This is a genomic window from Arthrobacter sp. BL-252-APC-1A (assembly GCF_009696625.1).
Lineage (GTDB): Bacteria > Actinomycetota > Actinomycetes > Actinomycetales > Micrococcaceae > Arthrobacter_B.
Genome location: NZ_VULS01000001.1, coordinates 339,936 through 397,606, shown reverse-complemented (window position 1 = coordinate 397,606; position 57,671 = coordinate 339,936). Strand labels below are relative to the sequence as shown.

Below are 57,671 nucleotides of genomic sequence, written 5' to 3'. Positions count from 1 at the left end.
AGGCGGGGAATACCGCGAAGACGTCAACGGCCTCTACGACGCTCTTGCCGCGGCCAAGGCCGAGACGAACCGGCCCTCGATCATCTCCTTGCGCACCATCATCGGCTGGCCAGCCCCGAACAAGCAGAACACCGGCAAGATCCACGGTTCGGCACTCGGCCGGGACGAGGTCGCTGCGCTGAAGGAAACCCTGGGCTTTGATCCGGAAAAGACCTTCGACGTCGATCCCGACGTACTGGCCCACGCCCGTGAGGTCCGTTCCCGCGGCGCAGAAGAGCACGCGCTCTGGAATGATTCCTTCGCCGCCTGGCAGGAGTCGAACCCGGAAGGCGCCGCCCTGCTGGAGCGCATCCAGGCAGGCAAGCTGCCCGCAGGCTGGGAAGAATCCCTGCCTGCCTTCGAAGCCGGCAAGGACGTTTCCACCCGCGCCGCCTCCGGCAAGGTGCTCAGCGCCATCGGCCCGGTTCTTCCGGAGCTGTGGGGCGGATCGGCAGACCTTGCCGAGTCCAACAACACCACCATTGAGGGTGCGGAGTCATTCGTACCTGCCGGACGGCAGACCGCGGCATGGTCCGGCGGTCCGTACGGCCGGGTCCTGCACTTCGGTATCCGTGAACACGCCGCAGCTGCGATCGTCAACGGCATCACCATGTCCAGCAACACCCGCGCCTTCTCCGGCACGTTCCTGATCTTCAGCGACTACCAGCGCCCCGCGGTCCGCCTCGGCGCGCTGATGGGTGTGCCCTCCATCTACGTGTGGACGCACGACTCGATTGGCCTTGGCGAAGACGGACCGACCCACCAGCCGGTGGAGCAGCTCGCGTCCCTCCGCGCCATCCCGGGGCTCGACGTCGTCCGTCCTGCGGATGCAAACGAGGTGGCCGTTGCCTGGCGCACCATCCTGGAGAACACTGAAAACCCGGCAGGCATTGTGCTGACCCGGCAGAATGTTCCCACCTGGGAGCGCGGCACCGGAGCGGCAGACGCCGGTTCCTTCGGTGCAGCCGACGGCGCAGCCCGCGGCGGGTACGTACTGGCCGAAGCCGTGCGCGGCGGCGAGACCGTGACCCCGGACGTCATCCTGATTGGAACCGGCTCCGAGGTACAGCTGGCCGTCCAGGCCCGCGAAGCACTGGCGGCCGAAGGCATTGCCGCCCGCGTCGTTTCCATGCCCAGCGTCGAGTGGTTCAACCGCCAGGACGCTGAGTACCGCGAGTCCGTCCTGCCGCGTTCGGTCAAGGCCCGGGTGTCGGTGGAAGCCGGTATCGCCCAGGGCTGGCGCGAATTCGTCGGTGACGACGGCCGCATGGTTTCCCTGGAACACTTCGGCGCTTCAGCCGACTACAAGACTCTGTTCAATGAGTTCGGCATCACTGCCGACGCCGTTGCCCAGGCAGCCCGGGACTCCCTGGCAGCCGTGCACGGCCATGACGCAGCCCCCGCAGGCACGCCTGCAGCACCTTCCGGCGCCGCCTCCACCGAGACCGGCGACCAGAAGTAACCGCGAAAGCAAGGAGAACACCAATGTCTTCCACCCCCACCGCCGCCCTTTCCGAAGCCGGCGTATCCATCTGGCTCGACGACCTGTCCCGTGAACGCATCACCTCCGGTTCCCTAAAGGACCTCATCACCGCCCGCAACGTCGTCGGCGTCACCACCAACCCGAGCATCTTCGCGGCTGCCCTGGCCAACGGCGAGTCCTACGCGACCCAGGTTGAGCAGCTCGCTGCCAGCGGAGCCGACGTGGACAAGGCCGTCTTCGAGATCACCACCGACGACGTCATCCAGGCCTGCGATGTCTTCGCCCCCGTGGCGGAAGCTACCGGCGGCGTCGACGGCCGGGTTTCAATCGAAGTTGACCCCCGCCTGTCCCGCGACACCCAGGGCACCATCAACGAGGCCAAGGAACTCTTCGACAAAGTTGGCCGCAGCAATGTCCTGATCAAGATCCCGGCAACTGAGGAGGGCCTCCCGGCCATCACCGCAGTCCTGGCCGAAGGCATCAGCGTCAACGTCACCCTGATCTTCTCGCTCCAGCGCTACCGCGAGGTCATCAACGCGTTCATGGCCGGCATCGAGCAGGCCCGCGAGAACGGCCACGATCTCTCCAAGATCCACTCCGTTGCCTCCTTCTTCGTCTCCCGTGTCGACTCTGAGATCGACAAGCGCCTCGACGCCGTCGGGACGGACGCCGCGAAGGCACTGAAGGGCAAGGCCGGCCTGGCCAACGCCCGTCTTGCCTACCAGGTCTTTGAGGAGTCCTTCGCAACCGAACGCTGGCAGGTCCTGGCTGCGGCCGGAGCCAATGCGCAGCGTCCGCTCTGGGCCTCCACCGGCGTCAAGGATCCGGCGCTGCCGGACACCCTCTACGTCACCGAGCTGGTGGCAGCCGGCGTTGTGAACACCATGCCGGAGAAGACCCTGGAAGCCACTGCGGACCACGGCAGGATCACCGGAGACACCATCACCGGGACATACGCCGAATCCGCTGCCGTCCTCGATGACCTGGACGCAGCAGGCGTTGACTACAACGACGTCGTAGCCGTCCTTGAAACCGAGGGCCTGGATAAGTTCGTGGTTTCCTGGGGCGAACTGCTGGAAACCGTAACCGCCGCACTGGAAAACGCACGGAAGGCCTAGCACCCATGACGACCCTGTCCTTTGAAGCAGCCGGAGCCGCCCGCGAAGCCGTGGAGGCCCACGTCCCTGCGCTGGTCCGGGACGAGGTAGCCACCAGGCTCCTCGCCCAGGACCCCACGCTGTGGGGGCCGGACGCTGAAGCTGAAGCTTCGATCCGGCTCGGCTGGCTGAATCCGGCGCCAAGCTCCCGGCCGCTTCTGGGACACATCCGGGAACTCCGTGAGGAACTCGCCGCCGAAGGCGTGGACCGCGTGGTCCTGGCCGGCATGGGCGGTTCCTCGCTTGCCCCGGAGGTCATCACCCGAACTGCAGGCGTGAGCCTGACGGTTCTTGATTCCACTGACCCCGACTCGGTTGCTGCCGCCCTCGCGGAGGACCTCGCGTCCACCGTGCTGGTGGTCTCTTCCAAGTCGGGGTCCACAGTGGAAACAGACTCCCAGCGGCGTGCCTTCGAGGACGCTTTCACGACGGCGGGGATCGACGCGAAGTCGCGCATCGTCGTCGTCACCGACCCCGGATCGCCGCTTGATGCGGCAGCCCGGGAGGCCGGCTACCGTGCCGTGTTCAATGCAGACCCGAACGTGGGCGGCCGCTATTCGGCACTCACGGCCTTTGGCCTGGTTCCCTCCGGCCTCGCCGGGGCGGACATTGAAGGGCTGCTTGATGCAGCCGAAGACACGGCCGAAATCCTCAGCGACAACGCGGAGGACAACATCGGACTCGCCCTGGGTGCTGCCCTGGGCGGAACCAATCCGCTGCGGAACAAGATCGTGATCGTCGATGAGGAATCCGGACTTGCGGGTTTCCCTGACTGGGCCGAGCAGCTCATTGCGGAGTCCACCGGCAAGCTGCAGACGGGCATCCTGCCGGTCGTAGCCGAACCCGGTGCGCCGGAAACCCTGAGCGGCGCACCTGACGTCCTGGTGGTACGGATTGTTTCACCCGACTCCGAAGCACTCCCGGAAGGTGACCAGGTGGTCGTTTCCGGCAGCCTTGGCGCCCAGATGATGCTCTGGGAGTACGCGACCGCAGTTGCTGGCCGGCTCCTGGGCATCAACCCCTTCGACCAGCCGGACGTCGAAGCGGCCAAAAAGGCAGCCCGCGGCCTCCTTGACGCCCAGCCGGAGCCGGTAGCGGCGTCCTTCGTTGACGGATCTGTCGAGGTCCGCGGCGAGGAAGCCCTGCTGGGTGATACCCACACCCTCACTGGTGCGCTGCAGGCGCTCCTTGGCCAGCTTGGCGGGGACGGCTACCTCAGCGTGCAGGCTTACCTGGACCGGGCCAAGCAGACGGAACTGGAAAAGATCCGTCCCGAACTGGCCCAGGCAACTGGCCGCCCCGTCACTTTCGGCTGGGGGCCGCGGTTCCTGCACTCCACCGGACAGTTCCACAAGGGCGGTCCAGCCCAGGGCGTGTACCTTCAGATCACCGGCACCCCCGCCGGAGACCAGGCCATCCCCGGCCGTCCGTTTACCTTTGGCGAGCTCATCGCGGCGCAGGCAGCAGGCGACGCACAGGTTCTGGCGGATCACGGCCGGCCTGTCCTCCGGCTGAACCTGCTCAACCGGGACGCCGGAGTGGCACAGCTGGCCGCTGCAATCCAGGATCTGGGTGGTAAGTAGCCGATGTTCCATAAGGAAGAGACCGGTTCCGCTTCTCCGTTAAGGGACCCCCGCGACCGGCGCCTCAGCCGGATCGCGGGGCCGTCCTCGCTGGTTATCTTCGGCGTGACCGGTGACCTGGCCCGCAAGAAACTCATTCCTGCCGTGTACGACCTCGCCAACCGGGGACTGCTTCCGCCCAGTTTTTCGCTCGTTGGTTTTGGGCGCCGGGAATGGAGCGACTCGGACTTCGCCGGCTACGTCAAGGAAGCCGTGCAGGAGGGGTCCCGCACGGACTTCAGCGAAAACGTCTGGGAACAGCTGGTTGAAGGCATCCGCTTTGTCCAGGGCGGTTTCGACGACCACAAGGCATTCGACACACTGCGCAGCACGCTTCAGGACCTGGATGAAAAGCGCGGTACGCGCGGCAACGTGGCGTTCTACCTTTCGGTACCGCCCAAGAGCTTCGAACAGGTCTGCCAGCAGCTTTCAAGCCACGGCCTCGCGGATTCGTCCGGCGGCAGCTGGCGGCGGGTGGTCATCGAGAAACCGTTCGGCCACGACCTGCAGTCGGCCCGCGACCTCAACCACGTTGTCGAGTCCGTGTTCCCTGCCGATTCCGTCTTCCGGATAGACCACTATCTCGGCAAGGAAACGGTCCAGAACATCCTGGCACTTCGCTTCGCCAACCAGTTGTTCGAACCCATCTGGAACGCGAACTACGTTGACCACGTCCAGATCACGATGGCTGAAGACATCGGCATCGGCGGCAGGGCCGGTTATTACGACGGCGTTGGCGCGGCACGCGATGTCATCCAGAACCACCTGCTCCAGCTCCTGGCCCTGACCGCCATGGAAGAGCCGATCTCCTTCAACGCCGGGCATTTGCGTGCGGAGAAGGAGAAGGTCCTGGCCGCGGTCCGGCTGCCCCAGGACCTTTCCCGGCATTCCGCCCGGGGACAGTACACCGGCGGATGGCAGGGCGGTGAGAAGGTCACCGGGTTTCTGGAGGAAGAAGGATTCAACCCTGAATCCAGGACTGAGACCTTCGCTGCCGTGCGCCTGGACATCAATACGCGCCGGTGGGCAGGGGTTCCCTTCTACCTGCGGGCAGGCAAACGTCTGGGCCGCAGGGTCACGGAAATCGCCGTCGTCTTCAAGCGCGCTCCGAATCTCTTGTTCCGCGACCACGCGGAGGACGACTTCGGCCAGAACGCCGTAGTGATCCGTGTCCAGCCAGATGAGGGCGCAACGATTCGTTTCGGTTCAAAGGTGCCCGGGACCCAGATGGAAGTGCGGGATGTGTCGATGGACTTCGGCTATGGCCATTCCTTCACCGAATCCAGTCCCGAGGCATACGAACGCCTGATCCTGGACGTACTGCTGGGTGAGCCGCCGCTGTTCCCCCGGCACCAGGAAGTGGAGCTCTCCTGGAAAATCGTAGACCCCTTTGAAGAGTATTGGGCCTCCCTCGATGAACAGCCTGAACCCTATGCCCCGGGCAGCTGGGGACCCGCTTCTGCCGACGAACTGCTTGCCCGCGACGGAAGGACCTGGAGAAGGCCGTGATAGTTGACCTGCCGGACACCACCACCTCGAAGGTGTCCAAGAAGATCGTCGGTATGCGGGACAAGGGCGGTGTGGTTGCCCTGGGCCGTGTGCTGACACTGGTCGTGGTGACGGAGCCGGACTACGTCGAAGAAGCCATCGAGGCCGCCAACGATGCCAGCCGCGAACACCCCTGCCGCGTGATCGTACTTGCCGCCGGATCCCCGGATGAACCGTCCCGCCTCGACGCACAGATCCGCGTGGGGGGCGACGCCGGCGCGTCGGATGTGATCCTGCTGTACGGCTACGGCGAGCTGGCTGCCGAAAGTGAGTCCCTGGTTTCGGCGCTGCTCCTGCCCGACGCACCGATTGTTGTCTGGTGGCCGCACGGGCTTCCGCATTCGGCCGCCTCCACCCCGCTTGGGCGCATTGCCCACCGCCGGATTACCGACGCCGCCAACGAACCAGACCCCAAGCAGGCCCTGCTGGACCTCAGCAAGACCTATGCGGATGGAGACACGGACCTCAGCTGGACCCGGCTGACACACTGGCGAATCCAGCTGGCGGCTGTGCTCGAGCAGAACGGTGCAGACGGTATCCAGTCGATCGTGGTGGAGGGTGCCTCTGATTCCGCCAGCACGTTCCTGCTCGCTGCGTGGCTTAAGCATGCCCTCAAGGTGCCCGTCGAGATTATTGAAGATCCGGCAGGCGCCGGGATCCGCAGGGTCCGCATAGAGCGGGACGGCGGAGACCTTGAACTTCGCCGCCCAGAGGGCAGTACTGCATACCTGACCCAGCCGGGCCAGCCTGAACAGCGGATCGCCCTGCCGCTGCGTGGCCTGCACGAGTGCCTTGCAGAAGAGCTGCGGCGGCTGGACCCTGACGAAGTATTCGGAGAAGTACTAACCCAGGGGCTGGCCGCGTGCCTGGCTCCGGAAGGGACCACCGCATGAGGCACTCCCCCAAAGGCGTGACCATCCACCCGGATTTTGATGCGCTGGTTTCGGCCACCGCGGGACGGCTGATCACGAAACTCATCGACGTACAGAGCCGTCGGGGCGAGGCAACGGTTGTGCTCACCGGAGGCAGCGCCGGGGTGGCTGTCCTTGCATCGGTTGCCGCTGCACCGGCGCGGACGGCAGTTGACTGGAAGCGAGTCAACTTCTGGTGGGGAGACGAGCGTTTCGTAGCTCCCGATTCGCCCGACCGGAACGCACTGGCGGCGCAGAAAGCCTTTCTCCTGCCCCTGGGCGCGGACCAGGACCGTGTGCACGAGGTGCCCTCGACGGCAGAAGCTGCCACGGTCGAAGAGGCTGCTGAAATCTATGCCGCTGAGCTGGAGCTGGCGGCGCAGAGCGAGGTACTGGCCGACGGATTTACTGAAGCGGATCCCCGTTTGCCCCGCTTTGATGTTCTGCTGCTTGGCGTCGGTCATGATGCCCATGTTGCCTCACTCTTCCCTGAGATGGCGGGTATCCGCACTACGGGACAGACAACGGTAGCGGTTCGCAACTCCCCCAAGCCTCCGCCTGAGCGGGTCTCGCTGACGCTCGAAGCCATCAACTCGGCCGAGGAAGTCTGGCTGACGGTTGCCGGGGAAGACAAGGCCGGCGCTGTTGGCCTGGCACTGGCCGGTGCCGGTCCCGTTCAGGTTCCTGCAGCGGGACCGCGCGGACAGCAAAAGACCCGCTGGCTCATCGATCAGGCCGCTGCCTCGCAGCTGCCTGACCGGCTGCTCGAAGCCGGGGACCACGAGTCCTAGGACCGCGGTCTAATTCAAGGCTTACAACATAAAAGGATGGCCCCGGACAAAAGTCCGGGGCCATCCTTTTATGTTGTAAGCGTTTTGTCTGCCCGGGGATCCTACGATTCGCCGGAGAAACGCTGGATCAGGCCCAGGGCGACAATGATCAGGCCCCAGGAGACGCCGAGGATAACGGTGAAGCGGTTGAGGTTCTTTTCAGCGACGCCGGAAGAACCCATGCTCGTGCTCATGCCGCCGCCGAACATATCTGACATGCCGCCGCCACGTCCCTTGTGCAGGAGAATCAGGAGGGTCAGCAGCAGACTGCTGATCCCAAGCAGGACAAGCAGGATGATCTTCAGAATTTCCACTTACGGCCTTTCACGGGTGACACATCAGATTGGAGACCTTGCCGCTGAGCAGGTCAGTCGGTCACCAGATGTTCTTCAAACCTGACAATATTAGCAAATTCGGATACATCCAAACTCGCCCCGCCGACCAGCACGCCATCGACGTCCCGCTCCTTGAGGATGCTGGCGGCATTCGCGGCTTTCACCGAACCGCCGTACAGCAGGCGCACCTTCGCCGCCACGGCGTCGTCGTAAAGATCCGCAAGCTCATCCCTGATGGTGCTGCACATTTCCTGTGCATCCTCCGGTCCGGCGACCTCACCGGTGCCGATGGCCCAGACCGGCTCGTAGGCGATCACGATCTTGGACACTTCCTCGGCGGAGAGGCCCACCAGATCGTTCCGGACCTGTTCCAGGGTGTGAAGCAGGTGGTTCCCTGCCTGCCGTTCAGCCAGGCCCTCGCCCACGCAGAGAACCGGCACAAGACCGTTGCGGAGGGCGGCCTTCAGCTTTGCGTTGAGGAGTTCGTCGGACTCTCCGTGCACGCTGCGGCGCTCACTGTGCCCAACCAGGACATAGCTGCAGCCGAGCTTGGAAAGGAACTGTCCGGAAATGTCGCCCGTGTACGCTCCGGAGTCTTCCGGGGAAAGGTCCTGGGCGCCGTAGCCTATCTTGAGCTTGTCGCCCTGGACGAGGGTCTGGGTGCTGCGCAGGTCAGTGAACGGCGGGAACACGACAACCTCGACACGGCCGTAATCATGCCGGGCGTCGCTGAGGGTCCACGCCAGCTTCTGCAGCAGCGTGATGCCCTGGACGTGGTCCATGTTCATTTTCCAGTTGCCCGCGATCAGCGGTGTGCGGTCGTACTTGCCGTTGGTCGAGCTGGTCATCTCTGCTCCGGTTTCGTTGTGGTTTTGTATTCGGTGCTGCGGACACGGGAACGGGCCCGCCGGAGGTAGTCCGGCGGGCCCGTGCGCAGCCTACTTGTCGAGGACGGCGATTCCCGGAAGTTCCTTGCCTTCAAGGTACTCCAGGCTGGCCCCGCCGCCCGTGGAGATGTGCGAGAAGTCGCTGTCGGAGAACCCCAGCTTGCGTACGGCTGCAGCAGAGTCGCCTCCACCCACCACCGTCAGGCCGGAGCACTCCTTCAGGCCCTCTGCAACTGCCCGCGTGCCGCCGGCAAAGGCATCGAATTCAAAGACACCCATGGGACCGTTCCAGAAGACCGTGGCGCCGGAGCGGATACGGTCCGCAAAAGCTGCCCCCGAGGCCGGACCAATGTCCAGGCCAATGCCTGAGGCACCAAACCGGCTGTCCTCCATGGCGTCCGCCGAAACCACTTCATGGTCCGCGTCGGCCGCGAATTTGTCCGCCACCACAATGTCCGTCGGGAGGATGAACTCGCAGCCGGCTTCCCTGGCCCGGGACAGGTAGTCCTTGACGGTGTCGATCTGGTCTTCCTCAAGCAGGGAAGCACCCACCTTGTGGCCCTGCGCTGCGAGGAAGGTGAAGACCATCCCGCCGCCGACCAGGAGGTAGTCTGCCCGCGTCATGAGGTTCTCGATGACTGCCAGCTTGTCCGAGACCTTCGAACCGCCCAGGACCACCACGTACGGCTTGGCAGGATCCTTTGTGAGGCGGGAAAGGACCTCGAGTTCGCTGCGGACAAGGTTGCCTTCGTAGGCTGGCAGGACTTCCGCGATGTCGTAAACGCTGGCGTGCCTGCGGTGCACTGCGCCGAAAGCATCGTCAACGAACGCGCCGCTGCCGCCGGTAAGGCCGGCAAGTTCCCGCGCGAGCTCCATTCGCTGGGAATCGTCCTTGGACGTCTCCCTCGGATCAAACCGGATGTTCTGCAGGACCAGCACACTGCCGGACGCCAGCGAGCCCGCCAGTTCCTTGGCGCTGGTGCCCACAACGTCCTCGGCGAACTCCACGGCAAAGGGGGCGAGCTCGTCCAGCCGGTCCGCAGCGGGGCGGAGGTTGTACTTCTCGTCCGGCTTGCCCTTGGGCCGGCCCAGGTGTGCCATGACGATTACCTTGGCGCCATGCTCCACCAGCAGCTGCAGCGTCGGAATCGAGGCGCGGATCCGGCCGTCGTCGGCAACCTTTCCGTCGTCCAGCGGAACGTTGAGGTCGGAGCGGACCAGAACGTACCTGTTGTCAACGCCGTCGCTGATCAGTTCGTCAAGTGTCTTAATTGTCATGTCAACCTTTGTTTCGTTGCCGTACGGGCGGGGGTCCTAGAGCTTGGAAGCTACCAGCGAGGTGAGGTCCACCAGACGGCAGGAGTAGCCCCATTCGTTGTCGTACCAGCCGACTACCTTGACCTCGTTGCCCATGACCCTGGTCAGCGGGGCATCAAAGATGCAGGATGCGGGGTCCGTCACGATGTCAGAGGAGACGATCGGTTCGTCGGAGTAGCGAAGGTAACCGTTCAGGTTGCCTTCGGCCGCGGCCTTGTAGGCTTCCTGGATCTGTTCCACGCTCGCTTCCTTCGCGAGGGTGACCGTCAGGTCGGTAACGGAGCCCGTGGGTACCGGGACGCGGAGGGCGAACCCGTCGAGCTTGCCGTCAAGTTCGGGGATTACCAGGCCGATTGCCTTGGCTGCGCCGGTGGTGGTGGGAACAATGTTCAGTGCAGCGGCGCGGGCCCGGCGCAGATCGCGGTGCGGTCCGTCCTGCAGGTTCTGGTCTGCCGTGTAGGCGTGCACCGTAGTCATCAGGCCGCGTTCGATACCGAATGCATCGTTGATGACCTTAGCCAGGGGCGCCAGGCAGTTGGTGGTGCAGGAGGCGTTCGAAATGATGGTGTCATTGGCCGGATCGTATTCGCTGTCGTTGACACCCATGACGATCGTGCGGTCCGCGCCCTTGCCGGGTGCCGAGATGAGCACCTTCTTCGCTCCGGCATCGATGTGCTTGCGGGCGTCGTCGGCCTTGGTGAAGAACCCGGTCGACTCAATAACAATGTCGACTCCCAGATCCTTCCAGGGAAGCTGGGCCGGATCGCGTTCTGCCAGGACGCGGATCGTTTTGCCGCCGACCACCAGGTTGCCGTCCTGGACCTCCACGCTGGCGCCGATGCGGCCGGTAACCGAGTCATACTTCAGCAGGTGGGCAAGGGTCTCAGGGCTTGTCAGGTCGTTAACCGCAACAATGTCCAAATCCGCGTTCTGCTCGAGTGCTGCCCGGAAGTAGTTGCGTCCGATACGCCCGAATCCGTTGATTCCAACACGAGTAGTCACTTTTGTTCTCTCCTTGATAGCGGGTCGTTCGAGAATCAGTGACCTCAGTGGGGAAAGGCCACTTCAGTTGACTTCGCAGGAGCGGCGCGTCCCGGACCTGCTTCAGCGCACGGATTGCCGGTCGGGCACCACGTGAGCCGTTGCTTCATCTTACGCGCAGGTGCCGCCGGAGTGTGACCGGCGGCACCTGATAATTGCTGTGCTGGACGCAATTAAGACGTGTTAGGCGGGCAGCACCAGCTGCGTGGCGCCGGCGCGTGCAGCGTCGAAGCGGGCCGCGACGTCGGCCCAGTTGACGATGTTCCAGAACGCCTTCACGTAGTCAGCCTTCACGTTGACGTAGTCCAGGTAGAAGGCGTGCTCCCACATGTCCAGCATCAGCAGCGGGATGGTGCCTACGGGGATGTTGCCCTGCTGATCGTAGAGCTGCTCGATGACAAGGTTGCCGCCCAGCGGCTCGTAGGCCAGGATTGCCCAGCCCGATCCCTGGAGGGAGTTGGCTGCTGCGGTGAACTGGCCGCGGAAGGCATCGAAGGATCCGAAGAAGTCGTCGATGGCTGCTGCGAGCTCGCCTACGGGCTTGTCGCCGCCCTCAGGAGAGAGGTTGTTCCAGAAGATGGAGTGGTTCGTGTGTCCGCCGAGGTGGAACGCGAGGTCCTTGGAGAGCTTGGGGATGTTCCCGAACTCGCCCTTTTCCCGGGCTTCGGCCATCTGTGCCAGTGCGGTGTTGGCGCCGGCTACGTAGGTGGCGTGGTGCTTGTCATGGTGGAGTTCCATGATGCGTGCCGAGATGTGGGGCTCGAGGGCTGCGTAGTCGTACGGCAGTTCCGGCAGTGTGTATTCGTTCACGAAAATCCTCCGTTGATTGTCGGATCCATAACTCCGGGTGGCGTGTCCATCCGGAAGCTGTCTTGTGCTGAGTAAGTCAGCACACTTAGTCCATCCTATGCAAGACGTTACTGGTCTAGCATTTCAGGGGTCACATTGGCTTCAGTGCCGGGGATACCGAGCTCAACGGCGCGCTTGTCCGCCATGGCCAGCAGGCGCCGGATCCGGCCGGCAATGGCGTCCTTGGTCATAGGCGGGTCGGCGAGGCGGCCCAGCTCATCCAGGCTGGCCTGCTTGTGCGCCACCCGCAGTTCCCCGGCATACCGCAGATGCTCGGGGACGTCTTCTCCCAGGATTTCCAGGGCACGCTCAACCCGTGCGCCGGCCGCAACCGCTGCCTGTGCGGAACGGCGGAGGTTGGCGTCGTCGAAGTTCGCCAGGCGGTTGGCCGTGGCACGGACTTCCTTGCGCATCCGGCGCTCTTCCCAAACCATAAGGGCATCGTGTGCTCCCATCCGGGTCAGGAGCGCTGCGATGGTGTCTCCGTCACGGATGACCACGCGGTCCACTCCGCGGACTTCCCGTGCCTTGGCCTGGATTCCGATCCGCCGGGCAGCACCAACGAGCGCCAGTGCGGCTTCGGGGCCGGGGCAGGTAACCTCCAGCGAGGAGGAACGCCCGGGCTCGGTCAGGGAGCCATGAACCAGGAACGCGCCGCGCCAGACTGCCTCTGCGTCAGCTGCCGAACCGTTGACGACTACCGAAGGCAGGCCGCGGACCGGCCGTCCCCGTGCATCCAGGAGCCCGGTCTGGCGGGCGAGTGACTCCCCGTCCTTGACCACGCGCACAATGTAGCGGTTTCCGCGGCGCAGGCCCGTCCCGGACACCACCACAATGTCACTGCTGTGCCCGTAGACCTCGGCGATGGCGGCGCGGAGCCGGCGTGCAGTGGAGGCAAGATCCACCTCAGCTTCGATCACGATCCGGCCCGAGATGATGTGCAGGCCTCCTGCAAAGCGCAGCATCGCTGAGACTTCGGCTTTACGAACCGAGGATTTCTTTACGCTCAGGCGCGAAAGTTCCTCTTTGACTGCAGCAGTCAGCGCCACAAAAACACTCCTAGTTTTCCCCGAAAATATCGTGATACGCGGCGGCCAGCCTCAGCGGATCATGGATCGGCCGCCGGGCCGCTGCCCCTACCTTACCGAAGACCGCCTTCGCCCCCATCTCCGCTGCCGCCTCGCCGAATGCGTCCTGGTCTTCGACGACCGCAGGATCGGCCAGCACGGCGTCGACCTTGAACCCCGGGGCATAGCGCCGGATGGCCTGCAGATGGTCGACGGCGGACATCCCCGCCGTTTCCTTCGTCTCGTTGCGCAGGTTCATGGTCAGGCAGCGCCGGGCCTTCGTGGCGCACAGCGCGTCACGCATCTGGGGCAGCAGCAGATGCGGCAGCACGGACGTGTACCACGAACCCGGACCCAGGATCACCCAGTCTGCCCGTTCAATAGCGCTGATGGCTTCGGCGCACGCGGGCGCGTCCGAGGGCAGCAGGCGGACGTTGAGAACGTTCGAGTGCGTTCCGGCCGCCGCCAGTTCCGCCTGCCCCGTTACGGTCTCGTGGCGCAGGCCAGTGTCAGTCTGGTGGAGAACATCCCCCTGGATTGTCAGCGGGTGCGTGGACATAGGCAGCACCTGCCCGCGGGCACCCAAAAGGGCACCTGCCCACTGCAGCCCGGCAACCGGGTCGCCGAGGAGTTCCCACAGGGTAACGATCAGCAGGTTTCCCAGGGCGTGGTTGTCCAGGGAGCCTTCCACGCCGGGGCGGGAACGGAAGCGGTGCTGCATGACGTCACGCCAGGTCCGTCCCCAGTCGGTATCGTCACAGAGCGCAGCCAGTGCCATCCGGAGATCGCCCGGCGGCAGCACATCCAGCTCATTCCGCAGCCTGCCCGAGGATCCTCCGTTGTCGGCAACGGTGACAACGGCGGTCAGGTCGGTGGTGAGCAGCCGCAGGGCAGACAGCGAAGCGGAAAGCCCGTGCCCTCCCCCCAGTGCCACCACGGCAGGTGACTTGGCGCCGTTCGGAGCCTTGAGGGTGGTTCCTTCCGGAAGGACCGGGATGGGGCCGGTCAGGAACCCCATCTATTCCCGTCCCAGATCTCGGTGGTGTGCGCTGACGGTGACGTGGGGAAGCTTCGCGAGGCGCTTGGCCAGCTCCTCGGTAACGGCTACCGAACGGTGCTTGCCCCCGGTGCAGCCAACGGCGATCGTCGCGTAGTGCTTGTTCTCGCGCCGGTATCCATCGATAACCGGCTCCAGGGCTTCGACGTATCTGTCGAGGAACTCCGAAGTACCGTGTGCGCCCAGGACGAAGTCACGGACATCGGCATCCTGGCCGGTGTGCGGGCGAAGCTGCGGAACCCAGTGCGGGTTGGGAATGAAGCGGACGTCGGCAACGTAGTTGGCGTCAACGGGGAGCCCGTACTTGAAACCGAAGCTCATGACGTTGATTCGCAGCACAATCGGACCCTGCTCGGTGAAAAGCTCCGTGATTGTGGTGGCCAAAGCATGCACGTTGAGCTTGGAGGTGTCGATGATGATGTCCGAAGCATCGCGCAGCTCCTTGACCACGTCCCGTTCGGCGGCAATGCCGTCCAGGATCCGCCCGTCCCCCTGAAGCGGGTGCGGCCGGCGGCCGGATTCAAAGCGCTGGACCAGGGTCTGGTCTGAGGCTTCCAGGAACAGGACACGGTAAGAGACACCGGCGGCACGAAGGTTGTTCAGGGCTTCGCGGATGTCCTGGAACAGTCCCTTGCTCCGCACGTCGATGACGACGGCGAGCTTCGGAATTGAGTGCGGCATGCGGGACACGAGTTCGGTCAGTGTGCCGAGCATCAGCGGGGGCAGGTTCTCCACCACATACCAGCCGTGGTCCTCCAGCGCGTTGGCAGCTGTGCTGCGGCCGGCACCGGACATACCGGTGACAACAAGCAGTTCGGACTCGGCAGGCTTGACGCTTCGCAGCCCGTCCACTTCAGTCATGTTTTTGTTTGTTCCTGTCGCTCGCCTGGCTCCCGGTGCCGGGGGCCGCCTGCTTCCGCCGGAGTCCGGCCTTCCCAGCCTAACTAAGATTCAACTATTTCGCCGGTGGCCATGTTCACGGCGGGAGCCGCTTCAGCCGCATTGGCCAGTGCTGCCTGCACGGCAGCGGCCATTGAAGGACCGATACCGGGGACTTCAAGCAGCTGCGCCGTGTCGGCCTGCTTGAGCCTGCGCACCGACCCGAAGTGCTTCAGCAGCGCCTTCTGCTTGGCGGGGCCCAGTCCCGGGACAGAGTCCAGGATGGACGCCGTCATGGATTTGCCGCGCTTCTGCCGGTGGAACGTGATGGCGAACCGGTGCGCTTCGTCCCGGATCCGCTGCAGCAGGAACAGGGCCTGGGAGGACCTCGGCAGGATCACGGGGAAGTCACTCTCCGGAACCCACACTTCTTCAAGCCGTTTGGCCAGGCCCACAACGTAGACGTCGGTGATACCGAGGTCTGCCAGTGCGCGGGACGCCGCGGTGACCTGGGGTTTGCCGCCGTCGACCACTACGAGATTGGGCGGATAGGCGAACTTTGCCTTGGGCGGTGCCGTGAGCGTGTCCGCCAGCGGGTTCTCCGGGTTCCCGCCCGCCGCTTCGGTCTTCGGCTCGGCATCGGGAACCGCGGCGGCAGGATCGAAGTTCTCGGCAAGGTAGTGCTTGAACCTGCGGGAGATGACGTCGTACATCGAGGCGGTGTCGTCCCGGGCAGCTTCGCCGGTGATGGAGAAGCGCCGGTAGTCGGACTTCTTCATCAGCCCGTCTTCGGCAACCACCATGGACGCCACCACGTTGGTGCCCTGAACGTGGGAGATGTCATAGCACTCGATGCGCAGCAGCGGCACCGGCAGGTCCAGCGCCTCCTGCAGCTCAGAGAGCGCTGCGGAGCGGGTGGTTAGGTCTCCGGCCCGGCGGCTCTTGTGCAGCCGCATGGCATCTTCGGCATTGCGGGTCACGGTCTCCAGCAGGGATTTCTTGTCCCCGCGCTGCGGAACCGAGATCTTGACCTTGGATCCGCGCAGTCCGCGGAGCCACACCTGCAGCTCTTCGGCGTTGTCCGGCAGGACGGGCACCAGGACCCGGCGTGGAATGCGGTCGGACATGGCTGCTTCACCGTAGACCTGCTGGAGGAGATGCTCCACGATCTCCCCGGTGTCCATGTCCTCCACCTTCTCCACAACCCAGCCGCGCTGTCCCCGGATCCGGCCGCCGCGGACGTGGAAGACCTGGATCGATGCTTCCAGCTCGTCCTGGACCATGCCGAAGATGTCCGCGTCGGTGTCCTCGGAGAGAACCACGGTGTTGCGTTCGAAGACCTTTTTCAGTGCGGCAATGTCATCGCGCAGCCGGGCAGCGGATTCGTAGTCCAGTTCCGCGACGGCGGCCTGCATCTGCTTCTCCAGGTCATGGATGAAGCGCTTGCCTTCCCCGGACATAAAGGAACACAGCTCTGCCGCCAGCGCACGGTGGTCTTCGGCGCTGATCCGTCCTACGCACGGCGCTGAACACTTGTCGATGTAGCCGAGCAGGCAGGGACGGCCGGTGCGTTCAGCGCGTTTGAAGACACCCGCACTGCAGGTGCGGACCGGGAAGACGCGCAGCAGGGTATCCAGCGTCTCCCGAATGGCCTTGGCGGGATAGAACGGGCCGAAGTAGCGGGTGTCCTTCCGCCGGTCTCCGCGCATCACCTGTGCGCGCGGGTACTTCTCCCCCATGGTGACCGCCAGATACGGGTAGCTCTTGTCATCCCGGAACATGATGTTGAACCGGGGATTGAACTCCTTGATCCAGGTGTACTCGAGCTGCAGCGCTTCGAGTTCAGTGCCAACCACGGTCCATTCAACGCTGGTAGCGGTGAAGACCATGGCCCGGGTCTTGGGGAGCAGCTGGCCCGGACTTGCAAAGTAGGAGTTCAGCCGGGACCGGAGGTTCTTCGCCTTGCCTACGTAAATTACCCGGCGGTGCTCATCGCGGAAACGGTACACCCCGGGTTCGGTCGGGATCTCCCCCGTCCGGGGCCGGTAAGTTGCTGGATCTGCCACTTTTCCATCCTACGGCGCAGTCCCTGCACCAGGCTGCGGAGTTTCGCCGCACGCGCAAACCCGGTGCCTAGGCTCCGTCGGGCTTGTTTTGGTTGTAGCTGGAAGCGCGCTCCTGGCCGGAGAGTTCAGCGATGGCGTCCATGACCTGGTCGGTCACCCGGCGCCGTTCGGGGAGGGCATGCCGGGGCCCGGTCTTGGAGAAGTAGAGCGGACGTCCCACCGACATGGTGAAGGAATGCGGTTTGACCCACTTCCTGCCGGCCGGCTGCAGCCGTTCCGTCCCGATCAGTCCCACCGGGACCACCGGCGCACCTGAGGTCAGGGCCAGCCAGCCGACGCCGGTGCGGCCGCGGTAGAGCAGGCCGTCACGGGAACGGGTTCCTTCCGGATAGATGCCGATTCCGCCGCCGGACTCCAAGACGTCCAGGAGGGACTTCAGTGCTGCGACGCTGGCTGCCTGCTGGTCCCGCTCCACCGGGATTGATCCAACGCTCTCAAAGAAGTTCCGCATGGCGGCGCCTTTGAGCCCCGGCGTGGTGAAGTACTCTGCCTTGGCAAAGAACCCAACCCGGCGCGGCATAAGTGCCTGGATGAGGACACTGTCCAGGAAGGACAGGTGGTTTGCGGCGACAATGAAGGGGCCGGTGGTGGGAACGTTCTCCAGCCCGGTGATCTTCGGCCGGCACATTTTGATCAGTCCGCGTGTGCTGGACCGGGTGAGGTTATACAGTCCCATGGGCACCTGCCCGGTCTGCGGCCGCGTAGACGGCTTGGGGCAGCTCGTGCGCGGAATGCACGACGGCGGCGGCACCGGCAGCTTCGAGCTCTCCGTCGGGTGCGAAGCCCCAGGCCACACCGATGCAGGGGACGCCGTTCGCAGTGCTTCCATGCACGTCGTGGGAACGGTCTCCCACCATGACCGCGGCAGAGTATTTCCCCGCGTGCGCGTCAAGGGCAGCGCGGATGATCGAAACCTTCCCGTCCGGGGCAGCCAGCCGTTCGTCGGCAGGTGAGCCGTGGATGGAGTCGAAAAGGCTGTCCAGCTGCTGGACAGCCAGGAGCTGCCGCGCGATCGGTTCGGGCTTTTGGGTGGCTACAGCCACCAGTGCTCCGGCATCCCTGAGTTCGCTGACAACCTCTGCAATACCCGGATACGGCCGGCTCTCGGCCATGCCGGTCTCCCGGTAGCCCGCGCGGTACCTGGTGATGACGGCGTCGAGCAGGTACTCCGGGACCCCGGCGATCGATATGAGGGATTCTTTAAGTGCCGGCCCGACCATCCGCTGCAGTTCCGCCTCCGCGGGAACCGGGAGACCTGTGGCTGCCAGCGCCGAGGCTATGCCTCCGGTAATGCTGCCTGCAGGATCCACAAGGGTGCCGTCGAGATCGAAGAGGACCAGGAGCCGGGAATCAGTCACCGGCCAAGTTTCGCACAGAGAAGCCGCACGGGCGTAAATACGTATTACCGGCTCGGAATATGTTTGGATCCTCCCGGGCACGGCAACTGCCCGCCTGGATCTCCAGACGGGCAGTTGCCGTTGTTCGGTCCCGGCACCAATGCCGGATTTGGCGCCCTAGAGGATCTCTGCGAGGAACCTGCCGGTGTGGCTGTCCGGGGACTTCGCCACCTTCTCCGGCGTGCCCGAAGCCACAACCATGCCGCCGCCCGTGCCGCCGTCGGGTCCCAGGTCAATGATCCAGTCCGCACTCTTGATGACATCAAGATTGTGCTCGATCGTGATCACGGTGTTGCCCTTGTCCACGAGTCCCTGCAGCACGAGGAGCAGCTTGCGCACGTCCTCGAAGTGCAGTCCGGTCGTGGGCTCATCCAGCACATAGACGCTGCGCCCGTTGGAGCGCTTCTGCAGCTCGGCAGCAAGCTTTACGCGCTGTGCTTCGCCGCCGGAGAGGGTGGTGGCAGGCTGGCCCAGCCGTACGTACCCGAGTCCGACGTCAACGAGTGTGTTGAGGTGCCGTGCGATGGGTGCAAAGGCTGCGAAGAACTCCGCCGCCTCAGCAATCGGCATGTTCAGCACCTCGGCAATGTTCTTGCCCTTGTAATGGACCTCCAGGGTTTCGCGGTTGAAGCGGGCTCCGTGGCAGACCTCGCACGGAACGTAGACGTCCGGGAGGAAGTTCATTTCGATCTTGAGGGTGCCGTCGCCGTGGCAGGCCTCGCAGCGGCCGCCCTTGACGTTGAAGGAGAACCGTCCCGGCAGGTAGCCGCGTACCTTAGCCTCGGTGGTCTCAGCGAAAAGCTTGCGGATGTGGTCGAAAACGCCCGTGTACGTGGCCGCGTTGGAGCGCGGGGTGCGTCCAATCGGGCTCTGGTCCACGTGGATTACCTTGTCCAGGTGCTCCAGTCCGTCCACTCGGGTGTGCCGGCCGGCAACATGCTTGGCGCCGTTGAGCTTGCTGGCCAGGACCCGGTAGAGGATGTCATTGATCAGAGTGGACTTGCCGGACCCGGAGACACCCGTGACCGCGGTGAATACGCCCAGCGGCACGTTCACGTCGATGTTGCGCAGGTTGTTCTCCCGGGCGCCCACAATCTTGAGCTGCCTGGACTTGTCCACCTTCCGGCGCTTGGCGGGAATCTCGATCTTCCGCCGGCCGGAGAGGTAGTCGCCGGTGATGGACCGGGTGTTGGTGAGCAGCTCGGACAGCGGTCCGGAGTGGACGATCTCGCCGCCCTTTTCCCCGGCGCCGGGTCCGACGTCGACAACCCAGTCCGCTTCATGGATCGTGTCTTCGTCGTGCTCCACCACAATCAGGGTGTTGCCGAGGTTCCGGAGCCGGGCCAGCGTCTCGATCAGCCGCCGGTTGTCCCGCTGATGCAGGCCGATCGACGGTTCGTCCAGGACGTAGAGGACACCGACCAGGCCGGAACCGATCTGCGTTGCCAGGCGGATGCGCTGTGCCTCACCGCCGGACAGCGTCGCGGCGGGCCGGTCCAGCGAGAGGTATTCAAGTCCCACGTCAAGCAGGAACGTCAGGCGTGCATTGATTTCCTTGAGGACCTGCTCGCCGATCTTGGCTTCGCGGTCCGTGAGTTCAAGGTGCTCAAAGAAGTCAGCCGCCTCGCGCAGCGGCATGGCGCTGGCCTCGGCGATGTTCCGCTTGTTGATCAGGACGGACAGGGACGCCGGGTTGAGCCGTGCGCCGCCGCACTCCGGGCAGGCAATTTCGCGCATGTACTCTTCGTACCGGTCGCGTGAACTCTCCGACTCGGTTTCGGTGTGCTTGCGCTTGATGTACCCAATCACGCCCTCGAAGCCGGTGGTGTACTTGCGTTCACGGCCGAAGCGGTTGCGGTACTGGACTACGACTTTGTGGTCCTTGCCGTGCAGCACGGCTTCGCGTGCCTTGGCGGGGAGTTTCTTCCACGGCACGTCCATGGAGAATCCCATGTCCTTGGCAAGGCCGGCCAGGAGCCGGTTCCAGTATTCGGTGGTGGCGGTGCCCATGGACCACGGGGCGATGGCACCGGCGGCCAGGCTCAGGTTGGGGTTGGGGACTACGAGTTCCTCGTCGACTTCCAGCCGGGACCCGATGCCGGTGCACACGGGGCAGGCCCCGAACGGGTTGTTGAAGGAGAAGGAACGCGGCTCGATCTCATCGATGGCCAGCGGATGCTCGTTGGGGCAGGCCAGGTGTTCAGAGAAGGCCCGGGTGCGCTCGGGGCTGTCCTCCGGCAGGTCCACGAAGTCGGCCAGGACCCTGCCCTCAGCCAGCGAAAGTGCGGTTTCCACGGAATCCGTGAGGCGCTGGCGGATGCCTTCCTTGGCCACCAGGCGGTCGATGACCACCTCAATGGTGTGCTTGTACTGCTTGCCCAGCTTGGGCGGATCGGAGAGCTGGACCAGATTGCCGTCCACCTTGGCGCGGGAATAGCCCTTTGCGGCCAGGTCCTTGAACAGGTCTACGAACTCGCCCTTGCGGCCCCGGACCACCGGCGCCAGGATCTGGTAGCGGGTGCCCTCTTCGAGTTCCAGCAGCTGGTCAGTGATTTGCTGCGGGGTCTGCCGGCTGACGGGCTCGCCGCATACCGGGCAGAACGGGGTACCCACGCGCGCCCAGAGCAGGCGCATGTAGTCGTGGATTTCCGTGATGGTGCCAACCGTTGAGCGCGGGTTGCGGCTCGTGGACTTCTGGTCGATCGAGACCGCCGGAGAAAGTCCTTCAATGAAGTCCACGTCCGGCTTGTCCACCTGGCCCAGGAACATCCGGGCATAGGAGGAAAGGGATTCAACGTAGCGGCGCTGGCCCTCGGCAAAGATCGTGTCGAAGGCAAGTGAGGACTTCCCCGAGCCGGACAGGCCCGTAAACACGATCATCGCGTCACGCGGGAGATCAAGGTCCACGTTCTGCAGGTTGTGCTCGCGCGCACCTTTCACTACCAGGCGTGAGAGATCGCCGGCGTGGTGCGGATTGTGGCCAGAAGTCAGTGAAGTCGCGGTAGACACGCTTTCCACTCTAGATCAATCCGGATTCGAAGACGTATTCGAGAGCCGGTGTGTTCACCGCTGGCGTAGGGCTGCTTCCACGAAGGCCAGGGCATCCTTGTGGCTCACGCCATTGGCGCTGACGGTTTCGGCGAAAACCCGTGCGGCTTCCGCGACACGGCGGCGGCCGTTGTCCCCCGCCGCTGCCACAACAGTGCCGGCCCTGGAACGGGTGGTGACCACCTCGGCGTGTTCAAGTTCCCGGTAGGCACGCGCTACCGTGTTGACCGCCAGGCCAAGCTGGGCGGCCAGGGTACGCACCGGCGGGAGTCGGGTCCCTACCGGAAGGCTGCCGTCGTTTGCCGCATCGAGGATCTGCAGCCGGATCTGTTCAAACGGGGGCACCGAACTCGCGGTATCGATCCGCACCCAGGAGAGCACGCCGTCGTTCATGCCACCGCTTTCTTGTCCGCCTGCCCGTCCGCCGCTGCGGCCGGGTCCGGTTCCATCTTGCCATGGCACTCCAGGGCCGGTGCGGGAGGCGGGGCTATTCCGGTGCGTCCGCGGCGGCAGCAGGTTCGCTGAACTGGGACTGGTACAGCTGGGCGTAGAACCCGCCTGCCTCCAGGAGTGCGGTGTGGGTTCCCTGCTCAACGATCTGCCCGTCCCGGACCGCCAGGATGACGTCCGCGTCCCGGATGGTGGAAAGGCGGTGGGCAATGACGAAGCTGGTGCGCGCTTCGCGGAGAGCTCCAAGGGCAAGGCGGATGGAGACTTCAGTGCGTGTGTCCACGGAGCTGGTTGCCTCGTCCAGGATGAGGATGGCCGGGTTGGCAAGCCAGGCACGGGCGATGGTGATGAGCTGGCGCTGGCCCTGGCTCAGCGATCCGCCGTCGGAGGCAAGCACCGTGTCATAGCCATCCGGCAGTGACCGGACAAAGTGGTCCACGTGTGTTGCCTTGGCGGCGTCGATGATCTGTTCCTCGGTGGCGTCCGGCGCCCCGTAAGCCAGATTCTCCCGGATCGTGCCTTCGAAGAGCCACGCGTCCTGGAGGACCATGCCGATGCTGCGGCGGACGTCGTCGCGCTTCATGGACATGGCGTTCACGCCGTCGATTGTGATTTCGCCGGAATCAACGTCGTAGAAGCGCATCAGCAGATTCACCAGTGTGGTCTTGCCGGCACCCGTTGGGCCCACGATGGCAACCGTCTGGCCGGGCTTCGCTTCGAAAGAGAGGTCCCGGATCAGCGGCGCCTCGGGGCTGTAGGAGAACGAGACGTGCCGGAACGCCACGTCGCCGCGGACCCGGCCAAGCCGTACCGGGTCCTTGGGGTCGGGCGCGATCTCCTTCGCATCAAGCAGGGCGAAGACCCGTTCCGCCGAAGCGAGTCCGGACTGGAGCATGTTGATCAGCCCGCCAAGCTGGCCCAGGGGCTGGCTGAACTGCCGGCTGTACTGGACGAATGCCTGCACTCCGCCAATTGAAAGAGTGCCGCCGGCAACCTGGATGCCGCCGACCACCGCTACCAGTACATAGTTCAGGTTGGAGATGAAGGTCATGGTCGGCATGATCACACCGGAGACAAACTGTGCCCGGAAGGATGATTCATAGAGGCGTACATTGCCGGGCACAAAGCCGGCCACAACGCGTTCCTGCTGGCCGAATGCCTTGACCACGTCCTGGCCCGTGAACATTTCCTCGATATAGCCGTTCACTTCGCCGGTGGTCTTCCACTGGGCTTTGAACTGCACCTGCGAGCGCCGGGCGATCAGGATGGTCACCAGGGCAGAAACCGGCACCGTCAGCACGGCGATCAGTGCAAGCAGGGGGGAGATCCACAGCATCATGCCCAGAACGCCCACAATAGTCAGCACGGACGTGATGACCTGCGTAATGCTCTGCGACAGGGTCTGGGCCAGATTGTCGATGTCATTGGTGACCCGGCTCAGCACATCGCCGCGTGACTGCTGCTGGAAGTGGGACATCGGCAGGCGGAAGAGCTTGGCATCCACGTCCCTGCGCAGCCGGTACATCGCGTTCTGCACTATCCGTGCGGTCACCCTTGCCTGCACCCAGCCAAAGAAGAACGAGGCGAGGTAGATGGCAAGCACTCCGGTCAGGAGCGCGCCCAGTGTGCCGAAGTTGATTCCCTCCCCCGGTATGGCGTCCATGGCGGCGAGCATGTCTGCCAGCTGGCTCTCCCCTGATGCACGCAGTGCCTCCACCTGGGCTTCCTTGGAAACCCCGGGGGTGAGCGACGCTCCGATCACGCCGTCGAAGATCACGTTGGTCGCATCGCCGAGCACCTTGGGTGCAGTGACCGCGAGCGCCACTGAAACGACGCCGCAGAGCAGCACCGCCGCCACCCGCCACCGGTCCGGGGACAGCAGCCGCAGCAGGCGGGCCGATGAGGCAGCGAAACTGGCGGGCTTCGCGGCGGGGGCCCCGCGTCCGTGCATGCTCACAGTGCCTCCTCCGGGGTGTACTGGGAGGAGACAATCTCCCGGTAGGTGGGACTGGTTTCCATCAGCTCAAGATGACTGCCGATCCCGGCAATCCTTCCTTCGTCGAGGACGACGATCCGTGCGGCGTCGGTAATGGTGTTCACCCGCTGGGCGACCACCAGCACCGTCGCGTGGGCCGTGCGCTGCTTCAGGGCTGCCCTGAGCCGGGCATCCGTGACGAAGTCCAGGGCAGAGAAACTGTCATCGAAGAGGTAGATGTCCGGACGGACCACCAGTGCCCGTGCGATAGCCAGGCGCTGCCGCTGGCCTCCGGAGAAGTTGCCGCCGCCCTGTTCCACCTGGTGGTCCAGGCCTCCCTCTGCGGCCCGGACAAAGTCTGCCGCCTGGGCTATTTCCAGTGCTTCCCAGAGTTCCTCTTCCGTGGCGTCGGGCTTGCCGAAGCGCAGGTTCGAGGCAATCGTTCCGGAAAACAGGTGTGCCCGCTGTGGAACCAGCCCAATGCCTGCGCGCAGGGAATGCAGTGTCACACCGGCAGTATCCTGCCCGTCCACGCTGATGGTCCCCTCGGTGCGGTCGAGCAGGCGCGGCACCAGGTTAAGCAGGGTGGACTTGCCGGACCCCGTGGATCCGATAATCGCCGTGGTCTGCCCCGGCTCCGCTTCGAAGCTGATGTCCCGCAGCACCGGGTCCTCAGCGCCGGGGTAGGTGAAGCCGACCCCCGTGAACACCAGCCTGCCGCCGTCGTAATCGAGCTCGCGGGCGCCCGGGGCGTCCTGCACACTGGTGCGGGTGTCCAGGACCTCGTAGATCCGTTCAGCGCAGACCGCAGCACGCGGGAGCATCATGATCATGAACATGGACATCATCACCGCCATGAGGATCTGCATGATGTAGGCGATGAAAGCAGTCAGTGCACCGATCTGCATCTGGCCGGCATCGATCCGGAAGGCGCCGAACCAGACGACGGCCACGGTGGCCAGGTTGGCGACCAGCATCGTGGCGGGGAACAGCAGCGCCAGGTACTGGCTTACCCGCAGCTGGGTGCCGGTGAGCTCCTGGTTCGCGCTGTCAAACCGCTGCGTCTCGCTGCGTTCGCGCACGAACGCGCGGATGACGGCGATTCCCATGATCTGTTCGCGCAGCACACCGTTGACCCGGTCGATCTGCTTCTGGGCCCTGCGGAACAGCGGCACGAGCCGGCGCAGCACCAGCCCGATGATCACCACCAGGACCGGAAGAATCAGCAGCAGGATCCCGGAGAGGGGAATGTCCTGGTTCAGGGCCAGCAGCACTCCGCCCACGCCCATGATGGGAGCGGACACCATCATGGTCATGGTCAGCAGCAGGGACATCTGCACCTGCTGCACGTCATTGGTGGTCCGGGTGATCAGCGACGGCGCTCCGAACAGACCGACTTCCCGCCCTGAGAACGTCTCCACATTGGTGAACAGCGCATTGCGCACGTTGCGTCCGACCCTCATGGCCGTGCGTGCAGAGTAATAGGTGGCCGCCACCGAGCAGACCACCTGCGCTGCCGTGACAGCAAGCATCCAGCCGCCAATGGACATGATGGCGGCGGTGTCCCCGCGGACCACACCCTGGTCGATGATGTCCGCGTTCAGCGTGGGCAGGAACAGTGTGGCAGCGGTCTGCAGGAACTGCAGGATGACGACGGCGGTGACGGCACCCTTGTACGGTGCCAGGTTTTCGCGAACGAGCCGAAGAAGCACTTATCCTCCCGGTACTGCCGGGACGTTCCGGCTCCATCTGAACGTACGCCCGGCACTGCTGTGCGGGCAAGGCACATCCGGACACAGCGGTTCTGCAGCGGGCCGGGCGGCGCCGCCCCTTAGACTGGCGCCATGTTGGATACGAAGAACGTCTCGATTCGCAGTGCATCCGTAGGCTCCATGGACAACAACGTGTATGTCCTCACCGCCAGGAACTCAGGCGCCCAGGTCCTGATCGATGCGGCCGATGATTTCCCGCGCATCCGGGAGCTGCTCGACGCCGGTGCGGCTGATCTCTACGGCGGCCACACTGAAGCCTCCGTCCGGATGATCATTACGACCCACAGCCACTGGGACCATGTACGCGCGCTCGCCGATGCCGCCGCCGCCACCGGGGCCCGCACAGCGGCCGGAACAGAGGACGTCCCGGACATTGAGGTGCCAACCGAGGTTCCGCTCTCCCACGGGGACGTCCTGGACTTCGACGGCTTTGACCTGGAGGTCATTGCCCTGCGGGGACACACCCCCGGTTCCGTGGCGCTGGTCTACCGGGACCCGGAGGGCCCGGCACACCTGTTCACGGGTGATTCACTCTTTCCCGGAGGAGTGGGAAACACCCAGAAAGATCCGGAGCGCTTCAACTCGCTCTTCACCGATGTAGTCGAACGTATATTCGAGAAGTTCCCCGATGACACCCTGGTCCATCCCGGGCACGGAGCCGGCACCACCCTCGGCGCCGAGCGTCCGCACCTGGCAGAGTGGAAGGAACGGGGCTGGTAAGCGGCCTATGGAAGACAGGGCGTTGACCCCGTTCCACTGACGGTCCTACGCTCCGAGGGGGCCTGCCGGACCGACTGGGAGCGTACAGCCATGGCCAATCCAGCGTCGACTGACTCCGCCGGGCGCCGTGCGCCCGGACAGATCGGGCTGGTGGCCTGCGTGGCCTTCGGCGTGGGCACCACGGTGGGCGGCGGGGTCTTCGCCCTGTCAGGCGCTGCACTCAACCTGGCAGGACCCGGTGCGGCACTCAGCTATATCCTCGCCGCCACCGTGCTGGTCACCGCACTGAACCTGGGCCCGACGTCGCTGGTTGCCCGGGCGGAAACCTGGATTGTGGGCATCAAGCTGGCGAAGGTACCCCGCGCCATAATGCTCACCACCCTCGTCTCAGCCGCGGTGTATCTGGGTACCGTGCTCGCGATGTCGGCCAGCGGCATCATCTCTTTCAGCGCCACCGGGGTTTCTCAGGCCGCCGAGAATGTCATGGGCGCCTGGGGAGGCCTGCTGGTGGCCTTTGCCGCCTGCCTCTCAACCCTCTCAGGCGCCAACGCCAACGTCCTCGGGGCCTCCGAGATCATGCTGCGCATGGTTGCCCGCGGCGACGTCCCTCCGGCTTTGGGAAGGCATACCAGCCACGGACATCCCTACGTGAGCGTGCTCCTGCTGGGAGTCATCACCGTGCTGCTGGTGGTCCTGCGCGACACCACCTTCGTGGTCTCAGTGGCCAACGTGGCTGCAATCATTGCCATGATCGTAGTGAGCGCGGCGGCGGCCGTACTGGGCTTCCGAAAGTGGCCGGGCGAGGGAGCCCGGCTGCCCCTGGGGCCGGTCATCCCACTTCTGGCGGTGCTGGCTGCAGCCAGCCCCTCAACACGCCGCTGATGAAGGCTGCCCGTACCGGAGCCGCACTGCCGGGCAGTGGCCGCCGATACCGTGTGCGAAGACTCCCGCCCGAAGCCTAGGCGGTGATACCTTTCCTGCCCACCATGAAGATCCGCCTAAACGGCAGCACTGTCCCCCAGCTGTTCGCTGGATATGCCTCCCGCAGCAGGGCACCGTATTCGGTCTCGAAAGCGGCATAGTCCTGCGGGTCAAGTGCTGCCATTACCGGACGGAGTGCTGTTCCGCGGACCCAGTCCAGGACAGGGTCCGGCCCGGTAAGCACCTGCTGGTAGCTGGTCTCCCACACATCCGCTTCCAAACCTGCCTCCACCAGCAGCTCAAGGTACTGCGCGGGCTCCGCGACTGAATCCCCGCCCCGCAGCACGCCTGCGAGCGCGGGACTCCACCGCGGGCTCCCGGCAAGCTCCCGCATCAGCGCATGGGACGGGGCATGGAAATTGCCCGGCACCTGGACCGCCAGCCAGGATCCCGGATCCACTTCCTTAGCCCAGCGTGCCAGCAGGTCAGTGTGTTCCGGGACCCACTGCAGCGCGGCATTGGAGAGCAGCACCCCACGGCCCGGGGACGGTTCCCAGTCCTGGATCTGCCCCTGTGCGAAGCCCAGGTTGCCGGCCGAGCGCGGCGCGGCCTCGCGGATCATGTCTTCCGAGGAATCGATCCCGGTGACAGACGCTCCCGGCCAGCGGTCGGCCAGGACTGCGGTGAGCGCTCCGGTGCCGCAGCCGAGGTCCGCCACCCATTCCGGTTCCTCCGCCCCAATCCGGGCGGCAAGATCAAAGAACGGCCGGTCGCGGTAGCTGGAGAACTGTGTATAGCGTTCGGGGTCCCATTTCATGGGCGCGAGCCTAGCAGTGCTGCTCCTGTCCGGCAGCGAAACACCACGGCCGGGGGATTTTCCGCTGCGGGCTAGGCTGGTAGGTGAGATGAAACTACTTGATCAGCTGCCCGCCGCAGCCGCCGGCACCAAAACCATCGATCCTGACGAGATTTACACCTCCTTCCTGGAGTGGGTGGAGTCCCGGGGCATGTCCCTTTACCCCGCCCAGGACGAAGCCGTCATGGAACTGGTCACCGGGAATAACGTCATCCTGGCCACGCCCACCGGATCCGGTAAATCCATGGTCGCCATCGCCGCGCACTACTACGCCATGGCAATGGACGAGCGCAGCTACTACACGGCCCCCATCAAGGCACTGGTCTCGGAGAAGTTCTTCGCGCTCTGCGACATCTTCGGGGCTGAAAACGTCGGCATGGTCACCGGCGACTCCTCGGTGAACAAGGATGCCCCGATCATTTGCTGCACCGCGGAGATCCTGGCCAACATTGCCCTGCGCGAAGGTGCGGACGCGGATATTGGAACCGTCATCATGGACGAGTTCCATTTCTACTCCGACCCGCAGCGCGGCTGGGCCTGGCAGGTGCCGCTGCTGGAGCTGCCGCAGTCCCAGTTCCTGCTGATGTCCGCCACCCTTGGCGACATGACCCGGATCAGCACCGACCTCTCCAAGTCCACCAACCGGGATACGGTGACGGTGACCTCGGTGCAGCGGCCCATCCCCCTGCACTACTACTACGTCGAAACCCCGGTGCAGGAATCCCTTGAGGAACTGCTAGCCACCAAGCAGGTGCCGGTCTACGTGGTGCACTTCTCCCAGATCGAGGCGATCGACCGGGCCCAGGCCCTGATGAGCATCAACGTCTGCACCAGGGAGGAAAAGGACCGCATCGGCGAGCTGATCGCGGGATTCAGGTTCGCCCCGGGCTTCGGCAAGACCCTCAACCGCCTGGTCCGGCACGGAATTGGGGTGCACCACGCGGGCATGCTGCCCAAATACCGCCGCCTCGTGGAGCAGCTGGCCCAGGCGGGGCTGCTCAAGGTTATCTGCGGCACCGACACCTTGGGCGTCGGCATCAACGTGCCCATCCGCACGGTCCTGATCACGGCGCTCAGCAAGTACGACGGCGTACGCACCCGTCCGTTGAACGTCCGCGAATTCCACCAGATCGCCGGACGCGCCGGGAGGGCGGGCTACGACACCGCCGGCACCGTGGTGGTACAGGCGCCGGAACACGTGATCGAGAATGCCAAGGCAATGGCAAAGGCCAAAGCCAAGTTCGGCGATGACCAAAAGAAGCTGCGCCAGGTAACCAAGAAGAAGCCGCAGGCCGGTTTTGTGTCCTGGGGCGAACCTACGTACAAAAAGCTGGTGGAGGGCACTCCTGAACCCCTGACCTCCAGCTTCAACGTCACCCACGCCATGCTGCTGAACATCCTGGAGCGCCCCGGGGACCCGTTTGCCGCGGCCAAGAAACTGCTCACCCACAACCACGAGACGCGTGCTTCCCAGCTCCGCCTGATGCGCAAGGCGCTTGGCATCTACCGGGAACTGAAGACGGCGGGCATCGTGGAGAAGCTCCCCGAACCGGACGCCGACGGCCGCACTGTACGGCTGAAGGTCCACCTGCAGCCTAACTTCGCACTGAACCAGCCGCTTTCCCCGTTCGCCATGGCTGCACTTGAGATCCTCGACCCGGAGAGCCCCTCGTACGCCCTCGACGTCGTTTCCGTCATTGAAGCCACCTTGGAAAAGCCGCGTCAGATCCTCTCCGCGCAGGAAAAGAAGGCCCGCGGCGAGGCAGTGGCTGCCATGAAGTCCGAGGGCATTGAGTACGAGCAGCGGATGGCCCTGCTGGAAGACGTTACCTATCCCCAGCCGCTGGCGGAGCTTCTGTTCCAGTCCTTCGACGTCTACCGGTCCTCCGCTCCCTGGCTTGGCGACTTCGAACTCACGCCAAAGTCGATCGTGCGCGACATGTACGAACGCGCCATGAGCTTCAGCGAATACGTGGCTTTCTATTCCCTCGCCAGGTCCGAGGGCGTTGTGCTGCGCTACCTGGCGGACTGCTACAAGGCGCTGCTGCAGACCGTTCCGCCCGAAGCGCTGAGGGAAGACCTTTCGGACATCATCGAATGGCTCGGGGAACTTGTCCGCCAGACGGACTCCTCACTGCTGGATGAATGGGAAGAGCTGGCCGCCGGAATCGATTCCTCCGCGGGAAGCGAACCCGTGCTGCCCCCCGCCCCGGAAAAGCTCACCGGCAACACACGGGCCTTCCGGGTCATGGTCCGCAACGAAATGTTCCAGCGGGTCAAGCTCTTTGCCGACGAGGACGACGCCGCCCTCGGTGCCCTGGACGGGGGATCGGGCTGGGATGCAGACAGGTGGGCCGGTGTCCTGGACGACTACTTCGAAGAGCACGACGACATTGACGACGGCCCCGATGCCCGCGGCCCGCAGCTGCTGATCATCAAGGAGCTCGCGGACAAGTGGGAGGTCCGGCAAATCTTCAAGGATCCTGCCGGGCATCTGGACTGGGGCATCAGCGCGGAAGTCGACCTGGCAGCTTCGGACGAGGCGGGGTCCCCCTTAATCCGGGTGATCCAGGCCGGGCGGCTGGACTAGGCTGGATGCCATGGAGATCAGAGCCGCGCGCAAAGAAGACGTTCCCGTAATCCTCGAGCTCATCCAGGAGCTGGCCGTCTACGAAAAGGAGCCGGACGCGGTCAGGAACACTCCACAGGCGCTTGCCGAGCATCTCTTTGCCGAGCACCCGGCAGTGTTTGCACACGTGCTGGAGGACGACGGCGGAATCCAGGGTTTCGCACTCTGGTTCCTGAACTACTCCACCTGGGAAGGGGTCCACGGCATCTGGCTGGAGGATCTCTACGTCCGTCAGGAGTCCCGAGGCCGCGGGTACGGGAAAGCCCTGCTGCGCAGCTTGGCCCAGCTCGCCGTCGAACGCGGTTACGCACGGGTGGAATGGTGCGTCCTGAACTGGAATGAGCCTTCCATCCGTTTCTACAAGTCCCTGGGTGCCCAGCCCATGGACGAGTGGACGACTTACCGCCTCACCGGCGGGGCACTGGAGGACTTCGGCACCCCCGGTGCGGCATGAGCGTTCAGCACACCGCTTCCGATCCCGTGCTTGTCCGGGGCATGCGGACCGTGGAGCACCGGTTCACCGTTCCACTGGACCACTCCCGCCCGGACGGCGAGCAAATCTCCGTCTTCGCCCGCGAGTACTCCGACCCCGAGGTATCCCCCGCCGCTGACCTTCCCTGGCTCCTGTACCTGCAGGGCGGACCGGGCGGAAAGGGAAACCGGCTGCTGCAGTTCGGCGGCTGGACCAAAGCGGCCTCCCGCCGGTTCCGCATCCTGATGCTGGACCAGCGCGGAACCGGACTCTCGACGCCGGCGAACCGCCAGCGCCTGGCCCTGCGCGGCGATGCTGCTGCGCAGGCGGAGTACCTTACCCACTTCCGCGCGGACTCGATCGTGGCCGATGCCGAGCTCGTTCGCACAGCCCTCGGCTCCGGACCATGGAGCATCTACGGGCAGTCCTATGGCGGGTTCTGCGCGCTGACCTATCTGTCGTTCGCGCCTGCGGGCCTGAAGGAAGCGCTGATCACCGGCGGGCTGGCACCCCTTACCGGCCCCGCCGACCGGGTATACCAGGCAACCTTCAGCAGGGTGGCCGCACGGAACGCGGAGTACTTCGCGAAGTATCCCGGTGACCGGGAGCTGACCACCCGGATTGCCCGGCACCTGGAGACCGTGCCCGAGTACCTTCCGGACGGCACGCGGCTGTCCACCCGGCGGTTCCAGATGGCCGGTTCCTACCTTGGCGGCAATACCCGCATGGACGGTCTGCACTACCTGCTGGAAGAAGCTTTCATCGATACCCCCGACGGGCCCAGGCTCTCTGACACGTTCCTGGCCGGAATGTGGCAGCTCGCTGAGCGCTCCACCAATCCCCTGTACGCCCTGATGCACGAATCGATCTACGCACAGGGGCAGGCTACGCGGTGGGCCGCGTGGCGGGTCCTGGGATCCCGGCCGGACTTCCTGCCCAGCGCCGCCGAACCCCTGTACACCGGCGAGATGGTTTATCCCTGGTATTTCGAGGAGGATCCGGCGCTGCGTCCACTGCAGCGGACTGCGGACCTGCTGGCAGCAAAATCCGACTGGCCGGAGCTTTACGACCCGCGGCAGCTGGCGTCCAACACCGTTCCTGCCGCGGCTGCGGTCTACACCAATGACATTTACGTGGACCGGGACCTCTCCCTTGAGACAGCTGCGGCCGTGCGCGGGCTGAAAGTCTGGGAAACGGATGAGTTCCACCACGACGGCATAGCCGACGACGGCGAGGGCATCTTCAACCGCCTGCTGGGCATGGTGCGCGGAACGGGGGACGGGTAGCCGGGGCAGCCGGCTGCAGCAGCGGAAGTAACGGGAAAGCGCCCGCTGCTTCCGGCGCCGGGAATACACTGAGGCCGGGACGTACACCTGTGAAAGGTTCCGGTCATGGCACCCAGCACCCAGTACAGCTCTTCCCCTGCATCCCCGGGTGTTACTGCGCCATCCCCCGGTGACCCGGCTCGATGGCGAAGGATTTCTTCCGCGGTTCTGGCGGTCCTGGCTGGGCTGGCCCTGGTCGCGGCAGTGATTGCCGGATACGCCGGCAGCCTGGTCAGCAATACGGACCGCTATGTCGCCACAATCGGGCCCGTGATCCAGGACCAGGCCGTGCAGGATGATCTCTCCGGACAGATCTCGGACCAGATCACGTCACGGATGGACATTAGCTCCAGCATTCAGGACGCCGTAGCCGAGCGCAGTGACACGCGCGCAGCGCAGGGCCTCGCCTCGGTCCTGGGGCCCCGGATCGCCGAAAGAACCAACACCTTGGTTGAGCAGACGGTATCTAAGGCGGTGGCAAGCCAGGCCTTCGCGGCGATCTGGACCGATGCCAACCGGGCAGCCCACCAGGTCCTTGTCCGTGCCGTGGAAGACGACCCGGGCGGCATCGCTTCCATTGCGGAGAACGGAAACGTGAGCATCTCCACGACGGCGATGATAGCCGAGGCCAAGTCCCGCCTCCTGGCCCAGGGCGTAGGGGTTGCGTCTGCCATTCCTGATGACGCCGGCCAGGACTACACCGTCTTCAGCGCCCCGGGGCTTGCATCGGCGATCTCCGCCCTCGACGCCCTCGGCCGTGTCGCTGCACTGCTGCCATGGGCTGCCTTCCTGCTGGCGGCTGGGGCGGTGCTCCTTGCTCCGGCCGGGCGCCGGCTTCGAAGCGGCATCATTTTCTCCCTCTCCAGTGCCGGAGCTGCACTGGCTGCCGTCCTGGCCATCCGTGTCATCGAACAGGGAATTGTCAACGCTGCCGGCGGAAGCGCGGTCTCCCCCGAGGCTGCCGCTGCAGTCAGCAGCGCATTCCTGGGACCGCTGTCCGGAGCCCTGCGCTCGGTGCTGGTACTGGCGTTGCTGGCCGTGGGAGTGCTCTACGCCGCCGGGCATCCGTCACGCTGGTCCGGCTGGGCAATGCGCCACCTGCGGATCTGCCAGGCATGTGCCGCAGCGCTGACGGTGCTGGTCCTGTTCCTGCCTGGTATCGCGGCCGGGATTGTCCTCGGAGTAGCAGCCGTAATGGTGGCGGCGATCATTGTCCTGGAGGTAATGGCCCGGACACAGCAGACGCCGGCTTCTCCCGCAGCGGCCTAGCGGGAGTAACCGGCGTGCACTGAATTACCCGGCACCGGGATGGTTCAGGCCAGCGCCTTCGCCTTCAACCGGCCGAATTCGTCGCTGGTAATAAGCCCTTCGTCCAGCATCGACTTTGCCGAGGAGATCTGCTCAGCGGCATTCTGGGTCCCCGCGGTGCGCCTGATGTACGCGGCAGCCTGTTCCTGGGACTCGCTGGCCCGCTGTGCAGATCTGGCTGCCATACTCCGTCCGCGGGCAATGACGTAAACCAGGGCCGTGATGTAGGGAAGGAACAACAGAAAGAAGACCCACACCGCCTTCACCCAGCCGTTCATGCTGTCATCCCGGAACAGGTCGGCAAAGATCTGGAAGAGCAGCATCAGGTATGCGAAAAGGAAGAACACCGCAACGATTGACCAAAGTACTTCGAAGAAGTTCATGGTTGCTCCTTGGGAGCGTAGGCGGATACAAAGTGGCCCCGGCGGGACCCTGGGATTCCCCTCTGCCGAGGGACACAAGCGGTATTCGAAGAGTAGCGCCGTACACGCCAGGCAGACCTGTCCCGCGCAAACTGCTTTGGTGCGATGCCATCCTCTCCGGGTTAACGGACAGAGGGCACCTGGACGGCGGTCCTGGTGCCCTCTGCAGCCGGCGTGCGGCTAGTTCGGAGTGTTTCCGTTCTTCCGCGGGTCCTCCGCGAGGAACTTCTGCCGCGCTTCGTCCGTAATCTCGGGAAGCTCGACGTCGTCCCGGGTTTCGGCAGCCTTCTCGGCAGCGCGGTACGTCTTGGAGACGTCGTCGTAGGCCCTGGTCCGCTCTTCATGCGGAGTGTCCTCGCCCAGGCTCCGGTAAACTTTCAGGGCCCCTTCGAGCGAAGCGACAGCCTGCACAGCCTTGGCCTTCGGGCTCAGCAGGCTCGCTACGGTGGCGATCACAATGGTGCCGAGGATGACGGCCAGCGACACGAAGGTGGGGATCTCAGGTGCCCAGGCAACCGACTCGCCGCCGTTGATGAAGGGCAGCTCATTGACGTGCAGTGCATGCAGGATCAGCTTCACGCCAATGAAGGCGAGGATCACCGAAAGGCCGTGCTTGAGGTAGATGAGCCGGTCCATCAGTCCGCCGAGCAGGAAGTACAGCTGGCGCAGGCCCATCAGCGCGAAGATGTTGGCTGTGAAGACGATGAATGCGCTCTGGGTGAGACCAAAGATCGCAGGAATGGAGTCGACGGCGAACATCAGATCCGTCACGCCGATGGTGATGAAGACGATGATCATCGGGGTGAAGACCTTCTTGCCGTCCACCACGGTGCGGACCTTGCCCTCGTCGAAGTTCTCCGTCATGGGCAGGAAGCCGGTGAGCTTGCGGACCAGTTTGTTGTCACTGCCGCCCTCTTCATCTTCACCGTTGTCTGTGGCCTGCTTGTACGCGGTCCAGAGCAGGAAAGCACCAAAGAGGAAGAAGACCCAGGAGAAGTTCTCGATCACGGCGGCGCCGATGAGAATGAAGATGCCGCGGAGGATCAGCGCGATGATGATGCCGAACATCAGCACTTCCTGCTGGTACTTACGGGGTACCGAGAAACGCGCCATGATGATGATGAACACAAAGAGGTTGTCGATGCTGAGGCTGTACTCAGTCACCCAGCCGGCAACGAACTGGCTGCCGTACTCCGGGCCGGTAAAGATGAACATCATCACCGCGAAGACGAGCGCCAGGCCCACGTAGAAGGCAACCCATAGGCTTGCTTCCTTCATGGAGGGTTCGTGGGGCCGCTTGACGACCAGGAGCAGGTCGAAGAGCAGGACCAGCCCTAGGACAATGAAAGTACCAACCTCGAAGGCGAGGGGCAGTGCGGGCATGGGGAACAGACCTTTCAGAGCACGGAAAAAGGCGGGGCGTTCCGGTTTTGCCTACGGAACCACCCCACCGCCGCCAAGAAGTCTATCTCAGGCGTGCCCGGCATTCTGCATCTGGCGGAGTTCCTTCTTCAGGTCGCCCACCTCATCACGCAGCCGTGCAGCGAGCTCGAACTGCAGTTCTGCAGCTGCTGCGTGCATCTGTTCCGTCATCTGTTCGATCAGGCCGGTGAGGTCTTCAGCCGGTGCCGCAGCCAGACCGTCCTTCCGGATGCCCTTGGCTGTCTTGCCCTTGCCTGACTTGGTCTGCTTCTTAGCGGCCTCTTCCAGGAGCGCCTTGGTGTCCGCGTCTTCCCGGGCCAGCGAATCGGTGATGTCCGCAATCCGCTTCCGGAGGGGCTGAGGGTCTACGCCGCGTTCCTTGTTGTACGCCACCTGGATTGCCCGGCGCCGATTGGTCTCATCGATGGCGTGCGCCATGGAGTCCGTGATCCGGTCGGCATACATGTGTACCTGGCCCGAGACGTTTCGGGCGGCACGGCCGATCGTCTGGATCAGCGACGTCGAACTGCGCAGGAAGCCTTCCTTGTCAGCGTCGAGGATCGAGACCAGGGATACTTCGGGAAGGTCGAGGCCTTCACGGAGCAGGTTAATGCCAACCAGGACATCGAAAGTGCCCATCCGCAGTTCGCGCAGGAGCTCAACTCGCCGGAGGGTATCGACGTCGGAGTGCAGGTACTCGACCTTGACCCCGTTTTCGAGCAGGTAGCCGGTGAGATCCTCCGCCATGCGCTTGGTAAGGGTAGTGACAAGGACGCGCTCGTTTTTCTCCGTGCGGATGCGGATCTCGGACAGCAAGTCGTCGATCTGGCCCTTGCTTGGCTTGACCACCACCTCGGGATCCACAAGGCCTGTGGGGCGGATGATCTGTTCCACCACGCCGTCGGCCTTGCCGAGTTCGTACTTGCCCGGAGTGGCGGACATGTAGACGGTCTGTCCGATCCGTTCCAGGAATTCGTCCCACTTCAGCGGACGGTTGTCCATCGCGGAGGGAAGCCGGAAGCCGTGCTCCACGAGCGTGCGCTTCCGCGACATGTCGCCCTCATACATGGCGCCGATCTGCGGAATGGTCACGTGGGACTCATCCACCACCAGCAGGAAGTCGTCCGGGAAATAGTCAAGCAGGCAGTGCGGGGCGGTACCGGGACCGCGGCCGTCAATCCAGCGGGAGTAGTTCTCGATGCCGTTGCAGAAGCCCATCTGCTGCATCATTTCCAGGTCATATGTGGTGCGCATCCGCAGCCGCTGCGCTTCGAGGAGCTTGTTCTGGCTTTCAAGCTCCTGCAGGCGTTCGCGCAGTTCGTCCTCGATGCCCTTGATGGCGCGGTTCATCCGTTCCGGTCCAGCCACGTAGTGCGAGGCCGGGAAGACGTACATTTCCTGCTCGTCGCGGATCAGGTCGCCGGTGAGGGGATGCAGCGTCTGAATGCTCTCGATCTCGTCGCCGAAGAACTCGATCCGGATGGCCTGTTCCTCATACATCGGAATGATCTCAACGGTGTCTCCACGCACCCTGAAGGTCCCGCGGTGGAAGTCCATGTCATTGCGGACGTACTGCATGGAAACAAACTTGCGCAGCAGGTCGTCGCGGTTCATTTCCATACCGCGGCGCAGGGTGACCATTCCCTGGATGTACTCTTCCGGCGTGCCGAGGCCGTAGATGCATGACACGGTTGCCACAACGATCACGTCGCGCCGGGTCAGCAGAGCGTTGGTAGCCGAGTGCCGCAGCCGCTCCACTTCCTCGTTGATGGAGGAATCCTTCTCAATGAAGGTATCCGTCTGCGGCACGTACGCTTCGGGCTGGTAGTAGTCGTAGTAGGAAACGAAGTACTCAACGGCGTTGTTGGGCAGCAGTTCCCGGAATTCGTTGGCCAGCTGGGCGGCAAGCGTCTTGTTCTGCACCATTACCAGGGTGGGCCGCTGCACCTGCTCCACCAGCCATGCCGCGGTCGCGCTCTTACCGGTACCGGTGGCGCCCATCAGGACAACGTCCTTCTCGCCGGCCTGGATGCGTTCAGCCAGTTCCTTGATGGCGGTCGGCTGGTCGCCGGCAGGCGAGTAATCGCTGACTACTTCAAAGGGGGCAACAACACGTTTGATGTCCTGCGCAAGACTCATGGTTCAACGCTACTCCGGGACGCGGTCAGGTGCTGTCCGTATTGCTCACGGCATAACGGCCGGCGGCTCCCCGCGCAGCAGAGCTTCGTTGCGCGGCACCAGCTGCTCGTCCCACAGCCGCTGCACCGCAGCCACCACTTCTGCCTCAGTGCCGGTGTTCTCCAGGACGACGTCGGCCACTGCGGCCCGCTCCGCGGCACTGGCCTGGGCATCGATCCGCGCCTGTGCTGCCTCCGATTCCATGCCCCGGTCCCGCACCATACGGTCCAACCGGGTTTCCTGCGGAGCTTCAACCACCAGCACAAAGTCGAAGGAGCTGGCCTGGCCTGTCTCCACGAGGAGCGGAATATCCTGGACCAGGATGCCCTCCGGAGGAACTGCCGCGGCGAGCTCGGCGGCCCGAGACCGCACCAGCGGGTGGATGATCGAGTTCAGCACTTTGCGCTTCTCCTCATTACCGAAGACGATGGCGGCGAGGGCCGGGCGGTCCAGGGAGCCGTCCTCAGCAAGGACACCGGAGCCAAAAGCCTCCACCACGGCTGCAAGGCCTGGGGTTCCGGGAGCCACAACCTCGCGTGCCAGCGCATCGGCGTCGATCAGGGTGGCACCGCACTCCACGAGCGTACGGGCAACGAGTGACTTTCCGGCGGCGATCCCGCCGGTGAGACCTACCTTCAGCATCCCCCCACCCTACCGTCCCCGCCCGGCATGAGGGGCAGGGACTGCCCTGCCAACTAGACTGTCAGGGTGAGCGAATTCGAGGCGGCGCCGGGGCGCTACACAACCGTCTCCGGGGACCACCGGAGCGAACTCGAAATCAAGCGCTCACGCTTCATCACCGTACTGCGGCGCACGGAAACCGAAGACGCGGCCCGCGCCCTGATCGCGGAACTGCGCCGGGAATTCCACGACGCAAGGCATCACTGCAGCGCCTTCGTACTGGGGCCCGGGCGGGAGGTGCAGCGCTCCAGTGATGACGGCGAGCCTTCCGGAACAGCAGGAATTCCGATGCTTGAGGCGATTACCAAACGCGAAACGTTCGACGGCGCATCCGACCTGAGCGACATCACTGCCGTTACGGTCCGCTATTTCGGCGGGATCCTGCTCGGCGCCGGCGGCCTGGTGCGGGCTTATTCCGAATCCGTATCCTCCGCCCTGGCTTCCGCTCCGCTCCTGCGACGGCAGCGGATGCAGCTGTACAGCGTTCCTGCCGGCCATGCCGGTGCGGGACGCCTTGAAAACGACCTGCGGAGCGCAGGCTACGCCGTCCGCGGGACCGAGTACGGCGCCGCCGGAGCAGTCATTACCGTTGCCCTTCCGGATACTCCCGGTGCTGATACCGCTTTCCGGGAGCGGCTGGCCTCCCTCACAGCCGGGGATACCGCCGCCGATCTGATCACGACCGAATGGATTGACCTGTGACCCCTGCCAACCCGGCGTTCGACTTCGAGCAGCTCGGCCGCGCGCCGGATGTGGAAGCCGAGAACCTGCAGGCCTTCGATGCGGCTGACAGGCTGCTGCTGGACCTGGCAGCTGATGACCTGTGGGCAGCGGCACAGGAACCCGGCGCCGTAACCGTCATAGGTGATTCCTACGGCGCCCTGACCCTCGGTGCTGCTTCGCTGCACGGACTGCACGGAATCCGTGTCCACCAGGACCCGCTTTCCGGAGAGCTGGCGCTGGACCGCAACGCGGCGGTTCCTGGTCTAACCGGCTCCTACTCGCATTATCCGCTGGATGCGTCCCTGGCAGCTGGAGCAAAGGTTGTCCTGCTGCGGCTGCCCCGCTCACTGGACGCCCTGGAAGAGATCGCAGAACTGATCGCCGCCAATGCCGCACCGGACGTCCGGGTGTACGCGGCCGGCCGGATCAAGCACATGACAATGGCCATGAACGATGTGCTGGGCCGGTACTTCCAGTCGCTGACAGTGTCCCTGGCGCGGCAGAAATCCCGCGTCCTGGTGGCCGGCGGGCCGCGGCCCCAGGGTGAGCTGCCAGCGTCCCGTTTTCCGCTGGAAGCGGCATACGACGTCGGCCTTCCGGCGCCGCTGCAGCTGCGGGCCCGGGGCGCTGCTTTTGGAGGCGCGGCACTGGATCCCGGCACCCGGTTCCTGCTGCCGTTCCTGGCCCGGGCACGGGAGACAGGGACGGCAGTCGATCTGGGCTGCGGCAACGGCGCGATCGCCGCCTACCTCGCGCTCGCCAGGCCAGCGATCCGCGTGCTGGCTTCCGATCAGTCCGAGGCCGCCGTCGCCTCGACAGAACTCACGCTCGAAGCCAACGGCGTCTCGGACCGTGCCGATGTCCGACGCGCGGATGCCCTCAGCTGGCTCCAGGACGAGTCACAGGACCTCGTGGTGCTGAACCCGCCCTTCCATATTGGAGCCAGCGTGCACACCGGCATTGCGTTCAAGCTCTTTGCCGATGCTGCCAGGGTGCTGCGTCCCGGTGGTGAACTATGGACAGTCTGGAATTCACATCTGGCGTACAAGCCGGCTTTGAACCGGATAGTAGGCCCCACGGAGCAGGTCGCCCGAAACCCCCGTTTTACGGTTACTGTGACCACCCGCCGCTAGTCGGCGCCAGTCCCCCCACGACACGCGAAACCCTCAGAGAGCGCTCTCTTGACAGTGAAGCCCGTCACATCTAGGCTCTCAGCAAGATCAGAGAGCGCTCTCTGGAACGGTTCGGGAGTTTCGAACCGCAACGGGCTCTCTGGCTACAGGATCCACAGTTAGCGTCCCGTCCCAGGACAAGCCCAGTTTCCATTCGGCACGGTCCTCCCCGGGATTTCAACCGGCAAGACACACACAAAGGAGTGACCGTGAAAAAGTTCCGAAATTCAGCAGCTGTCGTGGCAGGTGCTGCGGCAGTCGCACTGCTCGCCGCCGGCTGCGGCGGAGGCAGCAGCAACAGCGGCGAACCCGCCTCGGAGGAAAACCCGATTGAACTCTCCGTCACCACATTCGGAACCTTCGGCTACGACGACCTCTACGCGGAATACGAAGAGGCCAACCCCGGCATCACCATCAAGCCCAACAACATTGACACCGGCGGCAACGCACGGACTGACCTCTTCACGAAGCTTGCCGCAGGTTCAGGCGTCAGCGACGTGGTGGCCATTGAAGAGGGCTGGCTAGGCGCCATCATGGAGGTTTCGGACAAGTTCGTGGACCTGAACGAATACGGTGCAGAGGACCTTAAGGACAACTGGGTCGGCTGGAAGTACAAGCAGGGCACCGACCCGGACGGCCGTGTCATCGGCTACGGCACGGACATCGGACCGCAGGGCATCTGCTACAACGGAGACCTCTTCGAAGCTGCCGGCCTGCCGAGCGACCGCGAAGCCGTCGCTGAACTCCTGGGCGGGGAAGACGCCACGTGGGAGAAGTACTTCGAAGTCGGTAACCAGTACAAGGACGCCAGCGGTAAAGCCTGGTTCGACCAGGCCGGCTTCGTATGGAACTCCATGGTGAACCAGATGGAGGAGGGCTACTACGCGAAGGACGGCGAGCTGAACATCGAGGGCAACGATGCGATGATCGCAAACTTCAAGATGCTCTCCGGTTCCATTGACGACGGACTGTCCGCGAACCAGGAAGAGTGGAAGTGGAACAACGGCCAGTCCTTCCTGGACGGCACTTTCGCCACCATGGTCTGCCCCGGCTGGATGCTCGGAAACATCCAGGGCGGTATTGAAACCGCAGGCGGCTCCACTGACAGCGGCTGGGACTTCGCCGATGTGTTCCCCGGCGGTGCCTCAAACTGGGGCGGCGCCTTCCTCTCGGTACCGGAAACCTCGGACCACAAGGAGGAAGCTGCCAAGCTCGCTGCCTGGCTAACGGACCCGGAACAGCAGATCAAGCAGTCCGCAGCGGCCGGCAACTTCCCCAGCACTCTTGAGGCACAGGAGCAGCTTGCCTCCGATGCAACACCGAATGAGTGGTTCAACGATGCTCCTACCGGGGCCATCCTGGCCTCGCGCGCCGAAGGCGTAGAGGCGCAGTTCAAGGGACCGGACGATTCAGTTATCCAGGAAAAGGTCTTTGGCCCGGCCATCGATGACTTGGAGACAGGTACCGCGAATGCGGACCAGGCATGGGAGAAAGCACTGAAGCTCCTCAACGACCTGGTCATCAACAACTAGCAGCACCGCACGCGGGGCCTCCTCCGGGAGGCCCCGCCCGGAGCACGGGAGTCTGCCATGACCGCCACACTGAACCGGCCTGTCCAGAAGCAACCGGTTAAGCCGCGGACAACGTTCCGCCAGCGCCTCTCCAGATGGGATATGAAGGCGTCCCCTTACCTCTACATTTCACCGTTCTTTATTCTTTTCGGTATCACCGGTTTGTTCCCGCTGGTGTATACCTTCTGGGTATCACTGCACGAATGGCACCTGCTAAAGGGACAGGGCGACTTTATCGGGCTGCAGAATTTTGCCTCCGTGCTGGGCGATACGCGTTTCTGGGGTTCGCTCTTCAACACATTTTCGATCTTCCTGCTTTCGGCAATTCCCCAGCTGGTAGTTGCCGTCTTCCTGGCGGCCATCCTGGACCAGCATCTGCGGGCCAAGACGTTCTGGCGCATGTCGGTGCTCCTGCCCTACGTTGTAACGCCGGTGGCAGTGGCACTGATTTTTTCCAAAATGTTTGCTGAGAACAACGGGCTGCTGAACAACCTGCTGGGCAACTTCGGGGTCGACCCGATTATGTGGCAGACGGGCACGCTGCCCAGCCACATCGCAATCGCCACCATGGTCAACTGGCGGTGGACCGGCTACAACGCGCTGATCCTGCTGGCAGCCATGCAGGCTGTCCCCCGCGACCTTTACGAATCCGCAGCAATTGACGGTGCGGGTGCTGTCCGGCGGTTCTTCAGCATCACGCTGCCGAGTATTCGTCCCACCATGATCTTCGTGATCATTACCGCTACTATCGGCGGCCTGCAGATCTTTGCCGAACCCAAACTGTTCGACCCGGTCAATGCCGGCGGAATCCAGGGCCAGTTCCAAACCACCGTGCTCTTCCTGTGGGACATGGGCTTCCAGAGGCAGAACTTTGGCAAGGCATCGGCCGTGGCCTGGCTGCTGTTCCTGATCATTGTGCTGGTGGGCCTGGTCAACTTCCTTATTTCAAAGCGGATCGCCACCGGGGATCCCCAGCGGCCGCGTGCCACGAGGAGAAAGTCATGAGCGTCCTGCAGCGAGCCCGGGCTGTCCCGGGAACCGGGACCGGGTCAGGGGCCGGGAAACCGGTTCGTAAACGCCGCCAGGGGCAGTCTTTTGGCAGCGGACGCCGTCCGGGATCCCTCACCTACGGGATCCTGCTGGTCTTCCTGTTCTGCTCGGCTTATCCGCTCTGGTGGTCCGTCATTATCGGCAGCAACGGAAATCCCGCCCTTGGGCAGGAATGGCCTCCGCTCCTGCCCGGCGGACGGTTCTGGACCAACGTGTCCGAGGTCATCAACACCGTGCCGTTCTGGCAGGCGCTGGCCAACAGCGTCATCATCTCCGGAACAATCACCGTCTCGGTGGTGATTTTCTCCACGCTCGCAGGCTACGCGTTTGCGAAGCTGAGGTTCAGGGGACGCGGTGTCCTCATGGTGGCGGTAATCGCCACCATGGCCATCCCCACCCAGCTTGGCATCATCCCGCTGTTCATGGTCATGCAGAAACTAGGCTGGACAGGCGAACTAGGCGCCGTAATTGTGCCGGGGCTGGTAACAGCCTTCGGCGTGTTCTTTATGCGCCAGTACCTGGTGGACGTCATTCCCGACGAGCTGATCGAATCCGCCCGTATGGACGGGGCCAGCATGCTTGGAACTTTCCGGCATGTGGCGCTGCCGGCGGCGCGGCCCGCTATGGCCATCCTGGGCCTGTTCACATTTATGACGGCGTGGACTGACTTTATGTGGCCCATGCTCGTGCTGGCAGACAATCCCACTTTGCAGGTGGCACTAAGCCAGCTGCAGTCGGCGCGCTACGTCGATTATTCAATTGTGCTGACCGGTGCCGTGCTGGCCACCGTTCCGCTGCTGGTTCTTTTCGTGGCAGCGGGCAAGCAACTTATTTCCGGAATCATGCAGGGAGCAGTGAAGGGCTAATGACTAACAACACCTCTACGCGGAAGCACAGCAATTTCCCGCCCGGTTTCATCTGGGGTTCAGCCACTGCCGCCGCCCAGGTAGAAGGCGCGGCCTGGGAAGACGGCAAAGAGGATTCGGTCTGGGATGCCTTCGCGGCCATTCCGGGGAACGTCCTTAACGGAGACACCCCGTCCGTCGCGGTGGACCATTACCACCGCATGCCGCAGGACGTTGCCCTGATGAAGAAACTGGGGCTGGACTCCTACCGTTTCTCCACCAGCTGGGCGCGGGTCCGGCCCGGAGGCGGAGCTCTGAATTCCAAGGGACTGGACTTCTACTCCCGCCTTGTTGACGAACTGCTGTCAGCAGGGATCCTCCCCTGGCTCACCCTGTACCACTGGGACCTTCCGCAGGGACTGGAGGAACAGGGCGGGTGGACCAACCGCGACACAGCTTGCAGGTTCGTGGAGTACGCCCAGGATGTCTACGCAGCCCTGGGTGACCGGGTCAAGCACTGGACCACCTTCAACGAACCGTTCTGCTCGTCCCTGCTTGGCTACGGTTCAGGAGTCCATGCCCCTGGCCGGCAGGACCCGAACGCAGCGGTAGCCGCCGTGCACCACCAGCACCTGGCACACGGCATGGCCACTTCAGAACTGCGCAGCCTGGGGGCCGAACAGGTTGGCATCACCCTCAACCTGAGCAATTCGATTCCGAAGGATCCGAACGATCCCGTTGACCTTGAGGCCGCCCGGCTGTTCGATTCCCTGCAGAACCGCATTTTCCTGGAACCGATCCTGCTCGGCGCCTACCCGGAGGACTCCCTGCGGGACCTGGAGCCGTACGGGCTCCACGACATCATCCTCCCGGGCGACATGGAGGTTATTGGCGCACCCATCGATTTCCTGGGCGTGAACCACTACCACGATGACCAGATCAGCGGGCACCCGGACACCTCAGGCGAGGATGGCCACGGCGGTGGAGGCGTCCTGCCCAAGGCTTCGCCCTGGATTGGCGCCGAACATATTACGTTCCCGTCCCGCGGGCTGCCGCGGACCGGTATGAACTGGGAAGTGAACCCTGATGGCCTCAGGAAGCTCCTGGTCCGTCTGGGTCAGGAGTACCCGCAGCTGCCGCCGCTCTACATCACCGAGAACGGTGCCGCCTACGACGACGAAGTGTCCGGGGATGGGGCCGTCCATGACACGGAACGCACCAGCTTCATACTCGACCACGTCAAAGCCGTCGGGGAGGCAATCGACGAAGGAGCCGACGTCCGCGGTTACTTCGTCTGGTCCCTCCTGGACAACTTCGAGTGGTCATGGGGCTATGACAAGCGCTTCGGCATCATCCACGTGGACTACCAGACGCAGGAACGCATCATCAAGGACAGCGGCCTGGCGTACAGCAGGTTCATCGCGGAGAGCCGCGGCGGCTCGGTTGCCGGCGCCCACAGCACTTCCCCCGAGACGGCTCCGGTCGGATAAGGGGAAAGTAGGATTGGGAACTGGGTTCGGCATGGAACAACGGCAAAGGATGCCAGTGGATGGAGACCTCATTGGGTACTGACACAGGCCAGGTGCGGCCGGCTCCGACCCTGGAGATGGTGGCGGCGCTCGCCGGCGTCTCCAGGGCAACGGTCTCGCGCGTCGTGAACGGCTCGCCTTCGGTGGCGCCTGAGCTTGTCCAGAGCGTGGAGCAGGCCGTCCGGACACTGAACTATGTTCCCAATCGTGCGGCCCGGACACTGGCAAGCCGCCGAACCTACACCATCACCTTGCTGGTACCCGAGTCCACGTCCAAAGTGTTCGCGGATCCGTTCTTCGCCACGGTCGTGGAGGGAGTGGCCAAGTACCTCAATTCGACGGATTACATGCTGAACATGGTCACGTCCTCGGAGTCGAATCCGGGCAAGACGCAGCGGTACCTGATGGGTGGCAATGTTGACGGCGTACTGGTGGTTTCCCACCACAGCGGGGACCATTCCTGGGAGCACCTCAGCGACGCCCTCCCGATCGTCTTCGCAGGCCGCCCGCTCCTCAACGCCAGTGACAGCTACTACGTCGAAGTCGACAACGAAGAGGGAGCGCTGGCTGCCGTCCAGCGCCTGATCGAGACAGGAAGGCAGAACATAGCCACCATCGCCGGCCCGCAGGACATGCCTCCGGGCGTGGACCGCTTTGCGGGCTGGCGGACGGGCCTGCACCGCGCCGGTCTCGACGATGCCCTGGTGGAGTACGGAGACTTCACTGTCGCCTCAGGGGCAGCAGCGATGGAGCGCCTTCTGGCACGGGGCAAACCCATTGACGGACTGTTCGCTGCGAACGACCAGATGGCTGCTGGCGCCCACGCGGTGCTCCGGGAGCACGGACTGCGCATTCCCGAGGACATCGCCGTCGTAGGTTTCGATGACGACCAGTTTGCCACCGGTGTCTCCCCCGCCCTGACGACCGTCCACCATCCCATCGCTGAACTCGGCGAGAAGATGGCACGCATGCTGGTGGAACTCATCGAAGGCCGGGCAGCGGAAAGAGTCTGCCGGCTGCCTACGTCCCTCGTTGTGCGGGAGTCCGCCTAGCCTCCCCGCTAGGCGCTGGTGTAACGGATGCCGGTGTAGTCTTCCTCGGCCCAGAGAGTACTGCGGCGGTTTCGGCGCTCCCACATCGCCTCCATTTGGCGCATGGCGGTTTCCCACTCACCGGCATCAGGCTCACGCGTCCTGATCAGGGCCACGGCCGCTACCCCTGATGCGTATCCCCACACGTAGAGGGAGGCGAGCCGGGGATCAGCAAAGGCGCCGTTCCACAGGGGGCTGCGGCGTTTTTTGAGCAGCTGGGTTCCAAGCACCAGCAGGGCGGCGGCAGCAAGGCCCGCGGTGTAGAAAACGTCTGCCGAGATGAGGCCGAACGGACGGGTAAGAACCACCGCGGCCAGCAGGATACCGCCCGCGGCACGGATCCGGCCGGCGTTCCCCGCGGACCAGCTGTCAGCTTCACGGGCAAGCCGGTGCTGCTCCCTGCGCCAGGCACGGAACCGGGGCAGGTCTGCTTTTGCTTCAGTATCGCGTACTGCGTCTGCTGCCTCAAAGTAACGCGGATACCGCTCATGGAGGTCTTGCTCCAGCTGTTCAGCTGCGCTGAGATCTTCAAATGCTTCGGTCCGCTCTGCTTCAACTACTCCGTTGAAGAGGTTGGCGGCCTGAACCGGTGTCACGTGTCTGGCCGCTGCCTGTGCCCTGCGCCGGATCTCCGGTTCCAGTTCCGCGGCCTGCGGTGAGATTGCCTCCTGGCGCTGCATGTACTTCCCCCTGGTGTGTTCCCCTATTTTCCTGCCCTGACGGCGGCCCCAGCCTACCAACCTTCCAAACCTGGCGCTGACATGCGAAAAGGCGGGTTCCCACCGAAGTGGGAACCCGCCTTTTCAGCGGCTAGAGCCTTAGCAACTTAGATTAGTTGCCGGTCAGCTTCTCGCGCAGTGCAGCAAGTGCCTCGTCGGATGCCAGGGTACCGGCAGCGGACTCGGATGCAGCAGGCTCGGAGGAGTAGCTGGTGGAGCTGGACTCAACGGAGTCCGACGCTGCAGCAACATCCTCGGAGTTGTGCTGGGCAACCTGCTTCTTGTGAGCTTCCCAGCGGGCCTGGGCGTCAGCGTACTGCTGCTCCCAAGCGGCGCGCTGGGTCTCGTAGCCCTCGAGCCATTCGTTCGACTCGGGGTCGAAGCCTTCGGGGTACTTGTAGTTGCCGGCTTCGTCGTACTCTGCGGCCATGCCGTACAGAGCCGGATCGAACTCGGTGCCCTCGGGGTCAACGCCCTCGTTCGCCTGCTTCAGCGACAGGGAGATGCGGCGGCGCTCGAGGTCGATGTCGATAACCTTGACGAAGAGCTCGTCACCAACGGAGACAACCTGCTCGGCCAGCTCTACGTGGCGCACAGCCAGCTCGGAGATGTGGACCAGGCCTTCGATGCCGTCTTCGACGCGTACGAACGCACCGAACGGAACGAGCTTGGTGACCTTGCCCGGCACAACCTGGCCCAGGGCGTGGGTGCGGGCGAAGGTCTGCCACGGATCTTCCTGCGTAGCCTTCAGCGACAGGGAGACACGCTCGCGGTCGAGGTCAACTTCCAGAACCTCAACGGTGACTTCCTGTCCAACTTCAACGACCTCGGAGGGGTGGTCGATGTGCTTCCAGGACAGCTCGGAAACGTGGACGAGGCCGTCTACGCCGCCAAGGTCCACGAATGCACCGAAGTTGACGATGGAGGAAACAACGCCCGGACGAACCTGGCCCTTTTCCAGCTTGTTGAGGAAGGTGGAACGGACCTCGGACTGGGTCTGCTCGAGCCATGCACGGCGGGACAGGACCACGTTGTTGCGGTTCTTGTCCAGCTCGATGATCTTGGCTTCGATCTGCTGGCCGATGTACGGAGCCAGGTCGCGGACGCGACGCATCTCCACGAGGGATGCCGGCAGGAAGCCGCGCAGCCCGATGTCGAGGATAAGACCACCCTTGACAACCTCGATGACGGTACCGGTGACGACGCCGTCTTCTTCCTTGACCTTCTCGATGTCGCCCCAGGCACGCTCGTACTGTGCGCGCTTCTTGGAGAGGATCAGACGGCCTTCTTTGTCTTCCTTGGTGAGGACCAAAGCTTCGACCTGGTCGCCCACGGAGACAACGTCTCCGGGATCAACGTCGTGCTTGATGGAAAGCTCACGGGAAGGAATGACACCCTCGGTCTTGTAACCGATGTCGAGCAGAACCTCGTCGCGGTCAACCTTGACGACGGTACCTTCGACGAGATCGCCGTCGTTGAAGTACTTGATCGTTGCGTCAATGGCGGCGAGGAAGTCCTCGGCAGAACCGATGTCGTTGATCGCGACCTGCGGGGTACCGGACTTCTCGGTGGTGGTGATGGTCATGTAGTTGGGACTCCGATGTGGAAGTTGTAGTAATTCCGGATGAACTCCCACCGGCTCGCGTGCAACCCGAAGGATCAGGCTCAAGACGGTGCTTGGTTGTCCGGAGATGGACAGAATGTAAATAATTTGTGTTGCCCGCCTGCGCTTGGAGGCTCCCTGTCATGAATTAGCTTCAATCAGAGGACCGAACCAGCACGCGTGACGCGCCTGTTCAGTCTAGCCGGACCCTCCAAGTCAGGTCAAAGCCGATCGGGGAAACCGGCAGTACTGCTTCCCCTATCCTCTAAACCCATGCCGGGCGCCGGTAATTCCCGCTGCGCCGGTCCTGTCAGAAGTGGGTGCTGCAGTATGGTGCCCGGGCCACATCGAAGAGCCGTCCGAGTGCGGTAAGAGCAACGGCAGTACCCCGGATCCCGCCCGCCGCAGCGAGGACAGATGCCGGAACTCCCCCAAGATAAAGGGAGGCGAATGCCGCGGCGTCGGCCTCCACGACGGGCAGTCCCTGAGGCAGCTCCTCCCCCAGTTCCGTCAGTACCGTTGATCCGCCGCTTACCTGGAGCAGCCACCGGCCCTGGGCCAGGCCGAGGGGATCTGCGACGCCGAGCACCAGTTCGCCGTCGGATTCAAAGCCCCGGGCCCGGAGCATCGCAGGCGGGTCGAGGGCCCGCAGCCACAGTGTGTCCTCGACGCCGGTGATCTGGTACCGCCGCCGGTCGGCCAGCGCCCAGGGAAGCGGATCGGCCAGCGGACCCGACGCGGTGATCTTCTCGACCAGGTCGATCGAGCCCAGGTAGCGCCACAGTTCAAGCCGCGCGGTGTCGCCCACGGCCACCAGGTCCAGGACCTTGAGCGTGTGCGGTTCCGTTTCCCACGGGAGGAAGCGGTAGGTTACGTAACCGTCCGGGGTTCCGGCGTCGTCGTAATGAACGGCGGCGCGTACATCCTGCTGGATTTCCGGAAGGTCGCCCCACAGGCCCGCAGCACGTTTCGCGTAGCCGGCCTGCCGTCCGAGGGCACCCCGGGTAACCCGCAGGTGGCGGCGGAAAATCTCAGGGGCAAGCTCCTCCATCCGTGCCGGTTCCGCCAGCACTGTGGACCCCGACGGCGGAGTCTTGAGTTCCAGCCGGCCGCGCGCATCGATTTCGACGTTGGTTTCAACGGTCGCCGCACCGAATCCAAACCGTCCGTAGATCACCGCCTCTGAGGCAAGCAACGCCGCTACCGCAAAGCCGTCCTCCTTGGCCCGCTGAAGATCCCCGGAGATCATGCTGGTCAGGATGCCCCGGCGGCGGTGTGTTGGACGCACTGTCACAGATGTGATCTGGTGAGCCGGCAGCAGCGTCCCCCCGGCGTTCAGGTCGTTGGACATTGTGGCGTAGGTGGCCACCGGTGCCTTGGGGTTCCAGGCATACTCGGGTGCAGCGCCGTCGTAAACGCCCGTGAGCATCCGTCCGTCGGCGAGGTATGCCTCCACGAGGGACGCCGCCTGCTCCGGTTTCCACGCCGGATCGTGGAACCCAACGTTGACGGCCTGCAGCCAGTCCGAGGTCCGGTCATCTGCGCGCTGGGGGTCAGTTTCGGACAGACCGGCGCGGAAGCGTTCCGTGCGCAGGGCAGGTGCTGTTGGTTCGGCCGTCAAGATTCCCCCTGGGTGGTATTCGGATGGTGCCTAGTGCCCGGCCTCATGCCAGCTGGCGCCCCAGCCTACGGACACATCCAGCGGGACCGAGAGATCGGCGGCGCCGGCCATCTGTTCGCAGACCAGTTTTTCGGCTGCTTCCCGTTCCCCGGGGGCAACCTCCAGCACCAGTTCGTCATGGACCTGCAGAAGCATACGCGTTTTCATGCCCTGCTTCCTGAGTTCGGCATCCACTCCAAGCATGGCCTTCTTGATGATGTCTGCCGCGGAACCCTGAATCGGTGCGTTGAGGGCTGCCCGCTCGGACATTTCCCTCAGCTGGCGGTTGGTGCTCGCCAGGTCGGGAAGATAGCGGCGGCGTCCTTCAATGGTGGAGGTGTAGCCGTCCTTGCGGGCCTGCTCGACGACGCCGCGCAGGTAGTCACGCACGGCACCGAACCGGGTGAAGTAGTCGCGCATAAGGGTGCGGGCCTCGTCCACCGGAATCGACAGCTGCTTGGAGAGGCCGAAGGAGCTCAGGCCGTAGACCAGTCCGTAGGACATTGCCTTGACCTTGGACCGCATGGCACTGGTGACCTCTTCGGGCCGAACGCCGAAGATGTGCGAGCCGACGAACCGGTGCAGGTCCTCGCCGTCCCGGAAGGCCTGAATCAGGCTTTCGTCTCCGGACAGGTGCGCCATAATGCGCATTTCCACCTGGGAGTAGTCGGCAGTCAGCAGTGTCTCGTAACCCTCGCCCACCACAAAGACCTCGCGGATGCGCCGGCCCTCTTCGGAACGGATGGGGATGTTCTGCAGGTTGGGGTTGATGGAGGAAAGCCGGCCTGTTGCCGCGACCGTCTGGGCATACGTGGTGTGGATGCGTCCGTCGTCGGAGACCGATTTGCGCAGTCCTTCCACGGTCTGCCGGAGCTTGGAGGCGTCCCGGTAGGCGAGAAGGTGCGCAAGGAACGGGTGTCCGTTCGTCTTCACGATCAGGTCCGCCAGCGCGTCGGCATCTGTGGAATAGCCGGTCTTGATCTTCTTGGTCTTGGGCAGGCCCAGTTCCTCGAAGAGCACCACCTGCAGCTGCTTCGGGGAGCCAAGGTTGATTTCCTTGCCGATCACCGCGAAGGCCTCTTCCTTGGCCTGATCGATGGTGCGGCCAAACTCGTCGAGCAGCCGGTCAAGCTTGTCAGTGGACACGGCAATACCGGCCAGCTCCATTTCGGCCAGGACTTCAGCGAGGGGCAGTTCCAGTCCACCCAGAAGCTGATTGGCTCCGCGTTCCACCAGGAGACCGGAGAAGTGCTCGCTCAGGCGAAGCGACGCGAATGCCTCCATGACCGCGGGAGCGGCGGTGTCTTCGCCGTCCAGGGAGAGTTCAAGCTGGTTGCCGGAGGCGGCCGACGATTCGAGGGAAAGTTTGAGGTGCTGCAGGCTCAGGTCCGGCAGGTCGTAGCTGCGCCGGTCGGGCTGGATGAGATAGCCGGAGATGGCGGGATCGTCCACTTCGCCGTCGAGGTGCAGGCCGCGCCGGGACAGGAGTTTGTAGACATCCTTGAAATCGTGAACGACCTTGGGCGCGTTCTGGTCTGCCAGCCAGGCGGCCAGGACTGACTCGGCGTCGGCGTCCAGTTCCGTCAGGGGCACGTAGGCCGCTGACTCGTCGGTGACGACGGCAAGTCCGACCGCTTCACGTGCTTCGCCGGATCCTTCGGTCACCAGCCGGACGCCCGCAGGCTTCTGGTTGGTGGTCCGGAACCAGGCTTCCAGCGCGTCGGCCGCCGTGATGGTGGTGTGTTCCGGGGGCAGCATTTCCGGATGATCCCCCGGCGCCTCTTCCTCGCCGTAGACGTCGAACAGCCGTTTGCGCAGGGCATTGAACTGCAGGGCGTCAAAGAGCTCCTCGATTGCTTCCCGGTCCGGCCGGCGGGCCGCCATGGCATCAAGGTCCACGGGCAGCTCAAGGTCCCGCAGCAGCCGGTTCAGGCGCCGGTTCCGCTTAACGTCTTCGATGTTGGCGCGCAGGGAGTCGCCCACTTTGCCCTTGATTTCGTCAAGGTGCTCGAGGATGCCCTCAAGGCCGCCGTAGAGCTTAATCCATTTCGCAGCGGTCTTCGGGCCAACACCCGGGACGCCGGGAAGGTTGTCGGCCGATTCGCCCACCAGGGCTGCCAGGTCGGAGTACTTGTCCGGCGGCACCAGGTACTTTTCTTCCACGGCTGCTGCGTCCATTCGCGGCAGGTCGGACACACCCTTCTTCGGGTAGAAGACCGTTACGCGGTCATTCACCAGCTGGAAAGCGTCACGGTCACCGGAGACAACCATGACGTCCCAGTTACGGCCCGCGGCCTGCTCAGCCAGCGTGGCAAGGATGTCGTCCGCCTCATAGCCGTCCAGGGAGATGGTGGGGATGCGCATGGCTTCCATGACCTTGATGATCAGGTCCACCTGCCCGTGGAACTCCTCGGGGGTTTTGTTGCGGCCGCCCTTGTACTCGGCGTACTCCTCGGTGCGGAAAGTCGGAGTGTCAAGGTCGAACGCCACGGCAATGTGGGTCGGTTCTTCGTTCTTGATCAGGTTGATCAGCATGGACGTGAAACCGTAGACGGCGTTCGTGTGCTGGCCGGTGTCGGTGGAGAAATTCTCCGCAGGAAGGGCATAGAAAGCCCGGAAGGCCATGGAATGGCCGTCAATGACCAGCAGCCGGCTGTTGCCGGAAGCATTGGGCGTTCCCAGGGCCGCCTCTGCCGGTGCGGCGGCGGCCGGAGCGGAAGGCTCCGGCGCTGCATGGCTGCCCACGGGGGCCGCTGCCGCATTGTCCGTCTCCGCTTCCGTTCCGGGTGCCTCAACGAGGGATTCTGCCGGTTCGGCAGCGGGGTCAGAGACAGGGGCAGAGGCCAGTTTGGCAGTTTCACTCACAGATGTAAGCCTAGTGGGCATGAGCGACATTTTCACGCCGGGCCAGGCTGGCCCCGCCCAGGGCCAAATCCCCCGGCTGCAGGAGCTGCTTGACGCCGGTGTGCCGGCAGAGCTGCATCCCTGGCTGGCCGAATCCGGAGTGGGCCCCCTGGTGGTCAAGCTGGGCATCCGCTTCCTGGAAATGACCCCCTCACGCATTGTTGCCACCATGCCGGTGGAGGGTAACCAGCAGGTTGCGGGAATCCTGCACGGCGGCGCACACGTTGTGCTGGCCGAAACCCTCGGTTCGTTCGCTGCCTCGCTCCATGCCGGTCCGGGCCGGTACGCCGTTGGCATCGAAGTTGGCGCCACCCACCACCGTTCCGTATCCAGGGGCCTGGTTACGGGAACTGCTACGGCCGTGCACCTGGGCGGGACAGTAACCACCCACGAAGTGGTGATGACCGACGAGGAAGGACGCCGCCTCTCCACGGCCCGGATAACCAACCTCATCCGCGAAGTCCGCTGAACCCTTTTGCAGGTCTCCGGTTATGGCTCTCAAGTCCGCGGACTCCGCCGGAACAGGATTGCGGGGGAATAGGTTCTGCCCGGCCTCAGTTGTGCGCAGGTAACCCCATGTGCCGGCACATCAGCTGTGCCTGCCGAAAGGAAGTACGTGCAGACAGATCTGTTTTCTCCCCTAAACCTTGGTTCACTGGAACTCCCGAACCGCCTGGTGATGGCTCCCCTGACCCGTGTTCGCAGCGGAGCGGACGGCGTTCCCGGCGAACTGGTTGCCGAACACTACCGGCAGCGCGCTTCCCTGGGTCTGATCGTTTCTGAGGGAACCTACCCCAGCAGGGAGGGCCAGGGCTTCTCCGGACAGCCGGGCCTGGTTACTCCCGAACAGCTTGCCGGCTGGCGCCGGGTGACGAACGGGGTCCATGAGGCCGGTGGCCGGATCTTTGCGCAGGTGATGCACGCGGGCCGCGTCTCACACCCGGAAATCAACGGCGGCTTCCAGACCGTGGCTCCCAGTGCGGTGGCCATTGACGGTGTAATCCGCACTCCGGCCGGCAAACTGCCGCACACTGAACCGCGCGGCCTGACGGAACCGGAGCTTGATGAGGTCCGCGACATCTTCGTCCGCGGCGCCCTCGCGGCCGTAGAAGCCGGGTTCGACGGCGTGGAGCTGCACGGCGCCAACGGCTACCTGCTGCATGAATTCCTCAGCCCGGCGTCCAACCGGCGGACTGACGTTTACGGCGGTTCCCCTCAGGCCCGCGCACGTTTCGTCGTGGAAGTTGTTACCGCCGTTGCTGCAGCCATCGGGGCTGAGCGGGTGGGCCTGCGGATTTCTCCGGCACACAACGTCCAGGACGCCTGGGAGACCGATGGCCAGGATGTACTGGCCACCTACGGCAGCCTTGTGGACGCCATTAAGCCCCTGGGGCTCGCCTACCTGAGCATCCTCCACAACGATCCAGCCGGTGCGCTGGTGCAGGAACTCCGGCAGCGTTTCGGCGGTACGGTGATCCTGAATACCGGCTTTGCCGTGGTCACCACCCGGCAGGAAGCAGCAGAACTGATGGAGCAGGGACTCTGCGACGCAGTTGCAGTGGGCCGCCCGGCGATTGCCAACCCGGACCTCGTCCGGCGCTGGAGCGAAGGGTATCCCGTGAACGAACCGGACCCGTCCACCTTCTACACCGACGGTGCTGAAGGCTATACGGACTACCCGGAGTACGCCGGGGTTCCTGCGCTGAGCGACTAGACCCTCAGTACTGTGGGCGGCGGTTCATCTCCCAGGTCCACGTCGAGCCGGGTCTCCGGCGCAGGCAGCTGGACCCGTCTTGTGTGGGTGGCACCGCCTGGTTCCGCAACCGTGAGTACATACCTTCCAGGGGACGGCAGCGGCAGTTCGTAGCTGCCGTCCCGGGCGGACCTGACAGAAACGGGCTCGCTCTCCCCTGACGGGGACACCAGGAGAACCAGGGCTCCGGGTACCGCGCGTCTGTGGTGTGTGACCCGGCCGGCCAGCACCAGACGCCGGCGGAAGTGGATATCGTGCGGCAGCGCGGTCCCCGGGAAGCTGAGTATCTCGGACACAGGCTGCCAGCGCCGGTGTGACGCTATGAAAACGTATTCGCCGGGGCCCGGCAGTACCACGGCATAGCCGCCGTGTTCGTCCGTGCGGTCCCAGTCCACGGGCTCGCCTGATATGCCTGTGACGGTCACGGTGCCCTGTTCGATGGGCCCGCGGTCCCCCGGGGGCCGAAGCACACCGGTGACTTGGAAAGCCTGGCCGGGAGCCGGCGCCGCCTCCGGAGCAGCCCCGTCAGGCTCGCCCGGGCCGCTGCGGTGCAGTTCCGGGTGCGTGGCTTCCCTGCGTGTCGCTTTTGGCAGCAGCAGGCAGATGGCCGTTGCTGCCGCCGCGGCAAGACCGGCAAGGATGAAAATCAGCCGGAACGCTTCCAGCCCCGGGAAGACCCGCCCGCCAACAGTGACCGTAACTGAAGCCAGGATGGTGGCAACGGCTGCACTGCAGGTTGATGTGCCCACCGAACGCAGCAGGGTGTTGAGACCGTTGGCGGCCGCAGTGTCGGTGCGGGGTGAATTGCTCATCACGATGGTGGGCATGGCGGCCATGGCCATGGCAGTTCCCACGGAGATCACCATTGCACCAAGAATGATGCCCGTGACGGTATTCACCAGGACAGTGCGTGAAAGGTAGCCGGCTGCCATGACGGCACAGCCACTCACCATAGTCGCTTTGGCCCCTACCGAGTTGGTTATGCGGGCGGACACCGGTGCAATGGCCACCATCGCCAGGCCGGACGGAATCATCGTCAGTCCTGCCACCAGCACGCTGAGGCCGAACCCGAAGCCGGTAACCCGTGAAAGCTGCAGCTGCTGAGTCGTGACAAGCATGTTCGCGTACATCGAGAATCCCACCAGGATGGCCGCGATGTTGACCAGCAGGACCGGCCTGCGGGCGGAGGTCCGCAGGTCCACGAGTGGCTGGCCGTTCCTCAGCTCCAGGGGAAACCACAGGGCCAGCAGCACGGCGCAGGCAGCGAACAGTCCAAGGATGACGTCACTGGTCCATCCCCAGACGCCGCCCTTTGTGATCGCCAGCAGCAGCGTGGTCATCGCGCCGGAGAGCAGCAGTGCGCCCGCATAGTCGAACCGTCCACGGGTGCGCAGGTCAGACTCCGGCACGAAGATGGCAACGGCTGCGAGGATTACCAGGGCAACCAGCGCCACGACCCAGAACGTCGCTTCCCAGCCCAGCCGCTCATAGATAAAGCCCGCAAGCGGCAGGCCGAGGGCGCTTCCGATGCCGAAGCTGGCACTCATCAGGGATACGGCGCCTGCGATCCGACGCTGCGGCAGGGTGTCGCGCAGAATGCTGATACCGACTGGAATCACGGCACCGGCGAAACCCTGCAGGGTGCGCCCGATGAGGGCCGCGGCGAATGATCCGCCCAGTGCGGCGATGAATCCGCCGGCGACCATCATTGCAAGCGAGATCATCAGCATCCGCTTCTTACCGAACATGTCCGCCAGCCTGGAGACGATCGGCGTCGCCACTGCAGCACTGAGCAGGGTGACGGTAACCAGCCAGGAAACGTCGTCCGGGGTCACTCCGAAAATCCGCGGATACTCCGGGAGAAGTGGAACTACCGCGGTCTTTTCAAGCGAGACGGTAATCCCGCCCAGGGCCATGATTGCCGTTACCGCCCAAGCGGGCGTTCTTTGCAGCCGGGACGCGGAATTCCCGGTTTGGCTCTGCTGCGACACGCGGCCTCCTGAGTGCCCGCCTGCACGAAGCGTCCAGCGGGTGCCGGCGCCACAGTCCGTCAGTTGCGGCTGATGGGTACCTTGCGCCCCGTCCCGCCCTCGGACTGGATCGGAACCCGTACTTCGAGGATGCCGTCGTGATAAGACGCGGTTACGTCATCCGGGGATGTGCCGGCAGGCAGCGCTATGTCGCGGCTGAAGCTGCCGTACTTAAATTCCGAACGGTAGCCGTTTTTGGACTTGTTCGATGTCTCCTCGCGGCGCTCGCCGTGGATCCGCAGCGTTCCGTCAGTCACGGTGACGTCAAGGTCCTGCTCCGGATCGATGTTCGGCAGC

General features: G+C 64.2%; 46 protein-coding genes and 1 pseudogene (2 of these 47 cut by a window edge). 21 read left to right on the top strand and 26 right to left on the bottom strand.

Annotated features, from left to right (window positions below; all coding sequences use genetic code 11):
- The 6 genes in view from tkt to pgl are tightly spaced (at most 23 nt apart) and all read left to right on the top strand, a layout consistent with a single transcriptional unit that may run on beyond the window.
- Positions 1 to 1,501: the 3' portion of a transketolase gene (tkt, locus tag FYJ28_RS01830; RefSeq protein ID WP_082413538.1), read on the top strand. Its footprint begins 689 nt before the window's first position; only the last 1,501 of its 2,190 coding nucleotides appear in the window; its start codon lies beyond the left edge, outside the window; its stop codon occupies positions 1,499 to 1,501.
- A gap of 23 nt (positions 1,502 to 1,524) precedes the next feature.
- Positions 1,525 to 2,640, top strand: a complete 1,116-nt coding sequence (gene tal / locus FYJ28_RS01825) for a transaldolase (protein ID WP_055241171.1) — start codon at positions 1,525 to 1,527, stop codon at positions 2,638 to 2,640.
- Between the two features lie 5 nt (positions 2,641 to 2,645).
- Entirely contained in the window at positions 2,646 to 4,262 is a 1,617-nt protein-coding gene (locus tag FYJ28_RS01820; RefSeq protein ID WP_154578073.1) for a glucose-6-phosphate isomerase, read from the top strand.
- A 3-nt stretch (positions 4,263 to 4,265) separates the two neighbouring features.
- Positions 4,266 to 5,810: a glucose-6-phosphate dehydrogenase gene (gene zwf / locus FYJ28_RS01815; RefSeq protein WP_154578072.1), complete on the top strand. Its 1,545-nt coding sequence runs from the start codon at positions 4,266 to 4,268 to the stop codon at positions 5,808 to 5,810.
- The gene (locus FYJ28_RS01810) at positions 5,807 to 6,742 is read left to right on the top strand and encodes a glucose-6-phosphate dehydrogenase assembly protein OpcA (protein WP_326831443.1); all 936 of its coding nucleotides are present in this window, start codon (positions 5,807 to 5,809) and stop codon (positions 6,740 to 6,742) included. The genes zwf and FYJ28_RS01810 overlap by 4 nt, the downstream gene beginning before the upstream one ends.
- The gene (gene pgl / locus FYJ28_RS01805) at positions 6,739 to 7,551 is read left to right on the top strand and encodes a 6-phosphogluconolactonase (RefSeq protein ID WP_154578071.1); all 813 of its coding nucleotides are present in this window, start codon (positions 6,739 to 6,741) and stop codon (positions 7,549 to 7,551) included. Before FYJ28_RS01810 ends, pgl begins: the two co-directional genes overlap by 4 nt.
- Before the next feature lie 101 nt (positions 7,552 to 7,652).
- Here the strand turns inward: pgl and secG are convergent, their stop codons facing one another.
- From secG to FYJ28_RS01730, 15 genes are all read right to left on the bottom strand, one after another.
- Entirely contained in the window at positions 7,653 to 7,904 is a 252-nt protein-coding gene (gene secG, locus FYJ28_RS01800; RefSeq protein ID WP_055241180.1) for a preprotein translocase subunit SecG, read from the bottom strand.
- Between the two features lie 53 nt (positions 7,905 to 7,957).
- Positions 7,958 to 8,773 (bottom strand): triose-phosphate isomerase, encoded by an 816-nt coding sequence (gene tpiA, locus FYJ28_RS01795; RefSeq protein WP_154578070.1) that lies wholly within the window; start codon positions 8,771 to 8,773, stop codon positions 7,958 to 7,960.
- A gap of 90 nt (positions 8,774 to 8,863) precedes the next feature.
- On the bottom strand, positions 8,864 to 10,090 hold the full coding sequence (locus FYJ28_RS01790; RefSeq protein WP_154578069.1) for a phosphoglycerate kinase: 1,227 nt from the start codon (positions 10,088 to 10,090) through the stop codon (positions 8,864 to 8,866).
- Between the two features lie 36 nt (positions 10,091 to 10,126).
- The gene (gene gap / locus FYJ28_RS01785) at positions 10,127 to 11,131 is read right to left on the bottom strand and encodes a type I glyceraldehyde-3-phosphate dehydrogenase (RefSeq protein ID WP_326831442.1); all 1,005 of its coding nucleotides are present in this window, start codon (positions 11,129 to 11,131) and stop codon (positions 10,127 to 10,129) included.
- 222 nt (positions 11,132 to 11,353) lie between these two features.
- Entirely contained in the window at positions 11,354 to 11,980 is a 627-nt protein-coding gene (locus tag FYJ28_RS01780; RefSeq protein WP_055241188.1) for a superoxide dismutase, read from the bottom strand.
- A gap of 107 nt (positions 11,981 to 12,087) precedes the next feature.
- On the bottom strand, positions 12,088 to 13,068 hold the full coding sequence (gene whiA / locus FYJ28_RS01775) for a DNA-binding protein WhiA (RefSeq protein WP_055241190.1): 981 nt from the start codon (positions 13,066 to 13,068) through the stop codon (positions 12,088 to 12,090).
- A 10-nt stretch (positions 13,069 to 13,078) separates the two neighbouring features.
- Positions 13,079 to 14,104 carry a gluconeogenesis factor YvcK family protein gene (locus tag FYJ28_RS01770; protein WP_055241191.1) on the bottom strand — a complete coding sequence of 342 codons (1,026 nt, stop codon included), beginning with the start codon at positions 14,102 to 14,104 and terminating at the stop codon, positions 13,079 to 13,081.
- On the bottom strand, positions 14,105 to 15,004 hold the full coding sequence (rapZ, locus tag FYJ28_RS01765) for an RNase adapter RapZ (protein ID WP_154578067.1): 900 nt from the start codon (positions 15,002 to 15,004) through the stop codon (positions 14,105 to 14,107).
- An 83-nt stretch (positions 15,005 to 15,087) separates the two neighbouring features.
- Positions 15,088 to 17,088, bottom strand: coding sequence for an excinuclease ABC subunit UvrC (uvrC, locus tag FYJ28_RS01760; RefSeq protein ID WP_326831441.1), 2,001 nt, complete (start codon positions 17,086 to 17,088; stop codon positions 15,088 to 15,090).
- Positions 17,089 to 17,155: 67 nt separating this feature from the next.
- On the bottom strand, positions 17,156 to 17,824 hold the full coding sequence (locus FYJ28_RS01755; protein ID WP_055241197.1) for a lysophospholipid acyltransferase family protein: 669 nt from the start codon (positions 17,822 to 17,824) through the stop codon (positions 17,156 to 17,158).
- Positions 17,811 to 18,506 carry an HAD hydrolase-like protein gene (locus tag FYJ28_RS01750; protein ID WP_326831440.1) on the bottom strand — a complete coding sequence of 232 codons (696 nt, stop codon included), beginning with the start codon at positions 18,504 to 18,506 and terminating at the stop codon, positions 17,811 to 17,813. The genes FYJ28_RS01755 and FYJ28_RS01750 overlap by 14 nt, the downstream gene beginning before the upstream one ends.
- A gap of 156 nt (positions 18,507 to 18,662) precedes the next feature.
- Positions 18,663 to 21,554: an excinuclease ABC subunit UvrA gene (uvrA, locus tag FYJ28_RS01745; protein ID WP_404319949.1), complete on the bottom strand. Its 2,892-nt coding sequence runs from the start codon at positions 21,552 to 21,554 to the stop codon at positions 18,663 to 18,665.
- A 54-nt stretch (positions 21,555 to 21,608) separates the two neighbouring features.
- Positions 21,609 to 21,986 (bottom strand): GntR family transcriptional regulator, encoded by a 378-nt coding sequence (locus tag FYJ28_RS01740; RefSeq protein WP_055241201.1) that lies wholly within the window; start codon positions 21,984 to 21,986, stop codon positions 21,609 to 21,611.
- A 94-nt stretch (positions 21,987 to 22,080) separates the two neighbouring features.
- Positions 22,081 to 23,994: an ABC transporter ATP-binding protein gene (locus FYJ28_RS01735; protein ID WP_154578203.1), complete on the bottom strand. Its 1,914-nt coding sequence runs from the start codon at positions 23,992 to 23,994 to the stop codon at positions 22,081 to 22,083.
- A 2-nt stretch (positions 23,995 to 23,996) separates the two neighbouring features.
- Positions 23,997 to 25,730, bottom strand: a complete 1,734-nt coding sequence (locus FYJ28_RS01730) for an ABC transporter ATP-binding protein (RefSeq protein WP_055241206.1) — start codon at positions 25,728 to 25,730, stop codon at positions 23,997 to 23,999.
- A gap of 132 nt (positions 25,731 to 25,862) precedes the next feature.
- Here FYJ28_RS01730 and FYJ28_RS01725 point away from each other — a divergent pair, with 132 nt between their 5' ends.
- The gene (locus FYJ28_RS01725; protein WP_055241208.1) at positions 25,863 to 26,510 is read left to right on the top strand and encodes an MBL fold metallo-hydrolase; all 648 of its coding nucleotides are present in this window, start codon (positions 25,863 to 25,865) and stop codon (positions 26,508 to 26,510) included.
- Between the two features lie 90 nt (positions 26,511 to 26,600).
- A complete protein-coding gene (locus FYJ28_RS01720) occupies positions 26,601 to 27,392 on the top strand; it encodes an amino acid permease (protein ID WP_154578066.1) in 792 nt (263 codons plus the stop codon).
- 76 nt (positions 27,393 to 27,468) lie between these two features.
- Here the strand turns inward: FYJ28_RS01720 and FYJ28_RS01715 are convergent, their stop codons facing one another.
- Positions 27,469 to 28,248, bottom strand: a complete 780-nt coding sequence (locus FYJ28_RS01715) for a trans-aconitate 2-methyltransferase (RefSeq protein WP_154578065.1) — start codon at positions 28,246 to 28,248, stop codon at positions 27,469 to 27,471.
- An 88-nt stretch (positions 28,249 to 28,336) separates the two neighbouring features.
- Between FYJ28_RS01715 and FYJ28_RS01710 the strand changes: the two genes are divergently transcribed.
- The 4 genes from FYJ28_RS01710 to FYJ28_RS01695 all read left to right on the top strand — a co-directional run bounded on the left by FYJ28_RS01710 (position 28,337) and on the right by FYJ28_RS01695 (position 33,982).
- The gene (locus FYJ28_RS01710) at positions 28,337 to 30,877 is read left to right on the top strand and encodes a DEAD/DEAH box helicase (protein WP_154578064.1); all 2,541 of its coding nucleotides are present in this window, start codon (positions 28,337 to 28,339) and stop codon (positions 30,875 to 30,877) included.
- A gap of 10 nt (positions 30,878 to 30,887) precedes the next feature.
- Positions 30,888 to 31,370 carry a GNAT family N-acetyltransferase gene (locus FYJ28_RS01705; protein WP_154578063.1) on the top strand — a complete coding sequence of 161 codons (483 nt, stop codon included), beginning with the start codon at positions 30,888 to 30,890 and terminating at the stop codon, positions 31,368 to 31,370.
- Positions 31,367 to 32,674 (top strand): alpha/beta fold hydrolase, encoded by a 1,308-nt coding sequence (locus FYJ28_RS01700; RefSeq protein WP_229780089.1) that lies wholly within the window; start codon positions 31,367 to 31,369, stop codon positions 32,672 to 32,674. Before FYJ28_RS01705 ends, FYJ28_RS01700 begins: the two co-directional genes overlap by 4 nt.
- A gap of 105 nt (positions 32,675 to 32,779) precedes the next feature.
- Entirely contained in the window at positions 32,780 to 33,982 is a 1,203-nt protein-coding gene (locus FYJ28_RS01695) for a hypothetical protein (RefSeq protein ID WP_154578062.1), read from the top strand.
- A 44-nt stretch (positions 33,983 to 34,026) separates the two neighbouring features.
- Here the strand turns inward: FYJ28_RS01695 and FYJ28_RS01690 are convergent, their stop codons facing one another.
- The 4 genes and pseudogenes from FYJ28_RS01690 to coaE form a co-directional block, all read right to left on the bottom strand.
- Complete coding sequence (locus FYJ28_RS01690) at positions 34,027 to 34,404, bottom strand: PLDc N-terminal domain-containing protein (RefSeq protein ID WP_154578061.1); 378 nt, start codon at positions 34,402 to 34,404, stop codon at positions 34,027 to 34,029.
- Between the two features lie 426 nt (positions 34,405 to 34,830).
- Positions 34,831 to 35,826 (bottom strand): annotated as a pseudogene (locus FYJ28_RS01685) (TerC family protein); the annotation flags it as partial.
- 87 nt (positions 35,827 to 35,913) lie between these two features.
- Entirely contained in the window at positions 35,914 to 38,004 is a 2,091-nt protein-coding gene (gene uvrB, locus FYJ28_RS01680; RefSeq protein ID WP_154578059.1) for an excinuclease ABC subunit UvrB, read from the bottom strand.
- Between the two features lie 45 nt (positions 38,005 to 38,049).
- A complete protein-coding gene (gene coaE, locus FYJ28_RS01675) occupies positions 38,050 to 38,685 on the bottom strand; it encodes a dephospho-CoA kinase (RefSeq protein WP_154578058.1) in 636 nt (211 codons plus the stop codon).
- 66 nt (positions 38,686 to 38,751) lie between these two features.
- On the opposite strand from coaE, the gene FYJ28_RS01670 reads away from it, so the two are divergent.
- The 7 genes from FYJ28_RS01670 (at position 38,752) to FYJ28_RS01640 (ending at position 46,666) form a co-directional block, all read left to right on the top strand.
- A complete protein-coding gene (locus FYJ28_RS01670) occupies positions 38,752 to 39,426 on the top strand; it encodes an IMPACT family protein (protein WP_055241228.1) in 675 nt (224 codons plus the stop codon).
- Positions 39,423 to 40,580: a class I SAM-dependent methyltransferase gene (locus tag FYJ28_RS01665; RefSeq protein ID WP_326831438.1), complete on the top strand. Its 1,158-nt coding sequence runs from the start codon at positions 39,423 to 39,425 to the stop codon at positions 40,578 to 40,580. The genes FYJ28_RS01670 and FYJ28_RS01665 overlap by 4 nt, the downstream gene beginning before the upstream one ends.
- 242 nt (positions 40,581 to 40,822) lie before the next feature.
- Positions 40,823 to 42,151, top strand: a complete 1,329-nt coding sequence (locus tag FYJ28_RS01660; RefSeq protein WP_442778560.1) for an ABC transporter substrate-binding protein — start codon at positions 40,823 to 40,825, stop codon at positions 42,149 to 42,151.
- A 57-nt stretch (positions 42,152 to 42,208) separates the two neighbouring features.
- Positions 42,209 to 43,195: a carbohydrate ABC transporter permease gene (locus FYJ28_RS01655; RefSeq protein ID WP_154578057.1), complete on the top strand. Its 987-nt coding sequence runs from the start codon at positions 42,209 to 42,211 to the stop codon at positions 43,193 to 43,195.
- On the top strand, positions 43,192 to 44,106 hold the full coding sequence (locus tag FYJ28_RS01650) for a carbohydrate ABC transporter permease (protein WP_154578056.1): 915 nt from the start codon (positions 43,192 to 43,194) through the stop codon (positions 44,104 to 44,106). The genes FYJ28_RS01655 and FYJ28_RS01650 overlap by 4 nt, the downstream gene beginning before the upstream one ends.
- Positions 44,106 to 45,575 (top strand): GH1 family beta-glucosidase, encoded by a 1,470-nt coding sequence (locus tag FYJ28_RS01645; RefSeq protein ID WP_154578055.1) that lies wholly within the window; start codon positions 44,106 to 44,108, stop codon positions 45,573 to 45,575. The genes FYJ28_RS01650 and FYJ28_RS01645 overlap by 1 nt, the downstream gene beginning before the upstream one ends.
- A gap of 59 nt (positions 45,576 to 45,634) precedes the next feature.
- Entirely contained in the window at positions 45,635 to 46,666 is a 1,032-nt protein-coding gene (locus FYJ28_RS01640) for a LacI family DNA-binding transcriptional regulator (protein WP_055241240.1), read from the top strand.
- An 8-nt stretch (positions 46,667 to 46,674) separates the two neighbouring features.
- Here the strand turns inward: FYJ28_RS01640 and FYJ28_RS01635 are convergent, their stop codons facing one another.
- The 4 genes from FYJ28_RS01635 to polA form a co-directional block, all read right to left on the bottom strand.
- Entirely contained in the window at positions 46,675 to 47,385 is a 711-nt protein-coding gene (locus tag FYJ28_RS01635; protein ID WP_154578054.1) for a hypothetical protein, read from the bottom strand.
- Between the two features lie 151 nt (positions 47,386 to 47,536).
- The gene (gene rpsA, locus FYJ28_RS01630; protein WP_055241244.1) at positions 47,537 to 49,009 is read right to left on the bottom strand and encodes a 30S ribosomal protein S1; all 1,473 of its coding nucleotides are present in this window, start codon (positions 49,007 to 49,009) and stop codon (positions 47,537 to 47,539) included.
- Between the two features lie 328 nt (positions 49,010 to 49,337).
- Positions 49,338 to 50,648: a GNAT family N-acetyltransferase gene (locus FYJ28_RS01625; RefSeq protein WP_154578053.1), complete on the bottom strand. Its 1,311-nt coding sequence runs from the start codon at positions 50,646 to 50,648 to the stop codon at positions 49,338 to 49,340.
- A 30-nt stretch (positions 50,649 to 50,678) separates the two neighbouring features.
- A complete protein-coding gene (gene polA / locus FYJ28_RS01620) occupies positions 50,679 to 53,312 on the bottom strand; it encodes a DNA polymerase I (RefSeq protein WP_229780169.1) in 2,634 nt (877 codons plus the stop codon).
- 259 nt (positions 53,313 to 53,571) lie between these two features.
- On the opposite strand from polA, the gene FYJ28_RS01615 reads away from it, so the two are divergent.
- Together FYJ28_RS01615 and FYJ28_RS01610 are read left to right on the top strand one after the other, a co-directional pair.
- A complete protein-coding gene (locus FYJ28_RS01615) occupies positions 53,572 to 54,060 on the top strand; it encodes a PaaI family thioesterase (RefSeq protein WP_154578051.1) in 489 nt (162 codons plus the stop codon).
- A 147-nt stretch (positions 54,061 to 54,207) separates the two neighbouring features.
- A complete protein-coding gene (locus tag FYJ28_RS01610) occupies positions 54,208 to 55,305 on the top strand; it encodes an alkene reductase (protein WP_326831436.1) in 1,098 nt (365 codons plus the stop codon).
- Here the strand turns inward: FYJ28_RS01610 and FYJ28_RS01605 are convergent.
- Both FYJ28_RS01605 and FYJ28_RS01600 read right to left on the bottom strand, forming a co-directional pair.
- The gene (locus tag FYJ28_RS01605) at positions 55,302 to 57,335 is read right to left on the bottom strand and encodes an MFS transporter (protein ID WP_326831435.1); all 2,034 of its coding nucleotides are present in this window, start codon (positions 57,333 to 57,335) and stop codon (positions 55,302 to 55,304) included. The two genes, FYJ28_RS01610 and FYJ28_RS01605, sit on opposite strands and share 4 nt — an antisense overlap.
- Before the next feature lie 59 nt (positions 57,336 to 57,394).
- Positions 57,395 to 57,671, bottom strand: partial view of an Hsp20/alpha crystallin family protein gene (locus FYJ28_RS01600; protein ID WP_055241251.1) — the 3' portion only. The gene runs 134 nt beyond the window's last position; the window shows 277 of its 411 coding nt (coding positions 135-411); its start codon lies off the right edge, out of view; its stop codon occupies positions 57,395 to 57,397.

Bases quoted from the DNA above. Each gene is read 5' to 3' on its own strand.
- tal (WP_055241171.1), top strand. From the start codon at position 1,525: ATGTCTTCCACCCCCACCGCCGCCCTTTCCGAAGCCGGCGTATCCATC.
- FYJ28_RS01820 (WP_154578073.1), top strand. From the start codon at position 2,646: ATGACGACCCTGTCCTTTGAAGCAGCCGGAGCCGCCCGCGAAGCCGTG.
- zwf (WP_154578072.1), top strand. From the start codon at position 4,266: ATGTTCCATAAGGAAGAGACCGGTTCCGCTTCTCCGTTAAGGGACCCC.
- pgl (WP_154578071.1), top strand. From the start codon at position 6,739: ATGAGGCACTCCCCCAAAGGCGTGACCATCCACCCGGATTTTGATGCG.
- tpiA (WP_154578070.1), bottom strand. From the start codon at position 8,773: ATGACCAGCTCGACCAACGGCAAGTACGACCGCACACCGCTGATCGCG.
- FYJ28_RS01790 (WP_154578069.1), bottom strand. From the start codon at position 10,090: ATGACAATTAAGACACTTGACGAACTGATCAGCGACGGCGTTGACAAC.
- FYJ28_RS01770 (WP_055241191.1), bottom strand. From the start codon at position 14,104: ATGGGGTTCCTGACCGGCCCCATCCCGGTCCTTCCGGAAGGAACCACC.
- rapZ (WP_154578067.1), bottom strand. From the start codon at position 15,004: ATGACTGAAGTGGACGGGCTGCGAAGCGTCAAGCCTGCCGAGTCCGAA.
- FYJ28_RS01755 (WP_055241197.1), bottom strand. From the start codon at position 17,824: ATGGGACTGTATAACCTCACCCGGTCCAGCACACGCGGACTGATCAAA.
- FYJ28_RS01740 (WP_055241201.1), bottom strand. From the start codon at position 21,986: ATGAACGACGGCGTGCTCTCCTGGGTGCGGATCGATACCGCGAGTTCG.
- FYJ28_RS01735 (WP_154578203.1), bottom strand. From the start codon at position 23,994: ATGCACGGACGCGGGGCCCCCGCCGCGAAGCCCGCCAGTTTCGCTGCC.
- FYJ28_RS01725 (WP_055241208.1), top strand. From the start codon at position 25,863: ATGTTGGATACGAAGAACGTCTCGATTCGCAGTGCATCCGTAGGCTCC.
- FYJ28_RS01720 (WP_154578066.1), top strand. From the start codon at position 26,601: ATGGCCAATCCAGCGTCGACTGACTCCGCCGGGCGCCGTGCGCCCGGA.
- FYJ28_RS01715 (WP_154578065.1), bottom strand. From the start codon at position 28,248: ATGAAATGGGACCCCGAACGCTATACACAGTTCTCCAGCTACCGCGAC.
- FYJ28_RS01710 (WP_154578064.1), top strand. From the start codon at position 28,337: ATGAAACTACTTGATCAGCTGCCCGCCGCAGCCGCCGGCACCAAAACC.
- FYJ28_RS01705 (WP_154578063.1), top strand. From the start codon at position 30,888: ATGGAGATCAGAGCCGCGCGCAAAGAAGACGTTCCCGTAATCCTCGAG.
- FYJ28_RS01700 (WP_229780089.1), top strand. From the start codon at position 31,367: ATGAGCGTTCAGCACACCGCTTCCGATCCCGTGCTTGTCCGGGGCATG.
- FYJ28_RS01695 (WP_154578062.1), top strand. From the start codon at position 32,780: ATGGCACCCAGCACCCAGTACAGCTCTTCCCCTGCATCCCCGGGTGTT.
- FYJ28_RS01690 (WP_154578061.1), bottom strand. From the start codon at position 34,404: ATGAACTTCTTCGAAGTACTTTGGTCAATCGTTGCGGTGTTCTTCCTT.
- uvrB (WP_154578059.1), bottom strand. From the start codon at position 38,004: ATGAGTCTTGCGCAGGACATCAAACGTGTTGTTGCCCCCTTTGAAGTA.
- coaE (WP_154578058.1), bottom strand. From the start codon at position 38,685: ATGCTGAAGGTAGGTCTCACCGGCGGGATCGCCGCCGGAAAGTCACTC.
- FYJ28_RS01655 (WP_154578057.1), top strand. From the start codon at position 42,209: ATGACCGCCACACTGAACCGGCCTGTCCAGAAGCAACCGGTTAAGCCG.
- FYJ28_RS01650 (WP_154578056.1), top strand. From the start codon at position 43,192: ATGAGCGTCCTGCAGCGAGCCCGGGCTGTCCCGGGAACCGGGACCGGG.
- FYJ28_RS01645 (WP_154578055.1), top strand. From the start codon at position 44,106: ATGACTAACAACACCTCTACGCGGAAGCACAGCAATTTCCCGCCCGGT.
- FYJ28_RS01640 (WP_055241240.1), top strand. From the start codon at position 45,635: ATGGAGACCTCATTGGGTACTGACACAGGCCAGGTGCGGCCGGCTCCG.
- FYJ28_RS01635 (WP_154578054.1), bottom strand. From the start codon at position 47,385: ATGCAGCGCCAGGAGGCAATCTCACCGCAGGCCGCGGAACTGGAACCG.
- rpsA (WP_055241244.1), bottom strand. From the start codon at position 49,009: ATGACCATCACCACCACCGAGAAGTCCGGTACCCCGCAGGTCGCGATC.
- polA (WP_229780169.1), bottom strand. From the start codon at position 53,312: ATGGCCTTCCGGGCTTTCTATGCCCTTCCTGCGGAGAATTTCTCCACC.
- FYJ28_RS01615 (WP_154578051.1), top strand. From the start codon at position 53,572: ATGAGCGACATTTTCACGCCGGGCCAGGCTGGCCCCGCCCAGGGCCAA.